Genomic DNA, 56378 nt, shown 5'->3' with positions numbered 1-56378 from the left:
AAAACCAGGAAAAAGCGTTCCAGCTGATTCGTGAACAGCACCTGGAACAGTTGCCGATGCACGAGTTCCTGTTGCGTATTCGCGCTCAGCTGCTGTGGGCATGGTCGCGTCTGGATGAAGCAGAAAGCTGCGCCCGCCAGGGTGTGGATGTTCTTTCCAGCTTCCAGCCTCAGCAGCAGCTGCAGTGTCTGGCGCTGCTGGTGCAGTGCTCGCTGGCGCGCGGCGATCTCGATAACGCCCGCAACCATCTTAACCGCCTGGAAAACCTGCTCGGCAACGGTCAGTATCATAGTGACTGGGTGTCAAACGCCGATAAGGTCCGGGTGATTTACTGGCAGATGACCGGCGATAAAAAATCCGCCGCCAACTGGCTGCGTCAGACGCCAAAACCGGAATTTGCCAACAACCACTTCCTGCAGAGCCAGTGGCGCAACATTGCCCGCGCGCAGATCCTGCTCGGTGAATTAGAGCCTGCTGAGATTGTGCTGGAAGAGCTGAACGAGAACGCGCGCAGCCTGCGCCTGATGAGCGATCTGAACCGCAACCTGCTGCTGCAGAACCAGCTCTACTGGCAGGCGGGTCGTAAAAACGATGCCCAGCGCGTGCTGCTGGAGGCGCTACAGCTGGCAAACCGCACCGGGTTTATCAGCCACTTTGTGATTGAGGGTGAAGTGATGGCCCAGCAGCTGCGTCAGCTTATTCAGCTCAACACGCTGCCGGAGCTGGATCAGCATCGCGCCCAGCGCATTCTGCGCGAGATTAACCAGCATCATCGCCACAAGTTCGCGCATTTTGATGAGAACTTCGTTGAACGTCTGCTTAACCACCCGGAAGTGCCGGAGCTTATCCGCACCAGCCCGCTCACCCAGCGCGAATGGCAGGTTCTGGGGCTGATCTATTCAGGCTACAGCAACGAGCAGATTGCCGGCGAGCTGGCGGTGGCGGCGACCACCATCAAAACGCATATCCGCAACCTGTACCAGAAGCTGGGCGTGGCGCATCGTCAGGATGCGGTACAGCATGCACAGCAGCTGTTGAAGATGATGGGATACGGAGTGTAATTCATTGCCTGGCGGCGCTACGCTTGCACGGGCCTACGGGTGTTGTAGGTCGGGTAAGCGCAGCGCCACCCGACACAACCGTTAGCACAATTCCAGCTGCAAATTATTATCTTTAATCACCTGCATCACGCCCGCTGGCGGCATCACGTCGGTATAGACCGCATCCACCATGCTGATGCTGCCCATGTTCACCATCGCGTTACGGCCAAACTTCGAATGATCCACCACCAGCATCACGTGGCGCGAGTTTTCAATGATCGCGCGCTTGGTGCGTACCTCGTGGTAATCAAACTCCAGCAGCGAGCCGTCGCTGTCGATGCCGCTGATCCCCAGAATGCCGAAGTCGAGGCGGAACTGGGAGATAAAATCGAGGGTGGCTTCGCCAATAATTCCGCCGTCGCGGCTGCGCAGCTCCCCACCCGCGAGGATGATGCGGAAATCGTCTTTCTGCATCAGGGTGTTAGCCACGTTCAGGTTGTTGGTGACCACGCGCAGGTTCTCATGATCCAGCAGCGCATGGGCGACCGCTTCCGGCGTGGTGCCGATATCAATAAACAGTGTCGCCCCGTTTGGGATCTGGCTGGCGACCTTGCGGGCAATACGCTCTTTTTCCGCCGTCTGCGTGGCTTTACGGTCGTGCCAGGAGGTGTTAACCGAGCTGGACGGCAGCGCCGCGCCACCGTGGTGGCGAAGAATACGGTTCTGATCGGCCAGGTCGTTCAGGTCACGACGGATGGTTTGTGGGCTGACGGCAAACTGCTCCACCAGCTCTTCGGTGCTGACGTATCCCTGTTTTTTTACCAGTTCGATAATGGCGTCATGACGTTGTGTTTGTTTCATCAATTATCCCTGAGAATTATGTTCGTTTTCGCGCATGGAGCGTGTCGGCAAAGGCCATCGCCAGCCCCACGGCCAGCCCGGCGACGTGCGCACCGTTGGCGATAGACATACCAAACAGATCAAACCATCCGGCAATTAGCCATATTAACGAAAAGGTTATTAATCCGCGTTGCAGATAGATGCCACTTTCCGGGTCGCGCTCCCCGCGAAGCCAGACGTAGCCCATCAGGGCATACACGACCCCCGACAGCCCGCCGAACCACGGCCCGCTGAACTTGTGCTGCACGTAGCCGCTTAACAGGGCGCTGATGAGGGTGATAACGATCAGCTTGCCGCTGCCCAGACGCTTTTCAACGGCACCGCCGAGATACCACCACCAGAGCAGGTTAAAGAGGATATGCATCACCGAGAAGTGCATCAGCGCGTGGCTAAAGTAGCGCCAGACGTCAAACTCAAGAGACGGGTCATAGGGCCACGCCAGGGCAATCATTACGCTCTGGTCGCCGACCACGTTCATGATAATGAAGACAATGATGCAGGCCGCCATCAGCAGCAGCGTAAACGGGCCCGCGCGCTCGCGAATGGTGGCGAGGAAGGGAAAGCGGCTGTAGTGCAATCCGCTGCCGGTCTGGCCGGATTGCCAGCTGGCCGCCAGATAGCGCGGGTCGCCAGGGTTCTCAAGAAAACGCGCCAGCTCCTCGTTTACCCGCCCGGCCTGGCTCTCATCGGCCAGCCAGACGTCGGTCTGCGTATGTTGCTGAATAGTCAGAATAACGCCCTGCGTCGCCATATAGTCGACAAACGCCTGGGCGACGCGCGGGTTGGTAAAAGAGGTGATCATCAACATGGGCAGCGGTCGCTTATTTCCACACAAAAGGGGACAGTATAGCGGGATCAGCGCTCAAAAGCGTATTCCACTTCCGCCGGGAAATGACGATGCCAGGCATCGAAACCGCCGTCGACGCTGTAAACCGCGTCGTAACCCTGCTGAAGCAGGTACTGCGCCGCGCCTTTGCTGCTGTTGCCGTGATAGCACATGACCATCACCGGCGTGTCGAAGTCGTTATCGCGCATAAACGCGCCCAGCGTGTCGTTGGTGAGATGGAACGCGCCCGGCGTATGACCCATCGCAAAACTCTGCGGATCGCGGATGTCCACCAGCACCGCTTTTCCCTGGTGCATCTTCTGGTGGGCTTCTTCTACGTTAATACATTCAAACTGATCCATGGTGTTCTCTTTACAGTGGTCAACGACAAGATTTTACCCCGTAGTGTACGTCCTGGCGGCGGGTAAACGCCATTATGTTATCCATATCACTCTAAATTGTTTTTTTGATGTTACCAAAAGCGCGTTCCTTTGCTATTATGAGCGATATCGAACATTTCTGAGCTTTAACGAAAGTGCATGAGGGTGTTATGGAAACCAAAGATCTGATTGTGATAGGCGGTGGCATCAACGGTGCCGGTATTGCGGTCGATGCCGCAGGACGCGGTTTATCCGTACTGATGCTGGAAGCTAACGATCTCGCCTGCGCGACGTCGTCCGCCAGCTCCAAACTGATTCACGGTGGCCTGCGCTACCTGGAACACTACGAATTCCGCCTGGTCAGTGAAGCGCTGGCCGAACGTGAAGTGCTGCTGAAAATGGCCCCGCATCTGGCGATTCCGATGCGCTTCCGCCTGCCCCATCGCCCACATCTGCGTCCGGCGTGGATGATCCGAATTGGTCTGTTTATGTACGATCATCTGGGTAAACGCACCAGCCTCCCGGGTTCGAAAGGTTTGCGTTTTGGCTCAGAATCGGTCCTTAAGCCTGAAATCGTGCGCGGATTCGAATATTCCGACTGCTGGGTGGACGATGCCCGCCTGGTGCTGGCGAACGCGCAGATGGTTGAGAAGAAAGGCGGCGAGGTGAAAACCCGCACTCGCGCGACTTCTGCCCGCCGTGAAAACGGACTGTGGATTGTCGAGGCGGAAGATATCGATACCGGCGAGAAATTCAGCTGGAAAGCGCGCGGCCTGGTGAACGCCACCGGCCCGTGGGTGAAACAGTTCTTTGACGAGGGCATGCATCTGCCTTCCCCGTACGGCATCCGCCTGATCAAAGGCAGCCACATTGTGGTGCCGCGCGTGCATACCCAGAAGCAGGCGTACATTCTGCAGAACGAAGACAAGCGCATCGTGTTTGTGATCCCGTGGATGGACGAATTCTCGATCATCGGCACCACCGACGTGGAGTACAAAGGCGATCCGAAGAACGTTGAGATCGACGAGAGCGAAGTCAACTACCTGCTTAAAGTGTATAACGCGCACTTTAAGAAACAGCTGTCGCGCGACGACGTGGTCTGGACTTACTCCGGCGTGCGTCCGCTGTGCGATGACGAATCTGATTCACCGCAGGCCATCACCCGCGACTATACGCTCGATATTCACGACGTTGACGGTCAGGCGCCGCTGCTGTCCGTGTTTGGCGGCAAGCTCACCACCTACCGCAAGCTGGCCGAGCACGCGCTGGAAAAACTGGCGCCGTACTACAAAGGCATTGGCCCGGCATGGACCAAGGGCGCGGTACTGCCCGGCGGTGATATCGGCGATAACCGCGATGATTACGCCGCGAAGCTGCGCCGTCGCTTCCCGTTCATCACCGAAGGGATGGCGCGCCACTATGCCCGCACCTACGGCAGCAATACCGAGCTGTTCCTGGGCGATGCGAAGGACATTACGGATCTGGGCGAACATTTCGGCCACGAGCTGTACGAAGCCGAGCTGCGTTATCTGGTTGAGCACGAGTGGGTGCGTCGTCTGGACGATGCTATCTGGCGCCGTACCAAAGAAGGGATGTGGCTCAACGCCGAACAGCAGTCTCGCGTGGCGCAGTGGTTACTGCAACATGCGGGAAAGCGTGAGCTGTCGCTGGCGTCCTGATGTGAAAAAATGCCCGGTGGCGCTACGCTTACCGGGCCTACGGGATCAACCAGGCCGGGTAAGGCGAAGCCGCCACCCGGCTTTGTTTTTACAACCTCACCGGATCAATATGCCAGATCGTCTCGGCATACTCCTTGATGGTCCTGTCTGACGAGAAATAGCCCATATTGGCGATGTTGTACATCGCGGCGCTGGTCCACTTCTCCGGCTGGCGATACAGCTCGTCCACCTTGTCCTGACAGTCCACGTAGCTGCGGTAATCCGCCAGCACCTGGTAGTGATCGCCAAAGTTAATCAGCGAATCCACCAGATCGCGGTAGCGGCTCGGTTCATCAGGGCTAAACACGCCGGTCGCGATCTGCGTCAGCACCTGACGCAACTCTTCATCCTCTTCGTAATATTGACGCGGCGAGTAGCCTTTCCTGCGCAGCGCCTCCACCTCTTCCGTCGTATTACCGAAGATAAAGATATTGTCTTCGCCCACGTGCTCCAGCATCTCGACGTTCGCCCCGTCCAGCGTGCCGATGGTCAGCGCGCCGTTGAGGGCAAACTTCATGTTACTGGTGCCGGATGCCTCCGTCCCCGCCGTGGAAATCTGTTCAGAGAGATCCGCCGCCGGGATGATCAGCTGCGCCAGGCTGACGCTGTAGTTCGGAATGAACACCACCTTCAGCTTGTCGCCAATATCCGGATCCTGGTTAACTACCTTCGCCACGTCGTTGATGAGATGAATAATGTGCTTCGCCATGTAGTAGGCCGACGCCGCCTTACCGGCGAAGATCTTCACGCGCGGCACCCATTCGGCCGTAGGATCGGCCTTGATGCGGTTGTAATGGGTGATCACGTGCAGCACGTTCATCAGCTGACGCTTGTATTCATGGATGCGTTTGATCTGAACGTCGAACAGCGCTTTCGGGTTTGCCACCACGTTGAGGTGCATCGCCAGCCAGACCGCCAGACGTTTTTTGTTCAGCAGCTTGGCTTCGCGCACGGCTTTGTTCACCGTCGGGAAATCAATATGCTGTTCCAGCTCGCTCAGTTGGCTCAAATCGGTACGCCAGGTGCGGCCAATATTCTCGTCCAGTACCTCAGAGAGCGGCTGGTTGGCCAGCGCCAGCCAGCGGCGCGGGGTGACGCCGTTGGTCACGTTGCAGAACCGCGTCGGGAAGATCTTCGCGAAATCCGCAAACAGCGACTGCACCATCAGGTTCGAGTGGAGCTCGGACACGCCGTTGACCTTGTGGCTGATGACAACCGCCAGCCAGGCCATGCGCACGCGACGACCGTTCGACTCATCAATGATGGACGCGCGGCTCAGCAGGCCGGTGTCGTTCGGATACTGCTCCTGCAACGTCTTGAGGAAGTAGTCGTTAATCTCAAAGATAATCTGCAGATGACGCGGCAGGATTTTGCCGAGCATGTCCACCGGCCACGTCTCCAGCGCTTCGCTCATCAGCGTGTGGTTGGTGTAGGAGAACACCTGACAGGTCACCTCAAAGGCGTCATCCCAGCTGAACTTATGCTCGTCGATCAGCAGGCGCATCAGTTCCGGAATAGAGAGCACCGGGTGGGTGTCATTAAGGTGGATCGCGGTTTTCTCCGCCAGGTTGGCGTAGGTTTTGTGCAGCTGATGGTGGCGGCTAAGGATGTCCTGAATGGTCGCCGAAACGAGGAAGTACTCCTGACGCAGGCGCAGCTCGCGGCCCGAGTAGGTCGAGTCATCCGGGTACAGCACGCGGGACACGTTCTCGGAGTGGTTTTTATCCTCCACCGCCGCGAAGTAGTCACCCTGGTTAAATTTCCCGAGGTTAATTTCGCTACTGGCCTGGGCACTCCACAGGCGCAGCGTGTTGGTGGCGTCAGTGTCGTAGCCGGGGATAATCTGGTCGTAGGCCACGGCCAGGATCTCTTCCGTTTCCACCCAGCGGGATTTTTTCCCTTCCTGCTGAATACGTCCGCCAAACCGCACCTTGTAGCGCGTGTTGTGGCGCTTAAACTCCCACGGGTTGCCGTACTCCAGCCAGTAGTCCGGGGACTCTTTCTGACGCCCGTCGACGATGTTCTGTTTGAACATGCCGTAATCGTAGCGAATACCGTAGCCGCGGCCCGGCAGCGCCAGCGTCGCCAGCGAATCAAGGAAGCAGGCGGCGAGACGTCCCAGACCGCCGTTACCGAGGCCCGGGTCGTTCTCTTCATCGATCAGTTCTTCTAAATCTAACCCCATCTCTTCCAGTGCGGTTTTGACGTCGTCATAAATACCGAGCGACAACAGCGCATTGGACAGCGTGCGGCCAATCAAAAATTCCATCGACAGGTAGTAAACCTGACGCGTCTCCTGCGAGAGCTGGGCGCGGTTTGAGCGCAGCCAGCGTTCAACTAAGCGGTCACGCACGGCAAACAGGGTGGCGTTCAGCCACTCGTGCTTGTTGGCAATAACCGGATCTTTCCCGATGGTGAACATCAGCTTGTAGGCGATGGAGTGCTTTAACGCCTCAACGCTGAGCGTGGGTGAAGAGTAGCTAAATGGAGCGTTCATATCAGTAACTTCGCCTCGTTACATCAAGCGTTGATAGAGATCGCGGTATGACTGCGCCGCGACATGCCAGCTAAAGTCCATGGACATCGCCTGACGTTGTACGTAACGCCACAGCGATGGACGGGACCACAAGACGAAAGCACGCCGAATCGCCCGAAGCAGCGACCAGGCATTACTGTCCTCAAAGACAAATCCGCTGGCGATACCGTCCGCCAGGTTTTCCAGAGAGCTGTCGGATACGGTATCCGCCAGCCCGCCCGTGCGGCGTACCAGCGGCAGGGTGCCGTATTTCAGGCCGTACAGCTGCGTCAGGCCGCAGGGTTCGAAACGGCTTGGCACCAGAATGACGTCCGCGCCGCCCATAATGCGGTGCGAGAACGCTTCGTGGTAGCCAATCTGCACGCCCACCTGCCCCGGGTGTTCCGCGGCGGCGGCAAGGAAACCTTCCTGCAGCACCGGGTCGCCCGCGCCGAGCAGCGCCAGCTGTCCGCCCTGCTCCAGTAAACCGGGCAGCGCCTCCAGCACCAGATCCAGCCCTTTCTGGCTGGTCAGGCGGCTCACGACGGCGAACAGCGGCACTTTGTCGTTCACCTTCAGGCCCATCGCAATCTGCAGCTGGCGTTTGTTCTCCGCTTTGTCTTCCACGGAATCACGACCGTAGCGCGCCGCCAGCAGGAGATCGGTTTCCGGGCTCCAGATCTGTTCATCCACGCCGTTCAGGATGCCCGACAGGCGGCCTTCGCGATGGCGCTGCTGCAGCAACCCTTCCATGCCGTAGCCAAACGCCGGCTGGGTGATCTCACGCGCGTAGGTTGGGCTCACCGCCGTGATGTGATCGGCGTAGTACAGCCCCGCCTTCAGGAACGAGATCTGCCCGTTAAACTCCAGACCGTGCATGTTAAAGAACGACCATGGCAGATCGATGTCATTCATGTGATGGGCGTAGTACATCCCCTGATACGCCAGGTTATGCACGGTAAAGACCGATTTCGCCGGGTGGCCGCGCGCGGCGAGATACGCCGGGGCAAGCCCGGCGTGCCAGTCGTGTGCATGCACCACATCCGGCCGCCAGAACGGATCCAGCCCCGTCGCCATTTCGGCACCGACCCAGCCGAGCAGCGCAAAGCGCAGCACGTTGTCGGTGTAGGCGAACAGGTTCGTATCATGATACGGGCTGCCCGGGCGATCGTATAAATGCGGCGCGTCGATCAGGTAAATCCCTACGCCATTGTAATGTCCAAACAGCAGGGTAATGCGTCCGGCAAACGTTTCACGGCGGGTCACCACTTTCGCATCGGGTATACCGCGCCGGATATCCGGAAAGGCGGGCAGCAGGACTCGGGTATCCACGCCTCCGGCGATTTGCGCCGCCGGTAATGCGCCAAGCACATCTGCCAGTCCGCCCGTTTTTAATAACGGGAACATCTCAGAACATACGTGTAAAACCTGCATCATCGCTCCTGTTTGATCTGCAGCTTCCGCAACATTTCCCGTGTGACTAACACGATCCCCTCTTCCGAACGGTAGAAACGACGCGCGTCTTCTTCCGCATTCTCCCCAATAACCATCCCTTCAGGGATGACGCAGGCACGGTCGATCACGCAACGACGCAGACGACACGAGCGCCCTACCCAGACATCCGGCAACAAGACTGCCGAATCGATATTACAGAATGAATTTATCCGCACACGCGGGAACAGCACCGACTGCACCACCACCGAACCGGAGATAATGCACCCGCCGGACACCAGCGAGTTCAGCGTCATACCGTGGCTGCCGGAGCGGTCCTGGACGAACTTGGCCGGCGGCAGCGACTCCATATGGGTACGAATCGGCCAGTTCTGGTCGTACATATCCAGTTCTGGCGTGACCGATGCCAGATCGAGGTTCGCTTTCCAGTACGCTTCCAGCGTGCCCACATCGCGCCAGTAGGGTTCCGCATTCGGGTCGGACTGCACGCAGGACAGCGGGAAAGGATGTGCATACGCCATGCCAGCTTTCGTGATTTTCGGAATGATGTCTTTACCGAAGTCATGGCTGGAGTGTTCGTCTTTGTCGTCTTCTTCCAGCAGCTCATAAAGATAATCTGCGTCAAAGACATAGATCCCCATGCTGGCGAGTGATTTGGTGTCATCGCCCGGCATGGTTGGCGGGTTCGCCGGTTTTTCAACGAAGTCGATAATTTTGTCGTCCGCATCCACGTGCATGACGCCAAACGCCGTCGCTTCAGCAACGGGCACAGGCAGACACGCCACGGTGCAGCGCGCCCCTTTTTCGACGTGGTCGATCAGCATGTGGGAGTAATCTTGCTTGTAGATGTGATCCCCGGCGAGGATCACGATGTATTCCGCGTTGTAGCGACGAATGATGTCGAGGTTCTGGGTCACCGCATCCGCTGTCCCGCGATACCAGTTTTCGCCGTGGACGCGTTGCTGCGCAGGAAGGAGATCGACAAACTCGTTCATCTCTTCGCTGAAGAATGACCAGCCGCGCTGGATATGCTGAACCAGCGTGTGCGACTGATACTGCGTAATAACGCCGATGCGGCGAATGCCCGAGTTCAGGCAGTTGGAGAGCGCAAAGTCGATGATACGGAACTTACCACCAAAGTGAACAGCCGGTTTGGCGCGCTTGATGGTCAAATCTTTCAGACGGGTACCACGCCCGCCCGCAAGTATCAGGGCAACCGTTTTTAATGGTAGCTGGCGTGCCAACATTAAGGGATCGTTCTTCTCTAATCTAACCATGACTAACTCCTTTTTTATCATCTTTGGAATACGCACACTCCGTGCGCAGGCCCGTGCCAGACAGCCATTACTACCGGATTATCCGCTCCGGCAAAGGGAGGAACGGCGCGCCATTCCCCTTCAGGTAAAACAATCTCTGCGACGTCATCCGTCGCGTTCAGCGTGACCAGCCATTTATCCGACAGCAGGATTTGCAGGCGTGGTACGCCGTGTTGCCACTCTTGCGCGCTTAACGGTTGCGCGTCTTTATTCAGCCAGCGAACGTTGCCGTCACCCTCTTCCCACCAGCTGTTGGCGGTCAGCGCGGGGATCTGCTGGCGAAGATGGATCAGCGCAGCGGTAAAATGAATCAGCCCGCTGTTGGCTTCCCCCCAGTCGAGCCAGGTTAAGGTGTTGTCCTGGCAATAGGCGTTGTTGTTACCGTGCTGGCTATGACCATGCTCGTCACCTGCCAGCAGCATCGGCGTGCCCTGCGACAGTAAAAGCGTTGTCAGCAGCGCATGAACGCTGGCGCGTCGCCGCTCTATCACATCCAGACTTCCGCCTAACCCTTCTATACCATGATTGAAGCTATGGTTATTGTTAGTGCCATCGCGATTCTCTTCGCCGTTCGCCTCATTGTGTTTCTGATTGAAACAAACGCAGTCCCTGAGCGTAAAACCGTCGTGCGCCGTCAACAGATTGACGGTGGCCGACGGGCGTTTGCCGTCGCGCTTAAAGAGATCGCTCGACGCGGCAAAGCGCCCGGCAAATTCCCCCAGCGACAGGTTCCGCTCCAGCCAGAAGCGGCGCACGGCGTCGCGGTAGTGGTCGTTCCACTCGGCAAACAGCGGCGGGAAATTCCCGACCTGATAACCGCCTTCACCGATGTCCCACGGCTCGGCAATGAGCTTCACCTGCGAGAGCACCGGGCAGTTTTTTATCGCCTCAAACAGCGGCGCCTGCTGGCTGAACGCTGGCGTGCGCCCCATCACCGGCGCCAGGTCGAAACGAAAACCGTCGACGTGGTACGTCTCTACCCAGTATTTCAGGCATTCATACGCAAAATGCGTGACCGCCGGATGGCTGAGATTGAGCGTGTTGCCGCAGCCGGTCCAGTTCTCGTAATCGCCATCCTGCCTGATCCAATAATAGCTACGGTTATCAATTCCGCGCATGGAGAGCGTCGGGCCATCGAGATCGCTTTCGGCGCTGTGGTTCAGTACCACGTCCAGGATGACCTCAATGCCCGCCGCGTGGAGCGCCTTCACCGCATCTCGGAACTCGTCCCGCGCCTTTTCCGGATGGACGGCATAGCGCGGTTCGAGCGCGAACATCGCCAGCGGGTTGTAGCCCCAGTAGTTGCTCAGCCCCAGCCGCTGCAGGCGCGGCTCGCTGGCAAAATGGGCAACGGGGAGCAGTTCCAGAGCGGTGATGCCGAGGTGTTTCAGGTAGGCGATCATAGTGGGATGCCCGAGCGCCTTGTAGGTGCCGCGCATCTCTTTGGGGATCGACGGATGCAGGTACGTCAGCCCTTTGACGTGGGCTTCATAAATGACGGTCTTGCCCCACGGCGTCTGCGGCGGGGCATCGTCTTCCCAGTCATAAAGATCGTTCACCACCACGCTTTTTGGCGCGACGGGCGCGCTGTCGCGGTGGTCAGGCTCGCCGTAGCCCACGTGGAAGAGCGGGTCATCTTTAAATTCGCCGTCCACGCGGTGCGCGCACGGGTCAATCAACAGCTTCGCCGGGTTAAACCAGTGACCCTGCGCGGGATCCCACGGACCGTGAACGCGAAAGCCGTAGTGCATGCCGGGCCGCCCGCCGGCCAGGTAGCCGTGCCAGGTATCCCCCGTGCGCGCGGGTAAATCGTAACGGTGCTCGTTACCTTCCCCGTCAAACACGCACAGTTCTACCCGCTCAGCGTGAGCGGAAAAGAGGGTGAAGTTCACCCCTTTTCCGTCAAAACGCGCCCCGAGCGGTTCGGGTTTACCTGCCGTAAGCTGCGTCATTCGCCCTCCCGCATCAGCCAGATGGTGCCAAGCGGCGGCAACGTCAGGCTCAGGGAGTTGGGTCGCCCGTGGCTTTCAATGGCGTCGCTCTGTACCAGCCCACCGTTACCGGCGTTGCTGCCGTGGTAGTGCATTGAGTCGGTATTCAGAATTTCACGCCATTTGCCCGGCTGGTTAATGCCGAAGCGGTAGTGTTCACGCGGCACCGGGGTGAAGTTGCTGGCGACGATGATCTCGTTACCCGCCTTGTCACGACGCACAAAGACAAACACCGAGCGCTCATGGTCGTCCACCACCAGCCATTCAAAGCCGTACGGATCGAAGTCGAGCTCGTGCAGCGCTTTGTGGTGGCGATAGGTCAGGTTCAGATCGCGTACCAGACGCTGCACCCCGTGGTGCCAGTTGTCGCCGCCTTCCAGCAGATGCCAGTCGAGGCTGGCGTCGTGGTTCCACTCGCGCCCCTGGGCGAACTCATTGCCCATGAACAGCAGTTTCTTGCCCGGGAAGGCAAACATCCAGCCGTAATAGGCGCGCAGGTTGGCAAACTTCTGCCACGCGTCGCCCGGCATGCGGTCGAGAATTGATTTTTTACCGTGTACCACCTCATCGTGCGACAGCGGCAGCATGAAGTTTTCGGTGTAGTTGTAGAGCATCCCGAACGTCAGCTTATCGTGATGATACTTACGGTGAACCGGATCCAGCTTCATGTAATCGAGCGTGTCGTGCATCCAGCCCAGGTTCCACTTATACCAGAACCCCAGGCCGCCCAATGACGGCGGACGGGAGACGCCCGCAAAGTCGGTGGACTCTTCCGCCATGGTCACGGCACCGTCCACCTGCTCGCCGATAATGCGGTTGGTATTACGCAGGAATTCAATCGCTTCCAGGTTTTCGCGGCCGCCAAACTCGTTCGGGATCCACTCCCCCTCTTTGCGGCTGTAGTCGCGGTAGATCATCGACGCCACCGCATCCACGCGCAGGGCATCGATGCCAAACCGCTCGATCCAGTACAGGGCATTCCCGACCAGGTAGTTTGAGACCTCACGGCGACCGTAGTTGTAGATCAGCGTGTTCCAGTCCTGGTGATAGCCTTCGCGCGGATCGCTGTGCTCGTACAGCTTCGTGCCGTCAAACTCTGCCAGCGCGAAATCATCCGCCGGGAAATGACCCGGCACCCAGTCGAGGATCACATTCAGCCCGGCGGCGTGCGCGGCATCAATGAAATAGCGGAAGTCGTCGCGGGTGCCGAATCGGCGGGTCGGCGCATACAGCCCGGTGGGCTGATAGCCCCAGCTCCCGTCGAACGGGTGCTCGTTGACCGGCAGCAGCTCCAGGTGGGTAAAGCCCATCCATTTGGCGTACGGGACCAGCTGGTCGGCAAGCTCCCGGTAGCTGAGCCAGAAGTTGTTATCGGTGTGGCGACGCCAGGAGCCGAGATGGACTTCATAGACGGAGATCGGCGCATCAAAGCGGTTAGCCTGTTTACGCTCCTCCGTCTGAACGACCTTCTCCGGCAGGCCGCAAATCAGCGATGCGGTATCCGGGCGCATCTGCGCTTCGAAGGCATACGGGTCGGCTTTAATGCGCAGCTTGCCGTGGGCGTCAATCATCTCGAATTTATAAAGCTGCCCGTGGTGCGCCCCGGGGATAAACAGCTCCCAGATGCCGGTTTCCCGACGCAGGCGCATCGGGTGGCGGCGGCCATCCCAGTAGTTGAACTGTCCGACAACGGAGACACGCTGGGCATTGGGCGCCCACACGGAGAACCGCGTGCCGGTAATGCCGTCCATGGTATCGGCATGGGCACCCAGCGTTTCATAAGGGCGAAGATGCGTCCCTTCGGAGAGCAGCCAGGCATCCATCTCTTTAAGCAGAGGACCAAAGCTGTAGGGATCGTCAATCAGGTTTTGCTGACCGTGCCAGAGAACGGCGAGCTGATAGCGAAAAGGATTTTTACGACGGGGCATCACGCCCGAGAAGAAGCCACGGGAATCGAGGCATTCAAGGTTACCGACCTTGCGGCCGGTTTTGGGTTCAATCACCCAGACTTCTGTGGCATCCGGTAACAGTGCCCGAACTTCCAGACCGGCCTCAGTACGGTGCATCCCAAGCACAGAAAAGGGGTCAGCGAAATGACCCGCAATAAGCGCATTAATCACGTCTCTATCCACACGATCGGACATGGTATTCATCCTGTTTTTTATGTCGTCCTTTTTAAGCGCTCCGGGACGACTTTTAATGTGACCTGAACGGGACAGCACAAAAATGTGCATCCATTCTGCTCCGCTCGAACCTCAGGTAAGAAATGACTCTTCCTTAAAGCATAGCCAACGCTCTAGATGACTCCTGATAAAAAATAAGACATACGCGTGTTACTCCATGTAGTACGCAAAAAAAAGGGGTGAAAATCACCCCTGGTATTTAACAAATTATTACGCCAGCTGGCGCAGCATGCGGCGCAGCGGTTCGGCGGCGCCCCACAGGAGCTGGTCACCGACGGTGAACGCGGAGAGATACTCCGGCCCCATGTTCAGCTTACGCAGACGGCCAACCGGCGTGGTCAACGTGCCGGTTACCGCTGCCGGGGTCAGCTCGCGCATAGTGATATCGCGATCGTTTGGTACCACTTTCGCCCACGGGTTGTGCGCGGCCAGCAGCTCTTCCACGGTCGGAATAGACACATCTTTTTTCAGTTTAATGGTGAAGGCCTGGCTGTGGCAGCGCAGTGCGCCGATACGTACGCAAAGACCGTCAACCGGAATGGTGTTCGCGGTATTGAGGATTTTGTTGGTCTCAGCCTGGCCTTTCCACTCTTCGCGGGTCTGGCCGTTATCCAGCTGCTTGTCGATCCACGGGATCAGGCCACCGGCCAGCGGTACGCCAAAGTTATCCACCGGCAGTTCGCCGCTGCGGGTCAGTTGGGTCACTTTACGCTCGATATCCAGAATAGCGGATGCCGGGTTTGCCAGCTCGGTCGCAACGCTCTGATGCAGTTGGCCCATCTGGGTCAGCAGCTCGCGCATGTGACGCGCACCGCCGCCGGACGCCGCCTGGTAGGTCGCCACGGAGACCCACTCCACCAGATCCTGCGCGAACAGGCCGCCGAGGGACATCAGCATCAGGCTGACGGTGCAGTTACCGCCAACAAAAGTTTTCACGCCGTTGTTCAGGCCATCGGTGATCACGCCCTGGTTAACCGGGTCGAGAATGATGATGGCATCGTCTTTCATGCGCAGCGACGAGGCCGCGTCAATCCAGTAGCCCTGCCAGCCGCTTTCACGCAGCTTTGGATAGATTTCGTTGGTATAATCGCCGCCCTGGCAGGTCACAATAATGTCGAGCGCCTTCAGCGCTTCCAGATCGTAAGCATCCTGCAACGTGCCTGTGGTACCACCAAAGGACGGAGCAGCCTGGCCGAGCTGAGAAGTGGAGAAGAAGACCGGGCGGATAGCGTCGAAATCGCGCTCTTCAACCATGCGTTGCATGAGTACAGAGCCGACCATACCGCGCCAGCCGATAAAACCAACGTTTTTCATAGCATTTTTTTCCTGCTGAGGGTGTGTGCTGATTGTGCAAGCCAGTATTGAACTGGGATATGCTTCACATTACAAAATGCTGCCAAAGTCGCAAGCGAAATTAATCGATGATTGCCCGGCAATCAGAAATACAGCTAATTATCATAATAACCTTAGAGAGTTTCAGGGATAATTTACATGAGTGAAATCATTTCCGCCGCGGTTTTATTGATCCTTATTATGGATCCCCTGGGCAACCTGCCCATCTTCATGTCGGTGCTAAAACACACCGAGCCGAAGCGTCGCCGGGCGATCATGATCCGCGAGCTGCTCATCGCCCTGCTGGTGATGTTTATCTTCCTGTTTGCGGGTGAAAAAATTCTCGCATTCCTGAACCTGCGTGCCGAAACCGTGTCGATTTCCGGCGGGATTATTCTGTTCCTGATTGCCATTAAGATGATTTTCCCGAGCGCGGAAGGCAGCAGCAGCGGCCTGCCTGCGGGTGAAGAGCCATTTATTGTGCCGCTGGCGATCCCCCTCGTCGCGGGCCCGACCATTCTGGCCACGCTGATGCTGCTGTCGCATCAGTATCCGAATCAGATGAGCCATCTGGTGATTGCCCTGCTGATTGCCTGGGGCGGGACGTTCATTATCCTGCTGCAGTCGTCCCTATTCCTGCGCCTGCTGGGCGAAAAAGGGGTAAACGCGCTGGAACGCCTGATGGGGCTGATTCTGGTCATGATGGCAACGCAGATGTTCCTGGACGGGATCCGGGCGTGGATGAAGGGATGACGTTCTCCCTCTCTCTGTGGGCTGAAGGATCCCCAGTCATTTTTTGACCTGAAGCGATGAACGTTTCTTCGGCAAAATTAATGACTTACAGCGACACCCTGGTCCGGCTGTAAATCGCCGAAGCGTTTCCGTAAGGCCGGGGCGAGGCGCAAGGATGCGCCGAGAGGGCGTGGCCTGCAGGGATGCAGGCTCATGCCCGACCCGATAGCCTGAAGGAATAAGCTGAGGGGACCGCGAAGCGGCGATTTACCGCCGGGAGCCCGGGTCGCCAGGGTGGTGGCGATTGAGCCACCCTGGCACGTTCACCGGTCATGTCGTTACAGAGTAGCAAGGAACATAAAGTGAACGGAATGACCTCCACAGCCGTATGTTCCCCCTCACCCCTGCCCTCTCCCTCTAGGGAGAGGGGGTCGTCCGTGCAGGCATTATTTGTGGGGAACCCTCGGCACACAGGGTGAGGGCATCAGGCCGCAGAGGCCGCCTACCTATCCCTTACGAATCAAATACCGATACGGCAGCGCCTCAGTCTGCTGTGCTACCAGCTCATGCTCCATAAAGGTACAAAAACCGGGAATGTCGCGGGTCGTGGCCGGGTCGTCGGCGATGATCAGCAGCGTTTCACCGGTCTGCATGTTGCGCACGGTTTTACGTACCATCATTACCGGTTCCGGGCAGCGAAGGCCCTGGGCATCAAGGGTGTGGTCTGGGCTGGAAAACAGGTCGGTCATGATCTTCTCGGTCAGGTAAAAACGGCTGTAGTTTACGCCCGGTTGCGATCAATGCAAACCAGGTTAACGATTGCGTAAAAACTAACCATTGCAATGTCCTGCCAAAGCAGTATCATGCTGCGGTTTTTATTGGGTTCCCTCACCCCAACGTATAAAAAGGTCACAATATGACGCAGTTTTCTGAATCTCAGCGCGTAAAAGCGTTGTTCTGGCTTTCGCTTTTCCATTTGCTGGTGATCACCTCCAGCAACTATCTGGTGCAGCTCCCTATCTCCATCTTTGGTTTTCATACCACCTGGGGCGCGTTCAGTTTCCCGTTTATTTTCCTCGCCACCGATCTGACCGTGCGTATCTTTGGCGCACCGCTGGCTCGCCGCATTATTTTTGCGGTCATGCTCCCGGCGTTGTTCATCTCGTACGGGGTTTCGTCCCTGTTTTATATGGGAAGCTGGCAGGGTTTTGAGGCGTTAACCCACTTCAACCTGTTTGTCGCCCGTATCGCCGCAGCAAGCTTTATGGCCTACGCGCTGGGGCAGATTCTGGACGTACACGTGTTTAACCGCCTGCGTCAGAATCATCGCTGGTGGATGGCGCCCACCGCCTCCACGCTGTTCGGTAACGTGAGCGATACGCTGGCCTTCTTCTTCATCGCCTTCTGGCGTAGCCCGGATGCGTTTATGGCCGAACACTGGATGGAAATCGCGCTGGTGGACTACTGCTTTAAGGTGCTCATCAGCATTGTCTTCTTCCTGCCCATGTACGGCGTGCTGCTGAATATGCTGCTGAAAAGGCTGGCAGATAAATCTGAAATCACGGCATTGCAGGCAGGTTAAGGGTTCGCTTTATCAGTTGTGATAAGATGAACGAATGAGCCGTTATGGCCGTTTATCGAAAGGAAGAAGTCAATGCGCAATCTGGTTAAATATGTCGGGATTGGCCTGCTGGTTGTGGGTCTTGCAGCCTGTGATAACAGCGACACGAAAACGCCTGCTCAGGGCGCATCCGCAGAAAGCAATGCGACCGGCCAGCCGGTGAATCTGATGGATGGCAAACTCAGCTTCTCTCTGCCAGCCGATATGACTGACCAGAGCGGCAAGCTGGGCACTCAGGCGAACAACATGCACGTTTACTCCGACGCAACCGGGCAGAAAGCGGTCATTGTGATTGTGGGCGACGACACCAGCGAAGATCTGGCCGTCCTGTCCAAACGTCTGGAAGATCAGCAGCGCGGCCGCGACCCGCAACTGCAGGTCGTGACCAATAAATCCATCGAGTTGAAAGGCCATAAGCTGCAGCAGCTGGACAGCATCATCTCTGCGAAAGGCCAGACCGCTTACTCCTCTGTCGTGCTGGGCAAGGTCGATAACAAACTCCTGACCCTGCAGATCACCCTGCCAGCGGAAGATCAGCAGAAAGCGCAGACGGCTGCTGAAAACATCATTAACACCATCGTGATCCAGTAACGTTTCACGATGATGACGTGGCCTCCGGTGCCTGCACCGGGGGCCATTTTTTTAGCCGCCACGTCAGCAGCAAGGCCACGATCACCAGACCCGCTGCGGCAAGATAGATCACCGGCACGCCTGCCCAGGCCATCACCAGCCCCGCCAGCGGACCGGTAATGCCTAACGACATATCCATAAACACCGTATAGGTCGCCAGCGCGGCGCCCTGATTCTGCGGCGGCACGGCTTTAACCGCCACCACGCCCAGCGCCGGGAAGACCAGTGAAAAACCGGCTCCCGCGAGGAAGACCCCCACTTTCGCGACCCAGGGCACCATCGCTATTCCGGTCAGCAGCAGCCCGACAATCTCTATCGCAAAGCAGATCATCGCCACGTTCAGCCCACCCAGACGGTTGATGCCGTTAGGGAAAAGCAGGCGCGCGCCAACAAACGCACAGCTGAACAGGGTTAACGCAAAGGCCGCGCCGTCCCAGCCTTTGGCGTCATAGAACAGGGTAATGAAGGTCGCGATCACACCGAAGCCGGTGGTCGCCAGCGCCAGCGCCATGCCGTACGGCCAGACGCGCCCCAGCACCGCCCGAAACGGCAGCGGCTTGCCCTTGCTGGCCTTCACTTTAGGGCGCGGCAGCGCAAACAGAATCGCCAGCAGCGCGACCGCCATGATGGTGACGGCCAGCCCATACAGCCCGCCAAACGCATAGCAGGCCACGCCGAGCGGCGCACCGAGCGCCATCGCACCGTAGGTGACAATCCCGTTCCAGGAGATCACCCGGCCAATGTGCGGCGCACCGACAACCCCCACGCCCCACAGCGTCGAGCCGGTTCCCGCCAGGCTTTGCCCGATGCCGAGGATGACGCGGCCCAGGCAGAGGAGCGCCAGACTGACCAACGGCCAGTGGCTGGCTGAGGCAGCCAGCAGGTAGCTCAGGCCACTGAGGAAGCAGCCGCACAATCCCACCACCACGATGCTTTTTGGACCGAACGTGTCCGCGTAGCGACCGGCATGCGGTCGGCTCAGGAGTGTCGCGAAATACTGCAGGCTAATCACCAGCCCCGCCCAGAAGGCACTGAAGCCCATCACGTCATGGACATAGCCCGGCAGGACCGCCAGCGGCAGGCCGATGGTGAGATAGCTGGCAAAGTTGAAAATAACAACGGAAACGATGCGCAGATTGAGGCGCAGTCCGCTCAGTGCCGTTTCAGCGGCAGGTTCGGGCATGGGGTTCTACCTGGATTTTTTACAACAGTGTTTCACTATTACCACGCCCCAATAAGAAAATCAGCACCGACTTTCAGATTAACGGTGCCAGACGAAGCGAAGCCCGGGCACTACACTTACCGGGTCATCATTTTAAGGAACACGCATGATCGCTAACCCGTCCGACAAAGCAGGACTACACATCTTATTAAAGCTCGCCTGTCTGGTGGTTATCCTTGCGGGTATCCATGCTGCCGCTGACATTATTGTCCAGCTCCTGCTGGCGCTCTTTTTTGCCATTGTGCTTAATCCTCTGGTCACCTGGTTTCTTCGCCGGGGCGTCAGCCGTCCGGTCGCCATCACCATTGTCGTCATCGTGATGCTGATTGCCCTGACGGCGCTCTTCGGCGTGCTGGCGGCATCGCTGAGCGAATTCTCCACCATGCTGCCGCAGTACAACAAAGAGCTGACGCGTAAGATTGTGGCGCTGCAGGAGATGGTGCCCTTTCTCAATCTGCATATCTCACCTGAACGAATGCTGCGCAGGATGGATTCCGAGAAGGTCATGACCTACGCCACCACGCTGATGACGGGGCTTTCCGGCGCGATGGCCAGCATTCTGCTGCTGGTCATGACGGTGGTGTTTATGCTGTTTGAAGTCCGCCACGTCCCCTATAAGCTGCGCTTTGCGTTGAATAATCCCCAAATTCACATTGCCGGATTACACCGGGCGCTGAAGGGGGTCTCAAAATATCTGGCGCTGAAAACGCTGCTGAGCGTCTGGACCGGGGTGATTGTCTGGCTGGGGCTGATGCTGATGGACGTGCAGTTCGCGCTGATGTGGGGCGTACTGGCCTTTCTGCTCAACTACGTGCCCAATATTGGCGCGGTGCTTTCCGCCGTACCGCCGATGATTCAGGCGTTTCTGTTTAACGGTTTTTACGAATGTATGCTGGTCGGCGCGTTATTCCTCGTCGTGCACATGGTGCTGGGCAATATTCTCGAGCCGCGCATGATGGGGCACCGGCTGGGCATGTCGACGCTGGTCGTATTTTTATCCTTACTGATTTGGGGATGGCTGCTGGGCCCGGTCGGCATGCTGCTGTCGGTCCCCCTGACCAGCGTGTGTAAGATCTGGATGGAAACCACTAAAGGCGGCAGCAAGCTGGCGATCCTGCTCGGGCCGGGGAGGCCAAAAAGCCGGTTGCCTGGGTAGCTGACCTACCTTTATAGGTAGGTTTAAACCGCCAATAATCCGCCTTAAATTACCGCGTTCATAACCTGTCGCGGTATTTTTATTTGCGTTAAGGAAATATTAATTCTGTTTTTGTTTACGTCGGTCGCATTACGTTGAAACGCATATCATGATTTAACGCAAATTAAAAAAAATGAAATTGTTAATTATTTTCCATGTTATTATGCCCGCCTTCGCGTCAACGTAATGCAAACCTTAATATTGATTAAAAAAACATCTGGCACATAAGAAACGCCGGATGAATATTATTTGTAAAAACCACTACCTTTAATTGTTATTATTGATATGGAGTTGTTGATGAAAAAGATCGTTAAATGGTGTGCTGCCGCCGTATTCGTTGGCGCACTGGCAGGCTGTGCGCGTACTGCCCCAATCGCTCAGGTTCACTCTACTGTGAGCGCGGGTCATACCGCCGACCAGGTAAAAACAGCGATTTTGAAAGCAGGACAAAAACGTGACTGGATCATGACGGAAGCCGGTCCGGGCGTTATCAAAGGTCGTCTGCAGGCGCGCGACCACTCGGTCGACGTTCGTATTCCTTATTCCGCAACAAGCTATTCCATTAACTACGAAAGCAGTATGAACCTGAAAGCGGCTGACGGTAAAATTCACAAAAATTATAACCGTTGGGTGAATAACCTCGACCACGATATTCAGCTGAACCTCTCCGCGGGCGCCCCACTGTAATATTTTTCTAAAGTCGGGCCGCATTTGGCCCGATAACCCTTATTTCTTGCCCTGAAAGGTTACGCAGCAATGTACGAAAAGGATACGCTCAGCGCACTGGATGCCATTACCGAAGCGCAACGCATCGCTTTTGCTCCGATGTTATTTCAGACCGCGCTTTGTCTGCGTAACTCAGGCATTCTCGCCTGGCTCGATAAACAAGGTAAAGAGGGTGCCAGCCTCGAGGAAATAACCGAACACAGCACGCTCGGCAGCTATGGCGTCAGCGTACTGCTGGATATGGGATTAAGCGGGCGGATCGTTACCCAACAGCATGGACGTTATTTTCTGGCGAAAGTGGGCCACTTTTTACTGCACGATGAAATGACCCGCGTAAATATGGATTTCACTCAGGACGTTTGTTACAAAGGGCTATTTCACCTGGCGGACGCCCTGAAGGAAGAAAAACCTGCGGGATTAGCGGTGTTTGGCAACTGGCCAACCATCTATCCGGCATTATCCCAATTACCGGCTCAGGCGAAAGAGAGCTGGTTCGCCTTTGATCATTACTATTCCGACGCCGCGTTTGACGCCGCTTTGCCATATATATTCGCAAGCTCGCCGACAAAATTGTACGATGTGGGCGGAAATACGGGTAAATGGGCGTTACGCTGCTGCCGCTATGACGAAAATGTTGCCGTGACGATCCTCGACCTGCCGCAGCAGATAGCGCTGGCGCAGGAAAACATCGCAAAAGCAGGTTTTTCTCATCGTATTGGATTCCATGCTGTCGATATGCTTAGCCCAGCAGCCTTGCCGGGTGAGGCCGACGTCTGGTGGATGAGCCAGTTTCTGGATTGTTTCTCTCCGGATCAGATTATCGTCATGCTGACGCGCGTCGCACAGGTCATGAAGCCAGGCGCACGTTTGTGCATCATGGAGCTTTTCTGGGATGCCCAGAAGTTTGAAGCGGCCTCTTTCAGCCTGAATGCCACCTCGCTCTATTTCACCTGTATGGCGAATGGCAATAGCCGGTTTTACAGCGTAGAGGCGTTTTATCGTTACCTGGAGAGCGCAGGTTTCAGCGTTGAACAGCGTCTGGATAACCTTGGGGTCGGTCATACCCTGCTGATATGCACCAAACGTGAACAATAGAGCAGCTTAGCTGCCCGGGTGGCCAAGTCTGCCCTTTGAATACGGTTTTTTTCGCGGACGCGCGTAGATGAAATTTTCACTGAACATTATCGACTGGCAGGCGAGAGCCCCAGGACTCAACGATGCCACAGAGTGGCAGGCGTGGTCACGCCTGCAGCTGCCCGTCGATCCAGCGGCCCCGCTTCCCCGGCTGACCGCTTTACCCATGATGACCGCGCGCCGCCTCAATTCAGGCAGTAAGCTGGCGGTGGACATTGGTCTCGCTATGCTACAACACCACGCCATTGATGCCGTCGTCTATTCCAGCCGCCACGGCGAGCTGGAGCGCAACTACCGTATTCTGCATGCTCTGGCGACGGGGCAATCCGTATCGCCTACCGACTTCGCCATGTCCGTGCACAACTCGGCGGTGGGCAATCTCACGATTACCGCACGCCAGGCTATCGTCTCGTCATCCATTTCTGCCGGGCTGGACACCTTCCAGCAGGCATTATGTGAAGTCCTGAGCCTGCTGCAGGCGGGCTACTCCCGCGTCTTGCTGGTCGATTTTGACGGCGCACTGCCGGAATTTTACCACCCGGCGTTACCGCACCAGATGCCCACCTGGCCCTATGCGCTGGCGCTGGTGATTGAATCCGGCAAGGAATTGCAGTGTGAAACCCGCAGCGGCAGCACGGGGGATGAACCCGCCCTTTCGCAAAGCCTGATGTTCCTGCAACGCTATCTCAGCGAGGCACGCCAGTTTGTGGTACCCGGCGAACGTTTGCTGTGGCAATGGACGCGCGCATGAACCGCCTGACTGCCCGAATTAACTGGTTATGGCGTCTGGTGATGACCGGATTCTGCTTCGTGCTGTTTGGCGTGGGCGGGCTGCTGCTGTCACTGGTATGGTTCAACCTGCTGCTGATCGTCCAGCGCGACCGCATCAACCGCCGTCGCCTTGCGCGGCGCAGCATTGCGGCCAGCTTCCGCTTCTTCCTGACCGTTGCCCGTGGCCTCGGGGTACTGGACTATCGCATTCACAATCTTGACGCCCTGCGCAACGATCGGGGTTGTCTGGTGGTGGCTAACCACCCCACGTTAATTGACTACGTGATTCTGGCATCGGTGATGCCAGAAACCGACTGTCTGGTGAAAAGCGCGCTGCTGCGCAATCCGTTTGTCAGCGGCGTCATCCGCGCGGCGGATTACCTGATTAACAGCGAAGCCGAGCCTCTGCTGGCTGCAAGCCAGCAGCGTCTGGCTCAGGGCGACACGCTTTTAATCTTCCCGGAAGGCACACGTACCCGGTCTGGTGAAGCTATTTCCCTCCAGCGCGGCGCAGCAAATATCGCCGTGCGCTGTAACAGCGATCTGCGGGTGGTGCTGATCCACTGTAGCGAACATCTGCTGGATAAAAAAAGTCGCTGGTATGATGTGCCGCCAGAAAAACCTGTCTTCACCGTGGATGTCCGCGACCGCGTGAACATCGACGAATTTTACGATGCAAATGAACAAGAACCGGCGCTGGCGGCAAGGCAGTTAAACCGGCATCTACAGCATCGATTAACATCAGGCCTTCAATCTTTGTCAGGAATTAATGATGCAAGCGCTTTATCTTGAAATTAAGAATCTCATTATCACCACGCTGAATCTGGACGAGCTTACCGCAGAGGATATTGATACCGATGCCGCGCTGTTTGGCGATGGGCTGGGTCTCGACTCTATCGACGCGCTGGAACTGGGTCTGGCCGTGAAAAACCAGTATGGCGTGGTGCTTTCTGCTGAAAGCGAAGAGATGCGCCAGCACTTCTTTTCCGTCGCCACGCTGGCGTCCTTTATCAACGCTCAACGCGCCTGAGATGTGATCACGATGACCGAACAAGAAACCATTTATCAGGAAGTCTGTGGCCTTCTGACCCGACTGTTTGAAATCGACCCGCAGGATATTACCCCTGAAGCCCGTCTTTACGAAGACCTGGAGCTGGACAGCATTGATGCGGTGGACATGATTGTTCATCTGCAGAAGAAAACGGGCAAGAAAATCAAGCCGGAAACCTTCAAATCGGTTCGTACCGTTCAGGATGTGGTAGACGCCGTCGAACAGCTTCTGCGCGAAGAGTAAGACGTCGTGCGCGGCGGACGGACATTCCCGATCATCCCACTTCTGACGGGGTTGATGCTGCTGGCGTGGCCCTTCCTGGTTGGATTTGGGCTGGCGCATAACAGCCTGCAGTGGCTATTACCCGTGATGGCTCTGGTGTTACTGCTGCGGCTGCGTCAGGCGCAGCGGAACACAAGCCCGATGCGGTATGTGGTGCAGTGCGTGGCGCTGGCGGGGATCGCCCTCTGCACGGCAAGCTACCTGCTGAAAGCCCACCAGTGGCTGCTGCTCTACCCGGTGGTCGTCAACCTTGTCATGCTGGCCGTGTTTGGCGGTTCGCTGTGGACAGCGATGCCGCTTGTAGAACGACTGGCGCGCTTGCGCGAGCCAAACTTGCCCCCGGAGGGCGTGCGCTATACCCGTAAGGTGACCCTCGTCTGGTGCGGTTTTTTCGTCGGCAACGGCACGATGGCGCTGTTTACCGTCCTCCACGGCGACATGCATCTGTGGACGCTATGGAACGGTATGGTGGCTTACATCCTGATGGGGATGCTGATGGCAGCAGAGTGGCTGGTGCGCCAGCGGGTGATAAAAAAAGAGATGCACAATGACTAACCCCCTTCCGCTGGGCCAGTGGTTAAATGCGCCGCGCCCTGACGACACGCCTGTTGCCTGGCTCGACGATCGTACCTGGACGCTGGGCCAGTTGCGCCACGATGTAACCTTACTGGTCGAGACCCTGCGTCAGCAGGAAGGCGAGCGCTGGGCGCTGTGCTTTGAAAACAGCTACCTGTTTATTGTTGCGCTGCTGGCCTCGCTGCACGCCGGTAAAACACCGGTCATTCCCGGCCATAGCCGCGTCTCGCAGCTTGAAGAACAGCAATCTTTGTTTAGCGGCGTTCTGAGCGATCGAACTCTTGGTTTTCATGGGAAACAGATTGTGGTGGCCTCCAGCCACCAGACAGCCAGCCACTGGGTGCCTCTGCCGGCCATTGACGAAAACCGCTTCGTTGAACTGTTCACCTCAGGCTCCACGGGCACGCCGCGCCGGGTGGTTAAGCACATCGTCAGTCTGGATCGCGAAGCCCGCCTGCTGGCTAACCGCTTTGGTGAGCGTCTGGCCGGATGCAGCATTGTGGCCTCGGTCGTACCGCAACATCTGTATGGCCTGACATTCCGTATCGTCTTGCCGATGGCGCTGGGCCTGCCGCTGCATGCCGCGATGCTCTATTACGCAGAACAACTGGCCGCCCTGCCTCCTGACAGGCAATACCTGTTCATCAGCAGCCCGGCGTTCCTGAAGCGCCTGGATACCGAGCTTGCCGCGCCGCCCCTCAGGATGCTGATTTCAGCAGGTGGAATGCTGCCCTGGCGTGACGTCTCGACCACCTCCGGCTGGCTTAACCTTTGGCCAGATGAAATTTATGGCAGTACCGAAACCGGGATCCTCGCCTGGCGCCATCGTCAGGAGGATAACGTGCCCTGGCTACCGTTCCCCGGCGTGATCTTCCATCAGGAAGATCACGCCTGTCGCGTTACGTCGCCACTGATCCATGAGCCAGAAGGGCTCCAGCTCGACGATATCCTGCACTTCGACAGCGAGGGGCTTTTCAGCATCGCCGGTCGCCGCGGGCGGGTGGTCAAAATTGAAGAAAAACGCATCTCGCTTAACGAGATCGAACGCCGCCTGCTGGAGCTCGACGGTATTTGCGAAGCGGCCGCACTGCCGGTCACGCGCGGGGGTCGTCAGGGGATTGGCGCCCTGCTGGTTCTGGATGAAACGGCCCGTCAGCGCGGGTATGTGCAGGATAAAAAAGCGCAGGAGTTCGCCTGGCGTCGCGCCCTGCTGCCGTGGCTTGAACCTGTCGCGGTGCCGCGCTACTGGCGCATAGTTGATGAAATGCCGGTAAACAGTATGAACAAGCGTGTCTATGCGCAGTTAGAGGAGTTATTTCATGAAAATTCATGAAATTGAGCGCCACCAGACACAGCCGGAGAAGCTGGAGATCGTTTTGCATCTCGACGCAACGCTGTTCTGGTTTCAGGGCCATTTCGCCGTACAACCACTGCTGCCCGGCGTTGCGCAGCTTGACTGGGTGATGCACTACGCCACGACGTTACTGGCACCGGGCTATCGCTTTCACAGCATTCAAAACGTGAAGTTTCAGGCACCACTGCTGCCGGAAACCACGGTGACGCTGATGCTTGAGTGGCATGCCGAACGTCAGATGCTGACCTTCAGCTATCAACGCCATGCCGGGGCTGAGCGCCACACCGCCAGCAGCGGGAAAATTCGTCTATGTCAGTAATCTTTCGTCCCTGCGTGCTGATCCCGTGCTACAACCACGGCGCGATGATTGCCCGCGTGCTGTCACGTCTCGCGCCGTTCGGCCTGCCGTGCATGGTAGTGGATGACGGCAGCGACGCAGTCACCCGTCGGGAGCTTGAGCGCCTGGCGGCGGAGCAGCCGCAGATGACGCTGGTTCGTCTGGCGCAAAACGCAGGAAAAGGTGCCGCGGTCATCAGAGGGCTGGAGGAGTGCGCGCGGACGGGCTACACCCACGCCGTGCAGGTGGATGCGGACGGCCAACACGCCATTGAGGATATCCCCAAACTGCTGGCGCTGGCGGAGCGCCACCCGGACGCGCTGATTTCCGGCCAGCCCATTTACGATGACTCTATTCCGCGCTCCCGACTTTACGGGCGCTGGATCACCCACGTTTGGGTGTGGATTGAAACCTTATCGCTGCAGCTTAAAGACAGCATGTGCGGATTTCGGGTCTATCCGGTTTCACCCACGCTGCGGCTGGCAGCGCGCGAACCGCTCGGCAAGCGGATGGACTTTGACACCGAAGTGATGGTTCGTCTCTACTGGCAGGGCAACACCAGCGTCTTTCTGCCCACGCGCGTGACCTATCCGCAGGACGGTTTGTCCCACTTCGACGCGCTAAAAGATAACGTGCGGATCTCCCTGATGCATACCCGGCTCTTCTTCGGCATGCTGCCCCGCATGCCCGGCCTGCTTTTCCGTCGACGCCGCCAGCACTGGGCGCAGCAGGACGAGGTCAAGGGTCTGTGGGGGATGCGCCTGATGCTGCGCGTCTGGGAACGGCTGGGTCGGCGGGCCTTTACCGTGCTGTTGTGGCCGGTTATCGGCGTGTACTGGCTTATCGCGCGTCCGGCGCGGCAGGCCTCGCGGCAGTGGATGGCGAGAGTGAAGCAAGAACTGCGTCAGCGGAGCATGCCTGTTCCCTCACGGCTTAACAGCTTTTTCCATTTCATGCGCTTCGGCAACGCGATGCTGGATAAAGTCGCCAGTTGGCGCGGCGAGCTGAAGCTTCATCGCGATATTGTCTTTGCCCCCGGCGCGAGCGAAGCGTTAAACATCGCGGCTCCACAGGGCAAACTGCTGCTGGCCTCGCACCTTGGCGACGTAGAGGCCTGCCGGGCCCTGGCTCAGCTGGAAGGCAGTAAAATCATCAACGCCCTGGTTTTCAGCGAGAACGCCCAGCGCTTTAAGCAAATCATGAGCGAAATGGCGCCCGAAGCTGGCGTGAATTTGATGTCGGTCACCGACATCGGCCCGGATACCGCCATTGCCATCAAAGAGAAGCTTGAGCGCGGTGAATGGGTCGCGATTGTGGGGGATCGCATCGCGGTGAATCCGCAGCGCGGCGGCGAATGGCGCGTGATCTGGAGCCGATTCATGGGCCAGCCTGCACCGTTCCCACAGGGGCCGTTTATCCTGGCCTCCATCCTCCGCTGCCCGGTGGTGCTGATTTTCGCCCTGCGCCAGCAGGGTAAGCTCGTCCTGCACTGCGAGCCGTTTGCCGACCCGCTGCGCCTGCCGCGCGGTGAACGCCAGCAGGCACTGCAAGATACCGTCGATCACTATGCGCAGCGGCTGGAACATTACGCCCTCATGTCGCCGCTCGACTGGTTTAATTTTTTCGATTTCTGGCATCTGCCAGAGTCCAGTGAGAAGGAGTAAAGGGTGCTGACCGATCCCCGCTTTACGACTGAAGTCGAGATCACCGTTCCGTTCCACGACGTCGATATGATGGGCGTGGTCTGGCACGGTAACTATTTCCGCTACTTTGAGATCGCCCGCGAGGCGCTGCTCAATCAGTTTGATTATGGCTATCGCCAGATGAAGGCCTCCGGCTACGTCTGGCCCGTCGTCGACACCCGGGTGAAATACCGCGATGCGGTGACCTTTGAGCAGCGTATTCGCGTCCGCGCGCACATTGAAGAGTATGAAAACCGCCTGCGCATTGCCTATCAAATTTTCGATGCGCAGACCGGCAAACGCACGACCACCGGTTACACCATTCAGGTGGCGGTGGAAGAAGCGACCCGCGAAATGTGCTTTGTGAGCCCGGCAATACTGTTTGAACGTATGGGAGTAACACCATGAAATGGTTGCCTTTACTGGCGCTGATCGTCAGCCCGCTGGTCAGTGCCGTGACGCTGGATGAGCTGCAGCAGCGCTTCACCGAGCAGCCCGTGGTGCGCGCGCATTTCGAACAGGTTCGCACGATAAAAGATATGCCGCAGCCGCTGCGCTCGCAGGGCGAAATGCTGATCGCCCGCGACAGCGGCCTGCTGTGGGATCAAAAAGCGCCGTTTCCGATGACGCTCCTGCTGGACGACAAGCGGATGGTGCAGGCGATTAACGGCCAGCCGCCGCAAACCATCACTGCCGACAATAATCCGCAAATGTTCCAGTTCAACCATCTTCTGCGCGCCCTGTTCCAGGCCGACCGTAAGGTGCTGGAAGAGAACTTCCGCATCGATTTTAAGGACTTGGGAGCGGGCCGCTGGTCGCTGGTGCTTACGCCAAAAACGACGCCGCTGGACAAGATTTTCGCCACCCTCGATCTGGGCGGCGCGACCTATCTGGAAACGATTCGCCTCAACGACAAACAGGGCGACCGTACCGATATCGCCCTTTCTCGCCACCAACTGACGCCCGCCAGCCTGACCGATGACGAACGCCAACGCTTTGCCGCACCGTAAATCCCTGCGCCCGGCGCTGCTGTGGGCCACGCTATGCCTGATTCTGCTGGGCGTGTTGCTGTCGCTGCTGCCCGGCGCGCGACTGAACAGCAGCGTGCTGGCCATGCTGCCGAAGCAGACGCTGGGGGCGATCCCGCCGGCGCTCAACGACGGGTTTATGCAGCGTCTCGACCGCCAGCTGGTCTGGCTGGTCAGCCCCGGCAAAGAGCCGGATCCGCGCGTGGCACAGCAGTGGCTGGCGCTGCTGCAAAGCACTGATTCGCTCAGCGAGGTCAAAGGCCCGATGGACGCCGCCGGGCAAAAGGCCTGGGGAGAGTTCTTCTGGCAGCACCGAAATGGCCTGATTGACCCCGCCACCCGCGGCCGCCTGCAAAACGGCGGAGAAGCGCAGGCACAGTGGATTTTATCTCAGCTCTATTCGGCCTTTTCCGGCGTCAGCGGTAAAGAGCTGCAAAACGATCCCCTGATGCTGATGCGCGGCTCGCAGCTCGCTCTGGCGCAAAACGGCCAGAAGCTGCGGCTGATGGACGGCTGGCTGGTCGCAAAAGATGAGGCGGGAAACTACTGGTATCTGCTCCACGGCGAGCTGGCGGGCTCATCATTTGATATGCAGCAGACCCACCGGCTCGTGACGACGCTTAACGCGCTGCAGGAGACGCTGAAAGCCCGCTACCCTCAGGCACAGCTGCTTTCCCGCGGGACCATGTTCTACAGCGATTACGCCAGCCAGCAGGCCAAACGTGATGTTTCGACGCTGGGTATCGCCACCCTGCTTGGCGTGTTCCTGCTCATCGTGGCGGTGTTCCGCTCTCTGCGCCCGCTGCTGCTGAGCGTGCTCTCCATTGCCATCGGCGCGCTGGCGGGGACGGTGGTGACGCTGCTGCTCTTTGGCGAGCTGCACCTGATGACGCTGGTGATGAGCATGAGCATCATCGGAATTTCGGCAGACTACACGCTTTACTACCTGACTGAACGGATGGTACACGGCGCGGAGCATACTCCCTGGCAAAGCCTGGCCAAAGTTCGCAATGCGCTGCTGCTGGCGCTGCTGACGACCGTCGCCGCCTACCTGATTATGATGCTGGCCCCCTTCCCCGGGATCCGCCAGATGGCGGTGTTCGCTGCCGTGGGACTCAGCGCCTCCTGCCTGACGGTGATTTTCTGGCATCCGTGGTTGTGCCGCGGGTTACCGGTGCGCCCGGTTCCCTTTATGGTCCTGATGCTGCGCTGGCTGGCCGCCTGGCGACGCAGTAAAAAACTGTCAATTGGTCTTCCCGTCGCGCTGGCGCTGCTCTCCGCCGTGGGAATAAGCACGCTGAAGGTGGACGACGACATCGCCCAGCTGCAGGCGCTGCCGAAAGATATTCTGGCGCAGGAGAAGGCCATTACCGCCCTGACCGGACAGAGCGTGGATCAGAAATGGTTTGTGGTTCATGGCGCTTCGCCTCAGCAAACACTGGAGCGGCTGGAAGCCTTTACCCCGGCGCTGGCAGAGGCGCAGAAAGCGGGAGAAATTACCCGCTGGCGCACCCTGCCGCTGAACTCGCTGGCCCGTCAGAAAAGCGATCTTACGCTGCTGCAAAACGCCGCGCCTGCAGTAACGAACGTGCTGAAAAGCGCAGGGCTCAACGCCGTCTCCCCGAATCTGGACGCCATGCCGGTCAGCGTGGACGCGTGGCTTAAAAGCCCGGCCAGCGAAGGCTGGCGTCTGCTCTGGCTGACCCTGCCCGACGGTCAAAGCGGCGTGCTCGTACCGGTGGACGGCGCAAAAAACAGCGCGGCCCTCGGCGAGCTGGCCGCGCGCCATGACGGTGTCGTCTGGGTCGATCGCAAAGCCAGTTTTGACACCCTGTTTGCCCTCTACCGCACGCTGCTGACGGGGCTTCTGTTTGCCGCGCTGGCGGTGATTGCCTGCGGGGCGATGCTGCGCCTCGGCTGGCGTAAGGGGCTGATAAGCCTGGTGCCGTCCGTGCTGTCGCTGAGCTGCGGGCTGGCGGTACTGGCCGCAACGGGCCACCCGGTAAACCTGTTTTCACTGCTGGCGCTGGTGCTGGTGCTCGGCATTGGCATTAACTACACGCTGTTTTTCAGCAACCCGCGCGGCACGCCGCTGACCTCGATGCTGGCGATTACGCTGGCGATGATGACCACGCTGATGACGCTGGGCATGCTCGTCTTCAGCGCCACGCAGGCCATTAGCAGCTTTGGTATCGTGCTGGTGAGCGGTATTTTTACCGCCTTCCTGCTGGCGCCGCTGGCGATGCCGGATAAGAAAGAGAGAAAACGTAAATGAACGCTTTTTACCGCGCCGCCGCGCTGGCTGCGGCGCTGCTGCTGGCAGGCTGCAGCCATTCGTCCGATACCCAAGAGACGCGTCCCCAGGCCTGGCTCCAGCCGGGAACCCGCGTTACGCTCCCGCCGCCCGGCATTAGCCCGGCGGTAAGCTCTCAGCAGCTGCTGACCGGCAGCTTTAACGGGCAAACGCAGTCCCTGCTGGTGATGCTCAACGCGGATGCGCATAAAGTGACGCTGGCCGGGCTCTCTTCCGTGGGCATTCGTCTGTTCCTGGCGACGTACGATGAGACCGGTATTCATACCGAGCAGTCGATCGTTGTGCCGCAGTTGCCGCCCGCCAGCCAGGTGCTGGCCGACGTGATGCTCAGCCACTGGCCGATTAGCGCCTGGCAGCCGCAGTTGCCGAAGGGCTGGACGCTGACTGACACGGGCGATCGGCGCGAACTGCATAACGCCAGCGGCAAGCTGGTGACGGAGATTGTCTATCTGCAGCGTAAAGGCAAGCGCGAGCCGATCAGCATCGAGCAACACGTTTTTAAATACCACATCACCATTCAATATCTGGGTGACTGAGATGATTTATATTTCCGCTGTTGGCATAGTCAACGCGCTGGGCAACTCGCATGATGAAATCGCTGCTAACCTGATGACGGGCGTAGCGCCGGGTATGCATGCCCGAACCGGCTGGTTACAGGATTCACCCGATGCCGTGCTGGGCGGTGTGGAAGGCGAACTGCCGCCCATCCCGGAAACGCTGTCCGCACACCGCACCCGCAACAACCAGCTTCTACTGGCCGCGCTGGCGCAGATTCAGTCGACCGTCGACGAGGCTATCGCCCGCGTCGGCCGCGATCGGGTGGCCGTGGTGCTGGGGACCAGCACCTCTGGGCTGGATGAAGGCGATGAGCACGTGCAGCGCATGACCCATGGCGAAGCGAGCACGCACTGGCAGTACCCGCAGCAGGAGCTCGGCGATCCGTCCCGCTTCCTCGCCAACTGGCTTCAGCTCGAAGGCCCGGCCTATACGATCTCGACAGCCTGCTCTTCCAGCGCGCGGGCGATGATCGGCGGCAAACGTCTGATTGAAGCCGGGCTGGTGGACATCGCCATTGTTGGCGGAGCAGATACCCTGAGCCGGATGCCCGTCAACGGGTTTAACAGCCTTGAATCCTTCTCCCCTACGCTCTGCGAGCCTTTTGGTCGCGACCGTCGGGGGATCACCATCGGTGAAGCCGCCGCGCTGATGGTGCTTAGCCGTGAGCCCGCGGACGTGGCGCTGCTCGGTACGGGGGAATCCAGCGATGCGTACCATATCTCCGCTCCGCATCCGCAGGGCGAAGGGGCGATCAGGGCCATCACGCAGGCGCTCAACGAAGCGGGTATGCAGCCGGAGGATATCGGCTACATCAACCTGCACGGCACGGCCACGCCGCTTAACGATCAGATTGAATCGCAGGTGGTACACGATCTCTTTGGGGAAAGCGTGCCCTGTAGTTCTACCAAACACCTTACCGGCCATACGCTGGGCGCTGCCGGTATCACCGAAGCGGCCCTGAGCTGGCTGATTCTGACGCGCGATCTGCCCTTACCGCCGCAGGACTTCACCCGCTACGCACCGGACGACACGCTGGCGCCGTGCGGTCTGCTGCACCAGCGCACCGCGCTGACAAAGCCGGTCATTCTGTCTAACTCGTTCGCGTTTGGCGGCAACAACGCCAGCATTCTGCTGGGGAGAGCGTCATGAGCTACTTATCACCCGAAGCCTATTTGCCGCACGATGCGCCCATGATGTTGCTGGAGTCCGTTGAGAATGTGACGGACGACATGGCGGTATGCCGCGTCGCGATAGATAGGCAAAGCGTGCTGGCACCATTTCTTAATGCCGATGGCGACCTGCCGGGCTGGTACGCGCTCGAGCTGATGGCGCAGACCGTCGGCGTCTGGTCCGGCTGGCATCGCCAGCAGCAGGGGCAGGAGCATATTGCGCTGGGCATGGTGCTCGGCGCGCGTGAACTGATCTGCGCCAGCGGGCGTTTCGCCGCAGGCTTGACGCTGGACATCACCGTTAAGCTGCTGATGCAGGACGAACGCTTCGGCAGTTTTGAATGCGCAATTTCTGCTAATGAAGAGACGCTGGCCACGGGCCGGGTCAACACCTTCCAGCCAAGCGCAGAAGAATTAACCTCGCTTTTTAATCAGGGATCTAACGCATGAGTCGTTCCGTACTGGTCACCGGGGCCAGCAAAGGCATAGGGCGCGCCATCGCCCGCCAGCTTGCCGCCGACGGGTTTACCGTAGGCGTGCATTACCATCGTGATGCCGCAGGCGCGCAGGAGACGCTGGACGCCATCACGCAGGCGGGCGGCAACGGCCGTTTACTCTCGTTTGATGTGGGCAACCGCGAACAGTGCCGCGAGGTGCTGGAACAGGACATTGAAGCCCATGGCGCATGGTATGGCGTGGTCAGCAACGCGGGTATCACCCGCGATGGCGCCTTTCCGGCATTGAGTGAAGACGACTGGGACAGCGTGATCCACACCAATCTCGACAGTTTTTATAACGTCATTCACCCCTGCATTATGCCGATGATTGGCACCCGTAAAGGGGGACGCATTATCACCCTATCGTCCGTTTCCGGCGTGATGGGTAACCGCGGGCAGGTGAACTACAGCGCGGCAAAAGCGGGCATTATCGGTGCCACCAAAGCGCTGGCGATTGAGCTGGCAAAACGCAAAATCACCGTGAACTGCATTGCGCCGGGGCTGATTGATACCGGAATGATTGAAATGGAAGAGGCCGCGCTGAAAGAAGCGATGTCCATCATTCCAATGAAACGCATGGGCCAGGCTGAGGAGGTCGCCGGGCTGGCAAGCTATCTGATGTCAGATATTGCGGGCTACGTCACCCGCCAGGTCATTTCCATTAACGGAGGAATGCTATGACGCGTCGCGTGGTGATAACGGGCATGGGCGGCGTGACCGCCTTTGGCGAAAACTGGCAATCCGTGTCCAGCAGACTGCTGGCGTATGAAAATGCGGTGCGAAAAATGCCGGAGTGGCAGGTCTATGATGGCCTGCACACCCTGCTGGGCGCGCCGATTGATGACTTCACGCTGCCGGAACATTATACCCGCAAACGGATCCGCGCCATGGGCCGGGTGTCGCTGATGTCGACCCGCGCCACCGAGCTGGCGCTGGAGCAGGCGGGGCTGATTGGCGAGACGGTGCTCACCAATGGGCAAACGGGTATCGCGTATGGCTCATCCACAGGCAGTACCGGGCCCGTCAGCGAATTCGCCACTATGCTCACCGAAAAGCACACCAATAACATCACCGGCACAACCTACGTGCAGATGATGCCGCACACCACCGCGGTGAATACCGGACTGTTCTTCGGATTACGTGGCCGCGTCATCCCGACCTCAAGCGCCTGTACGTCCGGCAGCCAGGCAATTGGCTACGCCTGGGAGGCGATTCGCCACGGCTATCAGACCGTTATGGTTGCGGGGGGCGCTGAGGAGCTGTGCCCGTCTGAAGCGGCGGTGTTTGACACGCTGTTTGCCACCAGCCAGCGTAACGATGAACCCAAAACCACCCCTTCGCCATTTGATACGCAGCGCGATGGTCTGGTGATTGGGGAAGGCGCGGGCACCCTGATACTCGAAGAGCTGGAGCATGCCAAAGCGCGCGGAGCCACTATCTACGGCGAAATCGTGGGCTTTGCCACTAACTGTGATGCGGCCCATATCACCCAGCCTCAGCGTGAAACCATGCAGATTTGTATGGAGCAGTCGCTGGCCATGGCGGGATTAAGCGCCCTGGATATGGGGTATATATCCGCACACGGTACTGCCACCGATCGCGGTGATATTGCTGAAAGCCAGGCCACTGCCGCTATCTATGGTGACAACGTGCCGATTTCATCGCTGAAGAGCTATTTTGGCCACACGCTCGGAGCCTGCGGCGCGCTGGAAGCATGGATGAGTTTACAGATGATGCGTGAAGGCTGGTTTGCCCCGACGCTCAATTTAACGCACCCGGATGAGCAATGCGGTGCTTTAGATTATATTATGGGGGAAGCCCGCCAGATCGATTGCGAGTATCTGCAGAGCAATAACTTCGCGTTTGGCGGCATCAACACCTCGATTATCATTAAACGCTGGGCGTAACTATGTACCAGTTTGTACTGGGAAAGATCTCCACCCTTAGCGCGGACCCGCTGGCGTCAACGCTCGCAGACAGGGCACCTCAGGGTGCCCGACATGCCTCCTGGCTGGCCGGGAGGATGCTGCTCGCCAGAGCGTTATCCCCTCACCCGCTCCCCGACATCATTTACGGTGAGCAGGGGAAACCAGCCTTTGCGAAGGGGCATCCACTGTGGTTTAACCTGAGCCACAGCGGTGACGATATCGCCTTACTGATGAGCGATGAAGGCGAAGTCGGCTGTGATATCGAAGTGATTCGTCCAAGGAAGAACTGGCAGGCGCTGGCTAATGCGGTATTCAGCGTGACAGAGCATGATGAGCTGGAGCGTGAAGCGCCCGAGGAACGGCTTTCTGCGTTCTGGCGTATCTGGACACGGAAAGAAGCGATTGTGAAACAGCGTGGCGGCAGTGCCTGGCAGATTGTCAGCATCGACAGCACTGCGCAGACACACGCGGTCAGTCAGCTACAGGTCGGCTCGCTGAGCCTTGCCGTCTGCACATCGACCCCTTATACCCTGACCAACGAGTCGATTATCCACGTCGGGGCAGGAAAATCACCAGTACACCCAACATAATAAACACGACGCCGACCAGCCCGTGCCAGGAGAAGCTTTCTCCCCAGCCCGGCAGCAGGATCGCAGCGCCCCACACCAGGATATAGCTAAGACTCAGCAAGGCATACGCTTTGCTGAGCGCCATGCGATGCAGCGCCAGGTACCAGCAGCCCATCGAGGCCACATATCCCATCAACCCCAGCAGCAGCGCCCCCGTGCCGGATGAGAAGTGCCACAGCGCGGAAATAAGCGCCAGAACATCGCTGACCGGCGGCAGTGCCTGCATCGCACTGCGCAGCAACAGCTGCGCGGCGCTGACTAACAGCACGCTGCATAAGGCCCAGAACGCCCCTTTCACAGGCTTCCTCCCAGGATAACAATCCCAATGATGATCAACCCTACCCCCAGCCAGTGATGCGATGCGACGGTTTCACGCCAGAATACCTTCGCCGCCAGCGTCACCCAGACAAAATTGAGGCTCAGCATAGGGTAGGCAATGCCGACAGGCAGGCGCTGCAGCACCACCAGCCAGACCAGCATCCCGCTGCCCAGCGCCAGCAGAGCCAGGCCAAGCCACAGCGCGATATGCACGCCACGCCGCCCGGCTTTCGCCGGACGGGTAGCCTGTTTCTGGCACAGCTGTCCTGCACAGCTGAGCAGGCTTGCCAGTACCAGCCAGATCCAGGTCATCACTTCGGCAGATACTGCAGGTAGGCCAGACGGCCCTGGATATACAGGCTGTCCGGTTCTGGCAGATTAGCCCGCGAAAGGTCATCGCGTTTTGACAGCAGGATAACCAGCGATACGCGTCCCTGCTGACGGTGCTCTGCCAGCCACTGCGCGAAGTCATCTTTACCGACAAAACGATCTTTCACATCAGGATAATCCAGCCCGTAGCGCAGTTCGCCACTCTGACCATACAGCGTGATGTCATTGCGCTTCAGCTCCCACGCCAGGCCAGCGGCCACGCCCACGTTATTGGCCAGCACGTAACGGCTGTCCTGAAGCGGCTCGCGCACGGTGTCGACCAGCGACTGCGGCTGTTTGGAATCCACCACCAGGTTAGGAATGGCGAAACCAATCAGCAGCGTCAGGCCCGCCGGGCAGAACGCCGCCAGCCACCAGCGCTGCTGACTCTGCCTGAACGTAAACCAGCCTACCGCGGCCCAGATGAGGAACGCGACCACCGCGCAGAACACTTTATACAGTTCGACCGAGGTCCAGACCGGATGCTTAGACAGTCCCCACGGGGAGACCACCAGCGCCGCCACCACGCCGATAACGCCAAACGCCAGGTTAATCCCGCCGTTAATGCGCAACGCTCTGGCGCCTTTCTCCGCCGCGAGGCAGGCATAGCGTGCCATCAGGATCGCCAGCGGGGCAAAGCACGGCAGGATGTAGGTCGGCAACTTGCCTTTGGCGATGCTGAAGAACAGCAGCGGCATCACCACCCATCCCAGCAGATAGAACCCGCCACACGCGTTTTGTCGGTCATTCCAGCCGAGACGAAACGCGCCGGGCAGCAGAGCCAGCCACGGCAGGCTACCCGCAATCAGGAACGGTATGTAGTACCAGAACGGGGCTTTGTGCTGCGCGTCGCTCTGGGCGAAACGCTGAATATGCTCCACCCAGAAGAAGTAACGCCAGAAGTCAGGCTCACGCTGCGCAATGGCCAGCCCCCATGGCAGAACAATCAGCACGCAGCTCAGGATCGCGAGCCAGCCAAAAATCAGCACCTCTTTCCAGCGCTTCTGGGCGATCACCCACGGCAGCACGCCAATCACCGGTACCGCCAGTGCCAGGAAGCCTTTGGTCATCACCCCCATCCCGCAGGCCAGCCCAAGCAGCACATAGCCGCCCGCTTTTCCGGCAACGGTTTGGGCCTGTGACGCCAGCCAGAAGCTGCACATCGCCGCCACCAGCCACAGGGTGATGATAGGATCCAGCACCGCATACGTGCCGATGCCATACACCAGGAACAGGGTCAGGAAGATCAGGCCGGAGAAAATGGCTGTCCGCTTATCCCGCCAGAGACGCCAGGCCATCCAGATAACCAGCAGCGCGGCTAAACCGGTGGAGAAGATGGACCCGGCGCGCACGGCGAGGTTCGTGTGCCCGAACAGCATCTGCCCGATGCTGTTGATCCAGTAGCCAGCAATTGGCTTTTCAAAGTAACGCAGCCCCAGAAAATGCGGGACAACCCAATCTCCGGAGGCCAGCATTTCGCGGCTGATTTCCGCATAGCGCGTTTCATCAGGCTGCCAAAGCAGGCGGATATCGACCGGAATGAGGTAGTAAACGATAAACAGTGCGAGAAGCGCTAAGCCATAACGGGCTGTTTTCATGGGACCGGACTCACGGTTTGTTGATAACCAAGCCAGCCTTCCCGGCCAGCCAGTTCATTACGGACAACTTTGCCCACGGGCAGGGTGCTGAGGTCGTCTGGCAGCAGCTCGCTCAACGGGCAGAATTCGATGCCCTCCTGAGCGGCCATCGTCAGCAGTTCGTCGAAATCATGCTGATACGCAATCCCTTCCACTTCGGCATGGATGGTATACACCGGCGTACCGGCGTCACGATGAATGCGGTCCAGAATGTAGCGATTGAACTCATCCGCCTTAACCTCGCGTCCGACCACTTCATCCCAGGTGGGAAGCGTGACCGGAATTTGCACCGTACCGTAGCGATTTTCGCCTAACAGCGGCAAAAAGGGCCCGGTTCCGCGGCAATCGCTGTTGTAGCGAAACGCGAAGGCCTCTTTGGCCTTCACGACACGCTGATCCGCACGCCATCCCGCCACGGCGGAGCAGCGCACGGGCTGACCGATAATGGCCTCCAGCTCCAGCATCCCACGCTCGACCTCACGAGACAGGCGCGGGATATCCCAGACGCCCGCCCAGGCTTGCCAGGCATGGTGATCCCAGGCGTGCAGACCCACCTCATGATGCTGCGCCGCCTCGCGGATAACCGCTTCATTACCCGCGCCGATGCGTCTGCCGGGCCAGGCGGTGCCGGCCAGCAAAATATCCCAACCGTAGAGGGATGCTGCGCGCGAGCGCAGCATTTTGTACAGAAATGCCGGTTTAACCAGACGCCATAAATGGCGTCCCATGTTGTCAGGCCCCACGCTGAAGAAAATGCTGGCGCGCACACCGTGCTTGCTCAGCAGTTCCAGCAGTTTGGGTACGCCGTCACGCGTTCCCCTGAAGGTGTCGACATCAATGCGTAAACCGACTTTTTTCATGAGACCTGTTCCGACAGCTCCACGGTGCGCAGGAAGAAATCAAGCGTCTCATCAATGGTCTGTTCCATCTTCACGGTCGGCGTCCAGTTCAGGCAGCGCTTCGCATTGCGAATGCTTGGCTTACGGTGCTCAACGTCCTGATACCCTTTACCGTAGTAGCTGCTGCTTTCCACTTCGCGGAAGCCGGCAAACGGCGGGAATTTATCGCGCAGCGGATGACGCTCAAAGCTGGCCAGCAGCATCTCGGCCAGCTCGCGAATGCTCGCTTCGTTGTCCGGGTTGCCGATGTTGATGATTTCACCGTTGCAGCGGTTATCTTTGTTTTCGATGATGCGGAACAGCGCTTCGATACCGTCGCTGATATCCGTAAAGCAGCGTTTCTGTTTCCCGCCTTCGATAAGCTTAATTGGGGAGCCTTCCACCAGGTTCAGGATCAGTTGGGTTATCGCACGGGAGCTGCCGATACGCGCCGCGTTCAGGTTGTCCAGACGTGGCCCCATCCAGTTGAACGGACGGAACAGGGTAAAGCGCAGGCCCTCTTTCTCACCGTAGGCCCAAATCACGCGGTCCAGCAGCTGTTTGGAGACGGAGTAAATCCAGCGCTGTTTGTTGATCGGCCCGACCACCAGGTTGGAGGTGTCTTCATCGAAGTTCTTATCGGTACACATGCCGTACACTTCAGAGGTGGACGGGAAGATGATGCGCTTGTCGTATTTCACGCAGTCGCGGATGATCTTCAGGTTCTCTTCGAAGTCCAGCTCGAACACGCGCAGCGGGTTACGGGTGTACTCGATTGGCGTGGCAATAGCGACCAGCGGCAGCACCACGTCGCATTTTTTAATGTGGTATTCAATCCACTCGGAATGGATGCTGATGTCCCCTTCCACGAAGTGGAAGCGCGGGTTGTCCAGGAAGCGGCTGATCGCATCCGCGCCGATATCCAGACCGTAAATCTCGTAGTTATCGTCCTTAAGCAGACGTTCGGTCAGGTGGTTACCGATAAAACCGTTCACGCCGAGGATCAGCACGCGGGTGCGGCGTTTGATGGCAACAACCGGTGCGCTGGTGATCAGCGCCCCGGCCACCAGGCCCAGAGACTGCGCCAGCTGTGTGCCCTGAATGTACAGGCCGTTGTCGGTTTGTCCGGTAACGATCTCCAGTGCCTGCTCGCCGCAGCTCACAATCAGCGGGGAGACGGAGACGACGGTGCCCGGTTTTGCCGCCGGAATGTCGTCACGCACGCGGGATTTCCAGACGATGAATTTGCTTACGCCCGCAAAGCTGTAGGCGCCCGGCCACGGATCGGTTACGGCGCGCACCAGGTTGTGCAGCTGGCGGGCCGGTTTGTTCCAGTCCAGACGACCATCTTCCGGCGCGCGGCGGCCAAAGCAACTTGCCTTGCTCTCGTCCTGTGCGGTTTCGCTGAAGGTGCCGTTAAGGATGGCAGGGAGGGCATCACGCAGCAGCGTCTGTGCCGTCGCGTTCAGCTTCTGATGCAGCTGCAGCGCGGTGTCGTCCGCATCAATAGCGACCTTCTGCTGTGCCACGATAGCGCCCGCATCCGCACGGCGCACCATGCGGTGCAGCGTCACGCCCGTTTCCGTTTCACCGTTCACCAGCACCCAGTTCAGCGGGGCGCGGCCACGGTAGGCAGGCAGCAGAGAACCGTGAAGATTAAAGGCGCCTTTTGCGGCCAGGCCTAAGATCTCGTCAGAGAGCAGGTTGCGATAGTAGAACGAGAAAATCACGTCAGGCGCGAGGGCGCGGATGCGCTCCACCCACAGCGGGTGGTTAACGTCGTCCGGCGCATAAACCGGGATACCGCGCTCGGCGGCGATACGCGCCACGGAGCCGAAAAAGTTGTTTTCTCCAGCCGCGTCCGGATGGGTAAAGATTGCCGCAATGTCATAGCCCGCTTCCAGCAGGGCCAGCGTGCCCGTGCACCCCATATCGTGATAGGCAAATACAACAGCTTTCATGGGTGAATTTCCTCTTGAGATGCTTTGTGTTCCTGACGGACAACACGTTGAATAAAGTAGCGCGGACGCGCGCGAACATCGTTATAGATACGGCCAATGTATTCACCGAGGAGACCCATCCCGACAAACTGGGCGCCGATGAACATAAACAGCACGGCAAAGAGCATAAAGACCCCTTCCGCCGCCCACTGCGGGCCAAAGACCAGGCGCAGTACCACCAGCAGGACAGAAATCGCAAAGCCCGCCAGCGCAATAATGCTGCCGAACACGCTCAGCAGACGCAGCGGCGTGGTGGTCAGGCAGGTGATGAGGTCATACATCAGGTTGATGAGACGCATAAAGCTGTACTTCGATTCCCCGTGCTCGCGCTCGGCGTGCAGAACCGGGATTTCCGTTGCCTTACGGGCAAAGGTATTCGCCAGAATGGGAATGAAGGTGCTGCGCTCGTGGCAATGCAGCATGGCGTCGACGATATGGCGGCGGTAGGCGCGCAGCATGCAGCCGTAATCGCCCATCGCTTTACCGGTCGTGCGCTGGATCAGACGGTTGATGGTACGCGAGGCCAGTTTACGGAACAGGCTGTCCTGACGGTTCTGACGTACCGTGCCGACCACGTCATAGCCTTCGTCGGCTTTGGCCACCAGGCGTGGGATCTCTTCCGGCGGGTTTTGCAGGTCCGCGTCCAGGGTGATGATCAGATCGCCCGTGACGTGGCTAAACCCCGCCATAATCGCCGAGTGCTGGCCGTAGTTACGGTTGAGCAGCACGGCTACGATGTGGCTGCCTTCAGCCTGCGCGGCTTCGGTCAGCATCAGCGCGGAATTATCGCTACTGCCATCATCCACCAGCAGAATTTCGTAGGCCTTGCCCATCGTGTCACAGGCGGCCGTTGTACGGCGGATCAGTTCGGGCAGGCTCTCCTGCTCGTTATAAACCGGGATTACCACGGATACTTTTTGTACAGGCGGTGCACTGAACATATCAATGTCCTGCAAGCTGATGGAGTGCGGTAATGACGCGGGTTGTGTCGTCATGAGTCATGTCCGGGAAAAGAGGGAGAGAACAAATACGCGCGCTATTCCATTCAGAATTCGGGAGCGATACATCAGGAAAACGCTCGCGGTAGTATTTTTGCGTGTGGGCCGCGCGGAAATGGAGGCCGGTACCGATGCCTTTCTCTTTCAGCGCCGCCATCAGGTTGTCGCGTGAGATCCCGCAGCGCGCTTCATCAACGCGAATAATAAACAGGTGCCAGGCGTGCACGTGCGGCCATGACGGAATAGTGAGCGGCTGGAACGGCGTATCGGCAAGCTCCAGCAGGTAGCGTTCAGCGATTTCCTGGCGGCGTTTGTTGGCCTCTTTCAGTTTGCCTAACTGCACCAGCGCCAGCGCGGCGTTGATGTCCGCCAGGTTGTATTTATAGCCCGGCGCGATCACTTCCGCCTGCGGCGCGCGGCCGTGCGTCTGGCGATCATAGGCGTCTACGCCCAGGCCATGGAATTTCAGACTGCGGATCCGCTGTGCCAGCTGCGCGTTATCGGTGACCACCAGGCCGCCTTCCGCACAGGTCATGTTTTTAATGGCGTGGAAGGAGAAAATTGCCGTTCCTTTCCAGCCCACGTGACGGTTTTTGTAGTACGTTCCGGCGGCATGAGCCGCATCTTCAATCACCGGAATACCGTGACGTTCACCGATGGCATGGATAGCGTCGATTTCACACGGCGCGCCGGCATAGTGAACGGGAATAATGGCTTTAGTGCGCGGGGTAATGGCGGCTTCAACGGCTTCTGGCGTCACCATTAATGTGTCTTTATCCACATCAATCATGACTGGCGTGGCGCCCAGCAATACGATCATATTCAGCGTGGACACCCAGGTCTGGGAAGGAGTAATGACTTCATCGCCCGGGCCAATATCCAGCGCCATCAGCGTAACGTGCATGCCCGCGGTGGCGGAACAGACGGCAATCGCATGCTGATTCCCGGTAAGTTGACAGAATGCCTCTTCAAGTTCCTGATTCTTAGGCCCTGTGGTGATCCAGCCCGACATCAAAACGTCCTGAAGCGCCGCAATTTCCTCAGCGCCCATCGACGGTCGCGAAAAAGGCAGAAAATCACTCATTATTAATTTCCTTGCAATCAAAATGGCACGTTTTTGATATTAACCAAATGCTGGCCCGTTTATTTCAACGAACCATAAACTTATATCAAAGTATCTCTCTTTCCTTAGGGAAAAATTAAGACAGCGTTTACAACGCTATAAGACAACTAGCAGCCAATTGAAAAACAACAAGTTAATTTAATATTAAATATTTTTGATGTGATCTTCCGCAACATTTTGAAATGGGATCATTTAAACCATACATCAACAAACAAAAAAAATCCCGGCCATTTCAAAATAATATGAAATAGCCGGGAACTTTTCTTTTTAGTTAATTGTCGCGCTTATTACAGGTTATCTGGAAAGTTTTTCGGTAATTCACTGGCCGCACAGGCGATCACGCTTTCGTTATTGGCGCCGCAGTCACGTACAAAGGTGATAGTGGCAAATTCATCAATCACTTCCGTTGGATACGCCGGGCCCGCATCACGGTAGCTGTTCATCAGTGGAATATGATCGTTCTGGAAGCAGACGGTTTTTTCCGGGTTGTTCATGACCCAGCGCGGGAAGAAGATGGTGCCGTGGAACAGTTTGTCGCCCAGGTTCACAATCAGGCTGACGTCGGTACCGGTTGGCTCGGTCCAGGAAATTTTATAGATGCTCTCCCCTACCCGCACGATGTAAGCCTGCTGATCTTTCACCCAACGGTTTGCCACCAGACCGCTGTGAATACGGTAATCCAGGGTCGTCTCATTTTTGACGTAAATCTCGTAGTTCCAGCCGTTGTCGTAGGTATAAACAAGGTGTTTGCCAACGAAGCCGCTTAAGTCGTGTTTGTCGAAGGTGTTCATAAGATGTCTCCTTTGTTTTGATGAGACGATCGTACCCCTTCAAAAAATGAATGAATAACGCTATGTTTTAATCAAATTCATCCAAATTTTAGATAAATTATGCATAAGACGACGCTTGAACAATGGTCTTTACTGGCGAAAGTGGTCGAGGCGGGCAGCTTTGCCCGAGCGGCGGAAGAAACGCACCGCAGCCAGTCTTCCGTGAGCTATAACCTGTCGCTGCTGCAGGAGCGGCTGGGCGTGGCCCTCCTGGTGCCGGAAGGACGACGGGCGGTGTTAACGCCGGCAGGAGAACTGCTGCTCAACCAGGTTAAACCGCTGCTGAAAGCCTTTTCGTACGTTGAGACGCGCGCAGCGACCCTTCGCAACGGAATGCGCACGCGCCTGGATCTGGTGGTGGATTCCATTTTCCCCCGCCGCCGCCTGTTTGCCATTCTGCGCCAGTTCCAGCAGCAGTATCCGCAAACCCAGGTACGACTCACCGAGGTGCTGGAAAACACCCGGGACGACGCCATTAACGACGAAGCCGATGTGATGGTCCTCACCCGCCGCCAGGACATGACCGGGCTCGGCGAATGGCTGATGAATATCGACTTTATTGCCGTGGCCCACCATCAGCACCCCCTCTTTGACCTCGACGCGCCGCTTAACGATGACATGCTACGCCCGTGGCCGCTCATTCAGATTGCGGACAGCCAGCCCGCCGCGCGCGCGGCCGGTGAGTCATGGACCTTCTCCACCATCGATGCCGCCATTGAGGCCGTCCTCTCTCAGGTCGGCTACGGCTGGCTGCCGGAGGAACGCATCCAGACTCAGCTGGATCAAGGCATCCTGAAACGCCTGCCGCTGAGCCACGGTGCACGCAGAGCGACGCCGCTTCACCTGATTGTTAAGCGCTCCCTCGCCCCGCTTGACGAGCAGGTGGAGACGCTGCTGCGCCTTTTTAGCCAGGAGCCGTCATCCTCACCTGCTACGCTTTAAGGTCCGAACGTTAAAACGATAAGGAGCGGATGATGAAAATCGACTTTACGGGGAAAGTGGCGCTGGTGACCGCCTCAACCGGCGGGATCGGGTTCGCCATTGCCAGAGGGCTGGCAGAAAGCGGTGCCGAGGTGATCGTCAATGGCCGCAGCACGGAATCGGTGAATAAAGGCATTCAGCAGCTGCAGCAGGTGGTGCCGGGTGTCCAGGTGCGCGCCGCGATTGCCGATCTCAGCACGGCGGAAGGGGTCGAGTCGCTCCTCAAGGTAGCGAATAACGTCGACATTCTGGTTAACAATGCCGGGATTTACGGCCCGCAGGATTTCTATTCCACCGACGATGAAACCTGGGAGCGTTACTGGCAGACCAACGTGATGTCCGGCGTGCGTCTGTCCCGCGCCTTGCTGCCAGGCATGGTGCAAAAAGGCTGGGGGCGGGTGGTGTTTATCTCCTCCGAGTCGGCCTGCAATATCCCGGCGGATATGATCCATTACGGGGTGACCAAAACGGCGCAACTCTCGCTGGCGCGCGGGCTGGCGAAGTTCGTGGCGGGAAGCGGCGTGACGGTCAACAGCGTCTTGCCGGGGCCAACGATGTCGGACGGTTTCGCAGAGATGATGAAGGATGAAATCGAAAAAACCGGTAAATCGCTGGAGCAACTGGCGAAAGAGTTTGTGATGGCCAACCGCCCCAGCTCGGTGATCCAGCGCGCGGCCACGGTTGAAGAGGTGGCCAATATGGTGATTTATGTCTGTTCGCCCCAGGCTTCCGCCACCTCGGGCGCGGCGCTGCGCGTTGATGGCGGCGTCGTGGATGACATCATCTGAGGCTGTCAGGCTGCACTGCCTGCAACCCGACGGGCAGTAATGTAGTGCGCCTGCCAGTAAGCATCCGTCAGGGTTGAGACCGTGACGCCCTGGCTGCTTGAGGCATGAATGAACTGGCTATTGCCAATATAAACGCCGACATGCCTGCGGTTCGGACCCGTCTGGAAGAACACCAGATCTCCGGGCCTCAGGCGGTATTGCGTCACCTGCACCCCGCGGTGGATCTGCTCGCCGGTCGTGCGCGGTAAATTAAGATGCGCCGCATCGCTGAACAGGTGCTGCATGAGCGCGGAGCAATCCACCCCGCGGCGCGTGGTACCGCCCCACTGATACTGGGTTCCCTTCCACTTTTGGTATTGATCGAGCATGCGCGAGCGCAGCGGGCCCGTATCCTGTTGCATCAGCGCAGATTTCGCTGGCGAGACTGCCAGTTCATGGTTCATCGATAACATCGACGCGGGAAGTTGAAAACTGAATGCAGAAAACGACGCAAAACTAAACGTTAGGATTGAAATAAACGATCTAAGAGTCATATCAAGAAAGAGGTAGTGAGTGAGTTTTTCCTTACCTGTGGGGGCCAAAGGGTTCCCCTAAATATCGTGCGATGTGGCGATAATATAGACAGATCATTTTTTCACCAATTCTTATCGAGGCCAAAATTGGACTCACTTTGAGATCGCAAGATCGAGAAAAAAATGGTGGTGATGTAAGGACTGTCCTGGTAAAGCAGGTAAACTGATCCACAGAATGTGTATTTCAGCTAAGACGTATTTATGACCAATATGATTGCCGACGAGACGGTGGCGAAATCCAGCGTGCTCTCTGTCTTTGACTTTGATGGGACGTTAACGCACCACGACAGCTTTATCCCTTTCCTGCGCTTTGCCTTCGGGAAACGTTACTTCGCGGGCCGCCTGGTGCGGATGGCGCTGCCCACGCTCCACTGCGTGCGTCGCAAGCTGACGCGCGATGAGTTGAAGGAAGTGCTGATTAAAACGTTCCTGACGGGCGTGGATGAACACTGGTTGCGCCAGCAGGCGGAAGCGTTTTGCGAAAAATACTGGAACAAGCTGATGCGCCCCGAAGGGGTTCTGGCCGTGGCGGCCGAGGTGAATTCCGGTGCGGAGGTGACCATCTGTTCCGCGTCTCCGGCACTGGTGCTTCAGCCGTGGGCTGACAAACTGGGCATTAAGCTGATTGGCACGCAGCTGGAAGTGAAAAACGGCAAGCTGACGGGGCGCATCACGGGCCACAACTGCCGCTGCGCCCAGAAGGTGGCCAGGCTGGAAAAAGTGTATGGCGATCTGAACGCCTATCACCTGCGCGCCTGGGGAGACACCCGCGGCGATCACGAGCTGCTGGCGGCGGCGCAGGATCCGCACTGGCGGCACTTCCACCCGCCGCGCAAGCGCCGGAATTCACCGATTAAGGGTTAGGTGCGGTCTGGTGCCCTCACCCCAGCCCTCTCCCACAGGGAGAGGGAGAAAACCAAACTGTAGGCCCGGTAAGCGAAGCGCCACCGGGCGGAACATCAGGCCTCACGTTTCCCCGGGAACATCACGCTCGCAATAATTCCCAGCGCCAGCACGCCCAATACCACAAACAGGCTGGCCGTCGCGCCAATGCTGTAACCGTGATGCCAGAAGTGATCGGTGGCATTTAACCCCAGCTTGAACGCCACGAAGAACAGCAGCAGCACCACGGCTTTCTCGAGGTGCACCAGATACTGCTTCAGCGCTTCCAGCACGAAGTAAAGCGTACGCAGACCAAGAATAGCGAACATCATGGCGCTATAGATAATCAGCGGCTCGCGGCTCACGGCAATAATGGCCGGCACGGAGTCAAATGCGAACATCACGTCAGAGAGTTCGACCACGGCCACGCACAGCAATAGCGGCGTCGCATAGCGCTTCGCCTTCTTCACGCGTCCGACCATCACGTCCTGGTTTTCCGGCTTTTCAAGCTCCGCATCCACCTCTTTCTGCGTCAGAATAAAGGCATTGCTGCTGATTTTCAGCCAGACCGGATAGAAGCGTTTTACCAGGCGATAGGCGAGATGACCCGAGTAATCTTCCACTTCGTCACTCTCTTCATTACGTCTGAGCATCATCACCGCCGTCCAGCCGACGACCAGCGCGAAAATCACTTCGACGTAGGGCCCCAGGCTTAACAGGCTGGTGCCGATAGCCACGAAAATACCGCGGAAGACAATCGCCCCCAGCACGCCCCAGTAGAGCACACGGTGACGGTACTTATCCGGCACGCCAAACCAGGCGAAGATCGCCATCATCACGAACAGGTTATCGACGGAGAGCACCTCTTCCAGCGCATAGCCGGTAAGGAACAGGCTCGCCATCTCGGCGCCGTGGTGAACGTACAGGAACCCGGCGAAGGCCATCGCCATCATGACCCAGAAGATGGACCACATGGCGGCGCTTTTCAGCGAGATCGGTTTGTCGTGACGGTGCATAAAGAGGTCGATAAACATCGCCCCAACGGCCATCACCACAAAGACAACAACGGTTTCCGTCGGGAAACCGAGATGAGCAGCAGACATACAAAACCCTTTTGGCAGACAAAACACAGAACCATGCAAACTGGCGTAAACCAGGAACGAAACAGGGCGGGCCGTTAATCAGCCTCTTCACCCTTAAAGCCGCAGCCCAATCGGCTACGCAAGGAGGGGTACTTTACCTTACCAGGCGGGGATTGCGCATCTGCCGTTTAGGCGCTCATGCCACGTAAACGCTGCAGCACCGCGACCAGAACCGCCACAGACCAGCCTACCATCAACGCGCCCACCAGTCCTTCCACCCCGCCGATGAGCCGCCAGTGCTGGGGTAACGTGACGTCGCCGTACCCTACCGTCGCATAGCTCACCAGCGAAAAGTAGAAGCTGGTGTTCCAGTCATTAAACGCGTCGATGACAAAATAAAACGCAGCAAACAGCCCGGCTTCCAGGAGATGGGCGAAAATCATAGAGATCACGATGCCGACATTGCGTAAAACAATGCGTACCGCAGAATCGACCTCTAACGTAATGAATTTTAAAACGCCAAACATCCACAGCGAATGAATCACCACGGTTAGGGTAAGCAAAATAATAATGCTGATTAGCTGCATGGTACGTGCTCTGACCAAAAGGAGTATGGCCCCGCGAACGCGGCGGGGCATCTGGTCGAAGCTTAGTCGAAGGGAGAGGAAAAGTTGGTGCAATAATTGCGTTACGTGATTATTTCTCTGCCAGCGCCTGAGCACATGCCCAGGCACTTGCCCATGCCCACTGGAAGTTGTATCCGCCGAGCCAGCCGGTCACATCCATCACTTCACCAATAAAATAGAGCCCGGGTACGTTGCGCGCTTCCATGGTGCGGGAAGAGAGTTCATTCGTGTCGACCCCGCCCAGCGTGACTTCCGCGGTGCGGTAGCCTTCCGTGCCGTTTGGCTGCACGCGCCAGTTTGTCAGGGTCTCCACCAGCGTCTCCTGTTCGCGGCTGTTAAGCTGCTTAAGCGACACGTCGGGGATCTGCCCCAGCACCTGCAAACACTCCACCAGACGCTTCGGCAGCTGCATTGCCAGCGTGTTTTTCAGGCTTTGATTCGGGTGCGCGGTACGCTGCTCGTTGAGGAACGCATCGAGATCGCAGTCCGGGAGCAGGTTAACCGTGACAAACTCCCCCGGCTGCCAGTAGCTGGAGATTTGCAGTACCGCCGGGCCGGAGAGGCCGCGATGGGTAAAGAGCAGGTTTTCGCGAAACACCGTGCCGTCTTCGGCGGTGATAACGGAGGGAACAGACACGCCAGACAGCGTCTGAAGCTGTTCCAGAAGCGGTTTATGCAGCGTGAACGGCACCAGCCCGGCGCGCGTAGGCAAAACGTTCAGGCCAAACTGTTCGGCAATCTTATAGCCGAACGGGGAAGCGCCCAGCCCCGGCATAGAGAGGCCGCCGCTGGCGATCACCAGATTATCGGCACTGACGGTTTCGCCGTTGAGCTGCAGCGTGTAGCCCTGGTCGTCGCGGGAAACCTCCAGCACCTCTGTGCGCAGGCGCATGACCACGCCGCCCTTCTCGCACTCGGCCACCAGCATATCGACAATCTGCTGCGCGGAGTCGTCGCAGAATAGCTGGCCCAGCGTCTTCTCATGCCATGCGATACCGTGCTTTCCCACCAGGTCGATAAAGTCCCACTGGGTATAACGCGCCAGCGCAGATTTACAAAAATGACGGTTTTGGCTCAAATAGGCCGCGGGTTCAACATACAGGTTAGTAAAGTTGCAGCGCCCGCCGCCGGACATCAGGATCTTACGGCCTGGCTTTTTACCGTTATCCAGCAGCAGCACGCGACGACCCGCCTGTCCGGCCATTGCCGCACAAAACATACCCGCCGCACCGGCGCCAATTACCACGGCATCAAACCTTTCCACGTCAAAACCCTCTTTGTTAACTGCCGCGGATTGTAAAGTTTCCTCTGTGGTCACACCAGCGTAAAAAGATATTACAAAGCCATTCCATTGAAATTTAAAGAATATCCTTTCAGGCACTTTTCTCAATTCAGGTGGTATGTCAAAAAAAGTCTATATTTCACTTTGCCCGTTGCGCATTTGTCCTGGATAATGCGCCGCGTTCATGTCCTCAAAATGGCGTAACGTCCTATGCTACATTTGTTTGCCGGCCTGGATTTACATACCGGGCTTTTACTCTTGCTTGCTCTGGTTTTTGTACTGTTTTACGAAGCGATCAACGGCTTCCACGACACTGCAAACGCAGTAGCGACGGTTATCTACACTCGCGCAATGCGATCGCAGCTTGCGGTTGTTATGGCGGCGGTATTTAACTTTTTTGGTGTCCTCCTGGGCGGACTGAGCGTTGCGTATGCCATTGTGCATATGCTGCCAACAGATCTGCTGCTTAACGTAAGTTCTGGCCATGGCCTCGCTATGGTGTTCTCAATGCTGCTTGCTGCAATTATCTGGAACCTCGGTACCTGGTATTTCGGCCTGCCTGCATCCAGTTCTCACACCCTCATCGGCGCGATTATCGGTATCGGGTTAACCAACGCCCTCATGACCGGTACATCGGTTGTTGATGCGTTAAATATCCCGAAAGTACTGGGGATCTTTGCCTCTCTCATCGTCTCCCCTATCGTGGGTCTGGTGGTGGCAGGCGGGCTGATCTTCATCCTGCGTCGTTACTGGAGCAATACCAAAAAACGCTCCCGTATTCACCTGACGCCAGCAGAGCGTGAAAAGAAAGACGGCAAGAAAAAGCCGCCATTCTGGACGCGTATCGCCCTGATCATTTCCGCAATTGGTGTGGCTTTCTCACACGGCGCGAACGATGGTCAGAAAGGCATTGGTCTGGTGATGCTGGTACTGATCGGCGTTGCTCCGGCAGGCTTCGTGGTTAACATGAACGCCTCCGGCTACGAAATCACCCGGACCCGTGATGCGGTCAACAACGTTGAAACCTACTTCCAGCAGCACCCTGAGCTGCTGAAAAAAGCGACCGGCGTTGACCAGTTGATTCCGTCTCCGGAAGCCGGTGCTACCACCGCGCCTGGCGAATTCCACTGCCATCCGGCAAACGCGATTAACGCGCTGGAACGTGCCAAAGGCATGCTGGGCAATATCGAAAGTTATGACAAACTGACCGTTGAGCAGCGTGGTCAGCTGCGTCGCATTATGCTGTGCATCTCTGATGTGACGGATAAAGTGGCGAAGCTGCCTGACGTGAATGCTGACGACCAGCGTCTCCTGAAGAAACTGAAAGGCGATATGCTCAACACCATTGAGTACGCGCCAATCTGGATCATCATGGCGGTCGCACTGGCACTCGGTATCGGTACGATGATTGGCTGGCGTCGTGTGGCGACCACCATCGGCGAGAAGATCGGTAAGAAAGGCATGACCTATGCGCAGGGTATGTCCGCTCAGATGACGGCGGCAGTGTCTATCGGTCTGGCGAGCTACACCGGTATGCCGGTATCCACCACCCACGTACTCTCCTCGTCCGTGGCAGGTACCATGATTGTTGACGGTGGCGGCCTGCAGCGCAAAACCGTGACCAACATTCTGATGGCCTGGGTGTTCACCCTTCCGGCATCCATCCTGCTGTCTGGCGGGCTGTACTGGATTTCGCTGAAGCTGATTTAATCGGTTGAAAGCGACAAAAAAGCGGGTCAGGAAACTGACCCGCTTTTTTTATGGCTGTTATTTGCAATCGAACAGTTTATAACATTAGGATTTCCTGAACATTTTTTGCTCAAAAGAGCTGCGAAGATAACACTATGATGACGGTCAGAAGAAAAACCAGACAAAGGAGAATGTATGGCTTCTGTCCCAATTTCAGGACCTGGCTCAATGGTTATAGCAAATAATATGCGTGAAGCACGTCTTCATGGCATGTCGCGTAACATGGCCACTCCCTCAACGTATTACTGGTTCTACCAAAAAGTCCGAAATGGTGGTCCCTGGGATTACAAAAAGTTCGACCCTTATTTTGCTGCATTTGGTAATTTCAACTTCGGAGCCGCCGGAACTGCAGCAGGCATTCCTGCAAACATCCTTCTTATGGGAGCAGGTTGGGCTCAAAGCCGTGCTGGCACGTCAAAACCTGAATGGGGAAAATGGTACGAAAAGCCGCCTTACGGGGACGATCCAACGGACCAACGCAATATCAGAGAAGGAATAGAGTATGCCATTCAAAACGGCTACTAAATGGATTCATCGCCTTGTTACGGTTTCGCTTCTGGCTCTGGTCATTGGATTTGTGTGGCTAAACCACCAGCCTAATCAGCGAAATAACGATGCACTTCAACGCGTTTATAAATTATCTGACAGCGTCTGGCTCTATATGACCGTGAACAATCAGGGTGGCGCCACCGTACCCACAATCTACCGTTACTATCTCTCGGAAAAGATAACAGGGAAAGACACCGACATTATCCATCAGTTGGCTATGAAGCATCCTGTCATTGAAGGTTCGGGTACAATCACTGCGGCCAGCATTGATACAAACGGAGACGTTAATATCACCTATAGCGGAAAGGTTATTTCGATTGAGAGCGATATCTCCGATCTTCGGTTCACGGTTAAGCCCTGAGCCAGAGGAAAGAAGGCGGGGCTGACCCCGCCTGCTGTGATGCTCAGTGCCAAATCATCAATGCAATCATGCTGACCACGACCAGGCCACACAGGGCGCTGGTTAAAATGAACTGACGACGCAGGCGCTCGCAGCGACGGATAAACTCTTCATCGTGATGATCGCGGTAGCGCTGGTAGTAAATATATCCCACCAGACGCATCTGTTTGCTGGGCTGTCCATGCGAGGTGAAGAACCCTCCACCGTCCACATACTGATAAAGCAACGGATCGCAACCACGAAGTACCACTAACAGCGCACGTAACGATGAGAAGTAGCGCGCCATATTCACTATGCAAACAACGCATAACGCCCAAAACAATGCGACGGTGCTAATCATACATCCTCCCCGGCGTCCGCCCACGAAGCAAGGCTTCTGAGCTACCGCACCCCAATGCCCTGACAGACAGTTCAGTGAAAGAATGACCAAAAGTCGATCCGGTTCGCGTTTTAATATCCGAACGGCTCATTTAATAGTGTAGGAGATCCGTTAATTTTTTTGCCACAAGGTTAATCGTTATCAACACCAAAGCTTGAAAAATATGTTTAACTGGGCCGTAATGAAAGCATCAGACGACGGCTTTCCCATTTAGTCATCGATAACTTAAGGAAGGAGTAACACTATGGCTTACAAACACATTCTCATCGCGGTAGACCTCTCCCCGGAGAGCAAAGTGCTGGTTGATAAAGCGGTATCCATGGCACGTCCCTACAACGCGAAAGTTTCGCTGATTCACGTTGATGTGAATTACTCCGACCTCTACACCGGTCTGATCGACGTCAATCTGGGCGATATGCAGAAGCGTATCTCCGAAGAGACGCACCACGCCCTGAGCGAACTGTCCACTAACGCAGGCTACCCGATTACCGAAACCCTGAGCGGCAGCGGCGACCTGGGCCAGGTACTGGTTGATGCGATCAAGAAATATGACATGGACCTGGTGGTGTGTGGTCACCATCAGGACTTCTGGAGCAAGCTGATGTCTTCCGCGCGCCAGCTGATTAACACCGTTCACGTGGATATGCTGATTGTTCCACTGCGTGACGAAGAAGACGAGTAAGTGCAAAAAAGCCCGGTGGCGCTAACGCTTACCGGGCCTACAAACGGCACTAACTGTAGGCCGGGTAAGGCGAAGCCGCCACCCGGCTTTTTTTATTCCGGCGTGCCTGAGTAGATATCAAACCGGTGCCCTTTGGTGGTCACCGCATTGGTCGTGGCAACGTCCGCCAGCGGCGGCGCATAGTCAGGGCGCTTCACCACCACCCGCTTCGTCGCCAGCTGGCGAGCCGGCGCCAGCAGGCCATCCGCGTCCAAATCAGGCCCCACCAGAGACTGAAACACCCGCATCTCTTTCTTCACCAGCGCGCTTTTCTGCTTGTGCGGAAACATCGGGTCGAGATAGACCACCTGCGGGCGCGGGGTGATATCGGTCAGCGCCGTCAGGCTCGAGGCGTGGATCAGCTGCAATCGTTCCTGCAGCCACGGGCCGATTTCCGGGTCCGCGTAGCCACGGCTCAGACCGTCGTCGAGCAGGGCCGCCACTACCGGATTACGCTCCAGCATCCGCACCCGACAGCCGACGGACGCCAGCACAAACGCATCGCGCCCCAGCCCCGCCGTGGCATCCACCACGTCCGGCAGATAGCTTCCTTTAATCCCAACCGCTTTAGCCACCGCTTCGCCGCGACCGCCGCCGAACTTGCGCCGGTGCGCCATCGCGCCACCGACAAAATCGACAAAAATCCCGCCGAGCTTCGGTTCGTCGCGCTTGCGTAACTCCAGATGCGCTGTGGTCATCACCAGCGCCATCGGGTTTTCATCATCGTGCTCCAGCCCCCAGCGGGCGGCCAGAACAGATAAGGCGCCGTCTCCGGCGCCCGTTTCATCCACTAAGCAGATCTTCACGTAACAATCAGCCTTTGATCCCGTAATGCTCAAGCATCGCATCCAGCTGCGGCTCGCGTCCGCGGAAGCGTTTGAACAGCACCATTGGCTCTTCGGAACCGCCGCGGGTCAGGATATTGTCGAGGAACGACTGGCCAGTTTCACGGTTGAAGATCCCCTCTTCTTCGAAACGAGAGAAGGCATCCGCCGCCAGCACGTCGGCCCACAGGTAGCTGTAGTAACCCGCCGCGTAACCGCCTGCAAAGATATGGCTGAACGCGTGCGGGAAGCGGCCCCAGGTTGGCCCGGGAATAACGGCAACCTGCTTTTTAATCTCGGC

At 57.6% G+C, this 56378-nt stretch carries 58 protein-coding genes (2 of these 58 cut by a window edge); 32 read left to right on the top strand and 26 right to left on the bottom strand.

The features are described 5' to 3' along the window. A protein-coding gene (gene malT, locus ACMGGE_RS18310) for an HTH-type transcriptional regulator MalT (RefSeq protein WP_045909015.1) crosses the window boundary here: on the top strand, positions 1-1061 show its 3' end. It extends 1645 nt beyond the left edge of the window; the window shows 1061 of its 2706 coding nt (coding positions 1646-2706); its start codon lies off the left edge, out of view; the stop codon is at positions 1059-1061. An 81-nt stretch (positions 1062-1142) separates the two neighbouring features. On the opposite strand, the gene ACMGGE_RS18305 is transcribed toward malT, so the two are convergent. From ACMGGE_RS18305 to glpE, 3 genes are read right to left on the bottom strand one after another with little or no spacing between them, the layout of a single operon-like run. Continuing rightward, positions 1143-1901: a DeoR/GlpR family transcriptional regulator gene (locus tag ACMGGE_RS18305; protein ID WP_008503060.1), complete on the bottom strand. Its 759-nt coding sequence runs from the start codon at positions 1899-1901 to the stop codon at positions 1143-1145. Between the two features lie 16 nt (positions 1902-1917). Next, a complete protein-coding gene (glpG, locus tag ACMGGE_RS18300; protein WP_420294022.1) occupies positions 1918-2748 on the bottom strand; it encodes a rhomboid family intramembrane serine protease GlpG in 831 nt (276 codons plus the stop codon). A gap of 47 nt (positions 2749-2795) precedes the next feature. After that, entirely contained in the window at positions 2796-3128 is a 333-nt protein-coding gene (gene glpE / locus ACMGGE_RS18295; protein WP_008503062.1) for a thiosulfate sulfurtransferase GlpE, read from the bottom strand. Positions 3129-3316: 188 nt separating this feature from the next. Between glpE and glpD the strand changes: the two genes are divergently transcribed. Continuing rightward, complete coding sequence (gene glpD / locus ACMGGE_RS18290) at positions 3317-4825, top strand: glycerol-3-phosphate dehydrogenase (RefSeq protein WP_045909016.1); 1509 nt, start codon at positions 3317-3319, stop codon at positions 4823-4825. An 88-nt stretch (positions 4826-4913) separates the two neighbouring features. Here the strand turns inward: glpD and glgP are convergent, their stop codons facing one another. From glgP to asd, 6 genes are all read right to left on the bottom strand, one after another. Further along, positions 4914-7361, bottom strand: coding sequence for a glycogen phosphorylase (gene glgP / locus ACMGGE_RS18285; RefSeq protein ID WP_025910282.1), 2448 nt, complete (start codon positions 7359-7361; stop codon positions 4914-4916). An 18-nt stretch (positions 7362-7379) separates the two neighbouring features. Next, positions 7380-8813: a glycogen synthase GlgA gene (glgA, locus tag ACMGGE_RS18280; RefSeq protein WP_008503065.1), complete on the bottom strand. Its 1434-nt coding sequence runs from the start codon at positions 8811-8813 to the stop codon at positions 7380-7382. Then, a complete protein-coding gene (gene glgC, locus ACMGGE_RS18275; RefSeq protein WP_013099110.1) occupies positions 8813-10108 on the bottom strand; it encodes a glucose-1-phosphate adenylyltransferase in 1296 nt (431 codons plus the stop codon). The genes glgA and glgC overlap by 1 nt, the downstream gene beginning before the upstream one ends. A gap of 17 nt (positions 10109-10125) precedes the next feature. Continuing rightward, positions 10126-12099, bottom strand: coding sequence for a glycogen debranching protein GlgX (glgX, locus tag ACMGGE_RS18270; protein ID WP_420294021.1), 1974 nt, complete (start codon positions 12097-12099; stop codon positions 10126-10128). Beyond that, positions 12096-14282, bottom strand: coding sequence for a 1,4-alpha-glucan branching enzyme (glgB, locus tag ACMGGE_RS18265; RefSeq protein ID WP_045416955.1), 2187 nt, complete (start codon positions 14280-14282; stop codon positions 12096-12098). The genes glgX and glgB overlap by 4 nt, the downstream gene beginning before the upstream one ends. 249 nt (positions 14283-14531) lie before the next feature. After that, positions 14532-15635 carry an aspartate-semialdehyde dehydrogenase gene (gene asd, locus ACMGGE_RS18260; RefSeq protein ID WP_024908885.1) on the bottom strand — a complete coding sequence of 368 codons (1104 nt, stop codon included), beginning with the start codon at positions 15633-15635 and terminating at the stop codon, positions 14532-14534. 177 nt (positions 15636-15812) lie between these two features. On the opposite strand from asd, the gene yhgN reads away from it, so the two are divergent. Beyond that, complete coding sequence (gene yhgN / locus ACMGGE_RS18255) at positions 15813-16406, top strand: NAAT family transporter YhgN (protein ID WP_003861574.1); 594 nt, start codon at positions 15813-15815, stop codon at positions 16404-16406. Between the two features lie 485 nt (positions 16407-16891). Here the strand turns inward: yhgN and tusA are convergent, their stop codons facing one another. Next, entirely contained in the window at positions 16892-17134 is a 243-nt protein-coding gene (tusA, locus tag ACMGGE_RS18250) for a sulfurtransferase TusA (RefSeq protein ID WP_008503071.1), read from the bottom strand. 167 nt (positions 17135-17301) lie between these two features. Here tusA and ACMGGE_RS18245 point away from each other — a divergent pair, with 167 nt between their 5' ends. Beyond that, entirely contained in the window at positions 17302-17967 is a 666-nt protein-coding gene (locus tag ACMGGE_RS18245; RefSeq protein ID WP_008503072.1) for a 7-cyano-7-deazaguanine/7-aminomethyl-7-deazaguanine transporter, read from the top strand. Between the two features lie 72 nt (positions 17968-18039). Beyond that, positions 18040-18597, top strand: coding sequence for a DcrB family lipoprotein (locus ACMGGE_RS18240; RefSeq protein WP_008503073.1), 558 nt, complete (start codon positions 18040-18042; stop codon positions 18595-18597). A 4-nt stretch (positions 18598-18601) separates the two neighbouring features. On the opposite strand, the gene ACMGGE_RS18235 is transcribed toward ACMGGE_RS18240, so the two are convergent. Beyond that, positions 18602-19819 (bottom strand): MFS transporter, encoded by a 1218-nt coding sequence (locus tag ACMGGE_RS18235; protein WP_063622752.1) that lies wholly within the window; start codon positions 19817-19819, stop codon positions 18602-18604. Between the two features lie 145 nt (positions 19820-19964). Between ACMGGE_RS18235 and ACMGGE_RS18230 the strand changes: the two genes are divergently transcribed. The 20 genes from ACMGGE_RS18230 (at position 19965) to acpT (ending at position 37050) form a co-directional block, all read left to right on the top strand. Beyond that, the gene (locus ACMGGE_RS18230) at positions 19965-21014 is read left to right on the top strand and encodes an AI-2E family transporter (protein WP_045909021.1); all 1050 of its coding nucleotides are present in this window, start codon (positions 19965-19967) and stop codon (positions 21012-21014) included. A gap of 336 nt (positions 21015-21350) precedes the next feature. Further along, positions 21351-21740, top strand: a complete 390-nt coding sequence (locus ACMGGE_RS18225; RefSeq protein ID WP_045909022.1) for a hypothetical protein — start codon at positions 21351-21353, stop codon at positions 21738-21740. A 69-nt stretch (positions 21741-21809) separates the two neighbouring features. Beyond that, positions 21810-22874: a class I SAM-dependent methyltransferase gene (locus ACMGGE_RS18220; protein ID WP_045909023.1), complete on the top strand. Its 1065-nt coding sequence runs from the start codon at positions 21810-21812 to the stop codon at positions 22872-22874. Positions 22875-22941: 67 nt separating this feature from the next. Further along, positions 22942-23664, top strand: a complete 723-nt coding sequence (locus ACMGGE_RS18215; protein ID WP_252077845.1) for a beta-ketoacyl synthase chain length factor — start codon at positions 22942-22944, stop codon at positions 23662-23664. Next, the gene (locus tag ACMGGE_RS18210; RefSeq protein ID WP_420294020.1) at positions 23661-24476 is read left to right on the top strand and encodes a lysophospholipid acyltransferase family protein; all 816 of its coding nucleotides are present in this window, start codon (positions 23661-23663) and stop codon (positions 24474-24476) included. Before ACMGGE_RS18215 ends, ACMGGE_RS18210 begins: the two co-directional genes overlap by 4 nt. Next, the gene (locus tag ACMGGE_RS18205) at positions 24457-24714 is read left to right on the top strand and encodes a phosphopantetheine-binding protein (protein WP_008503081.1); all 258 of its coding nucleotides are present in this window, start codon (positions 24457-24459) and stop codon (positions 24712-24714) included. Before ACMGGE_RS18210 ends, ACMGGE_RS18205 begins: the two co-directional genes overlap by 20 nt. 12 nt (positions 24715-24726) lie before the next feature. Beyond that, positions 24727-24978, top strand: coding sequence for an acyl carrier protein (locus ACMGGE_RS18200; protein ID WP_008503082.1), 252 nt, complete (start codon positions 24727-24729; stop codon positions 24976-24978). Positions 24979-25032: 54 nt separating this feature from the next. Beyond that, a complete protein-coding gene (locus ACMGGE_RS18195; RefSeq protein ID WP_198925665.1) occupies positions 25033-25572 on the top strand; it encodes a hypothetical protein in 540 nt (179 codons plus the stop codon). After that, on the top strand, positions 25565-26926 hold the full coding sequence (locus tag ACMGGE_RS18190) for an AMP-dependent synthetase (RefSeq protein ID WP_420294019.1): 1362 nt from the start codon (positions 25565-25567) through the stop codon (positions 26924-26926). The genes ACMGGE_RS18195 and ACMGGE_RS18190 overlap by 8 nt, the downstream gene beginning before the upstream one ends. Next, positions 26913-27266: a hydroxymyristoyl-ACP dehydratase gene (locus ACMGGE_RS18185; protein WP_008503085.1), complete on the top strand. Its 354-nt coding sequence runs from the start codon at positions 26913-26915 to the stop codon at positions 27264-27266. Before ACMGGE_RS18190 ends, ACMGGE_RS18185 begins: the two co-directional genes overlap by 14 nt. Beyond that, a complete protein-coding gene (locus tag ACMGGE_RS18180; RefSeq protein WP_045909029.1) occupies positions 27257-28948 on the top strand; it encodes a glycosyltransferase family 2 protein in 1692 nt (563 codons plus the stop codon). Before ACMGGE_RS18185 ends, ACMGGE_RS18180 begins: the two co-directional genes overlap by 10 nt. A gap of 3 nt (positions 28949-28951) precedes the next feature. Next, complete coding sequence (locus ACMGGE_RS18175) at positions 28952-29374, top strand: acyl-CoA thioesterase (protein ID WP_008503087.1); 423 nt, start codon at positions 28952-28954, stop codon at positions 29372-29374. After that, positions 29371-29976, top strand: coding sequence for a LolA family protein (locus tag ACMGGE_RS18170; protein WP_008503088.1), 606 nt, complete (start codon positions 29371-29373; stop codon positions 29974-29976). Before ACMGGE_RS18175 ends, ACMGGE_RS18170 begins: the two co-directional genes overlap by 4 nt. After that, a complete protein-coding gene (locus ACMGGE_RS18165; RefSeq protein ID WP_196353034.1) occupies positions 29945-32269 on the top strand; it encodes an MMPL family transporter in 2325 nt (774 codons plus the stop codon). Before ACMGGE_RS18170 ends, ACMGGE_RS18165 begins: the two co-directional genes overlap by 32 nt. Continuing rightward, entirely contained in the window at positions 32266-32844 is a 579-nt protein-coding gene (locus tag ACMGGE_RS18160) for a DUF3261 domain-containing protein (RefSeq protein WP_420294018.1), read from the top strand. Before ACMGGE_RS18165 ends, ACMGGE_RS18160 begins: the two co-directional genes overlap by 4 nt. A 1-nt stretch (position 32845) precedes the next feature. Then, a complete protein-coding gene (locus ACMGGE_RS18155) occupies positions 32846-34015 on the top strand; it encodes a beta-ketoacyl-[acyl-carrier-protein] synthase family protein (RefSeq protein ID WP_196353035.1) in 1170 nt (389 codons plus the stop codon). Next, positions 34012-34485 (top strand): 3-hydroxy-fatty acyl-ACP dehydratase, encoded by a 474-nt coding sequence (locus ACMGGE_RS18150; RefSeq protein WP_008503092.1) that lies wholly within the window; start codon positions 34012-34014, stop codon positions 34483-34485. Before ACMGGE_RS18155 ends, ACMGGE_RS18150 begins: the two co-directional genes overlap by 4 nt. Further along, entirely contained in the window at positions 34482-35213 is a 732-nt protein-coding gene (locus ACMGGE_RS18145; RefSeq protein WP_008503093.1) for a 3-ketoacyl-ACP reductase FabG2, read from the top strand. The genes ACMGGE_RS18150 and ACMGGE_RS18145 overlap by 4 nt, the downstream gene beginning before the upstream one ends. Beyond that, positions 35210-36439: a beta-ketoacyl-ACP synthase gene (locus ACMGGE_RS18140; protein WP_395299649.1), complete on the top strand. Its 1230-nt coding sequence runs from the start codon at positions 35210-35212 to the stop codon at positions 36437-36439. Before ACMGGE_RS18145 ends, ACMGGE_RS18140 begins: the two co-directional genes overlap by 4 nt. Before the next feature lie 2 nt (positions 36440-36441). Then, the gene (gene acpT, locus ACMGGE_RS18135) at positions 36442-37050 is read left to right on the top strand and encodes a 4'-phosphopantetheinyl transferase AcpT (protein WP_420294017.1); all 609 of its coding nucleotides are present in this window, start codon (positions 36442-36444) and stop codon (positions 37048-37050) included. On the opposite strand, the gene arnF is transcribed toward acpT, so the two are convergent. The 8 genes from arnF to ACMGGE_RS18095 all read right to left on the bottom strand — a co-directional run bounded on the left by arnF (position 37007) and on the right by ACMGGE_RS18095 (position 45203). Continuing rightward, positions 37007-37387, bottom strand: a complete 381-nt coding sequence (gene arnF / locus ACMGGE_RS18130; RefSeq protein WP_420294016.1) for a 4-amino-4-deoxy-L-arabinose-phosphoundecaprenol flippase subunit ArnF — start codon at positions 37385-37387, stop codon at positions 37007-37009. The genes acpT and arnF overlap by 44 nt on opposite strands. Then, positions 37384-37719: a 4-amino-4-deoxy-L-arabinose-phosphoundecaprenol flippase subunit ArnE gene (gene arnE, locus ACMGGE_RS18125; RefSeq protein ID WP_048226328.1), complete on the bottom strand. Its 336-nt coding sequence runs from the start codon at positions 37717-37719 to the stop codon at positions 37384-37386. The genes arnF and arnE overlap by 4 nt, the downstream gene beginning before the upstream one ends. Further along, positions 37719-39374, bottom strand: coding sequence for a lipid IV(A) 4-amino-4-deoxy-L-arabinosyltransferase (gene arnT / locus ACMGGE_RS18120; protein WP_420294015.1), 1656 nt, complete (start codon positions 39372-39374; stop codon positions 37719-37721). The genes arnE and arnT overlap by 1 nt, the downstream gene beginning before the upstream one ends. Beyond that, entirely contained in the window at positions 39371-40273 is a 903-nt protein-coding gene (gene arnD / locus ACMGGE_RS18115) for a 4-deoxy-4-formamido-L-arabinose-phosphoundecaprenol deformylase (protein ID WP_045909039.1), read from the bottom strand. Before arnD ends, arnT begins: the two co-directional genes overlap by 4 nt. Beyond that, positions 40270-42252: a bifunctional UDP-4-amino-4-deoxy-L-arabinose formyltransferase/UDP-glucuronic acid oxidase ArnA gene (arnA, locus tag ACMGGE_RS18110; protein WP_420294014.1), complete on the bottom strand. Its 1983-nt coding sequence runs from the start codon at positions 42250-42252 to the stop codon at positions 40270-40272. The genes arnD and arnA overlap by 4 nt, the downstream gene beginning before the upstream one ends. After that, positions 42249-43232, bottom strand: coding sequence for an undecaprenyl-phosphate 4-deoxy-4-formamido-L-arabinose transferase (gene arnC, locus ACMGGE_RS18105; RefSeq protein WP_032644605.1), 984 nt, complete (start codon positions 43230-43232; stop codon positions 42249-42251). The genes arnA and arnC overlap by 4 nt, the downstream gene beginning before the upstream one ends. Position 43233: 1 nt before the next feature. Then, on the bottom strand, positions 43234-44373 hold the full coding sequence (arnB, locus tag ACMGGE_RS18100; RefSeq protein ID WP_045909042.1) for a UDP-4-amino-4-deoxy-L-arabinose aminotransferase: 1140 nt from the start codon (positions 44371-44373) through the stop codon (positions 43234-43236). Between the two features lie 326 nt (positions 44374-44699). Continuing rightward, positions 44700-45203 (bottom strand): phenolic acid decarboxylase, encoded by a 504-nt coding sequence (locus ACMGGE_RS18095; RefSeq protein ID WP_008503103.1) that lies wholly within the window; start codon positions 45201-45203, stop codon positions 44700-44702. Positions 45204-45302: 99 nt separating this feature from the next. Between ACMGGE_RS18095 and ACMGGE_RS18090 the strand changes: the two genes are divergently transcribed. Then, entirely contained in the window at positions 45303-46184 is an 882-nt protein-coding gene (locus ACMGGE_RS18090; RefSeq protein WP_048027758.1) for a LysR family transcriptional regulator, read from the top strand. A 32-nt stretch (positions 46185-46216) separates the two neighbouring features. Further along, positions 46217-47011, top strand: a complete 795-nt coding sequence (locus ACMGGE_RS18085; RefSeq protein WP_039267173.1) for an SDR family NAD(P)-dependent oxidoreductase — start codon at positions 46217-46219, stop codon at positions 47009-47011. Between the two features lie 5 nt (positions 47012-47016). Here ACMGGE_RS18085 and ACMGGE_RS18080 read toward each other — a convergent pair whose 3' ends face one another. Next, on the bottom strand, positions 47017-47463 hold the full coding sequence (locus ACMGGE_RS18080) for an NlpC/P60 family protein (RefSeq protein ID WP_175481451.1): 447 nt from the start codon (positions 47461-47463) through the stop codon (positions 47017-47019). Positions 47464-47784: 321 nt separating this feature from the next. On the opposite strand from ACMGGE_RS18080, the gene ACMGGE_RS18075 reads away from it, so the two are divergent. After that, complete coding sequence (locus tag ACMGGE_RS18075) at positions 47785-48447, top strand: HAD family hydrolase (RefSeq protein WP_074180434.1); 663 nt, start codon at positions 47785-47787, stop codon at positions 48445-48447. A gap of 95 nt (positions 48448-48542) precedes the next feature. Here ACMGGE_RS18075 and ACMGGE_RS18070 read toward each other — a convergent pair whose 3' ends face one another. The 3 genes from ACMGGE_RS18070 to ACMGGE_RS18060 all read right to left on the bottom strand — a co-directional run bounded on the left by ACMGGE_RS18070 (position 48543) and on the right by ACMGGE_RS18060 (position 51437). Further along, the gene (locus tag ACMGGE_RS18070) at positions 48543-49568 is read right to left on the bottom strand and encodes a TerC/Alx family metal homeostasis membrane protein (protein ID WP_420294013.1); all 1026 of its coding nucleotides are present in this window, start codon (positions 49566-49568) and stop codon (positions 48543-48545) included. Between the two features lie 167 nt (positions 49569-49735). Then, entirely contained in the window at positions 49736-50134 is a 399-nt protein-coding gene (locus ACMGGE_RS18065) for a potassium channel family protein (protein WP_063622758.1), read from the bottom strand. A gap of 109 nt (positions 50135-50243) precedes the next feature. Beyond that, positions 50244-51437, bottom strand: coding sequence for an NAD(P)/FAD-dependent oxidoreductase (locus ACMGGE_RS18060; RefSeq protein ID WP_235402449.1), 1194 nt, complete (start codon positions 51435-51437; stop codon positions 50244-50246). A 228-nt stretch (positions 51438-51665) separates the two neighbouring features. Here ACMGGE_RS18060 and pitA point away from each other — a divergent pair, with 228 nt between their 5' ends. The 3 genes from pitA (at position 51666) to ACMGGE_RS18045 (ending at position 54114) form a co-directional block, all read left to right on the top strand. Further along, positions 51666-53165 carry an inorganic phosphate transporter PitA gene (pitA, locus tag ACMGGE_RS18055; RefSeq protein WP_008503116.1) on the top strand — a complete coding sequence of 500 codons (1500 nt, stop codon included), beginning with the start codon at positions 51666-51668 and terminating at the stop codon, positions 53163-53165. Positions 53166-53339: 174 nt separating this feature from the next. Next, positions 53340-53729 carry a polymorphic toxin type 44 domain-containing protein gene (locus tag ACMGGE_RS18050; protein ID WP_063622762.1) on the top strand — a complete coding sequence of 130 codons (390 nt, stop codon included), beginning with the start codon at positions 53340-53342 and terminating at the stop codon, positions 53727-53729. Then, positions 53707-54114, top strand: coding sequence for a hypothetical protein (locus ACMGGE_RS18045; RefSeq protein ID WP_262781015.1), 408 nt, complete (start codon positions 53707-53709; stop codon positions 54112-54114). The genes ACMGGE_RS18050 and ACMGGE_RS18045 overlap by 23 nt, the downstream gene beginning before the upstream one ends. A gap of 43 nt (positions 54115-54157) precedes the next feature. On the opposite strand, the gene uspB is transcribed toward ACMGGE_RS18045, so the two are convergent. Then, positions 54158-54493, bottom strand: coding sequence for a universal stress protein UspB (gene uspB / locus ACMGGE_RS18040; RefSeq protein ID WP_003861224.1), 336 nt, complete (start codon positions 54491-54493; stop codon positions 54158-54160). Between the two features lie 283 nt (positions 54494-54776). On the opposite strand from uspB, the gene uspA reads away from it, so the two are divergent. After that, positions 54777-55214, top strand: a complete 438-nt coding sequence (uspA, locus tag ACMGGE_RS18035; RefSeq protein ID WP_003861223.1) for a universal stress protein UspA — start codon at positions 54777-54779, stop codon at positions 55212-55214. Between the two features lie 92 nt (positions 55215-55306). Here uspA and rsmJ read toward each other — a convergent pair whose 3' ends face one another. Both rsmJ and prlC read right to left on the bottom strand, forming a co-directional pair. Beyond that, positions 55307-56059 carry a 16S rRNA (guanine(1516)-N(2))-methyltransferase RsmJ gene (gene rsmJ, locus ACMGGE_RS18030; RefSeq protein WP_045416997.1) on the bottom strand — a complete coding sequence of 251 codons (753 nt, stop codon included), beginning with the start codon at positions 56057-56059 and terminating at the stop codon, positions 55307-55309. Between the two features lie 7 nt (positions 56060-56066). Continuing rightward, positions 56067-56378 carry the end of an oligopeptidase A gene (gene prlC / locus ACMGGE_RS18025; RefSeq protein ID WP_048027782.1) on the bottom strand. Its footprint extends 1731 nt past the window's final position, so only the last 312 of its 2043 coding nucleotides appear in the window; its start codon lies beyond the right edge, outside the window — the gene reads right to left on this strand; it ends in the stop codon at positions 56067-56069.

It is taken from the genome of Enterobacter sp. BNK-22 (assembly GCF_048684805.1).
Lineage (GTDB): Bacteria > Pseudomonadota > Gammaproteobacteria > Enterobacterales > Enterobacteriaceae > Enterobacter > Enterobacter quasiroggenkampii.
The sequence above is the reverse complement of the archived record's forward strand: the minus strand, read 5'-3'. Positions and strand labels throughout refer to the sequence as shown.

Bases quoted from the DNA above. Each gene is read 5' to 3' on its own strand.
- ACMGGE_RS18240 (WP_008503073.1), top strand. From the start codon at position 18,040: ATGCGCAATCTGGTTAAATATGTCGGGATTGGCCTGCTGGTTGTGGGT.
- arnA (WP_420294014.1), bottom strand. From the start codon at position 42,252: ATGAAAGCTGTTGTATTTGCCTATCACGATATGGGGTGCACGGGCACG.
- ACMGGE_RS18150 (WP_008503092.1), top strand. From the start codon at position 34,012: ATGAGCTACTTATCACCCGAAGCCTATTTGCCGCACGATGCGCCCATG.
- ACMGGE_RS18065 (WP_063622758.1), bottom strand. From the start codon at position 50,134: ATGCAGCTAATCAGCATTATTATTTTGCTTACCCTAACCGTGGTGATT.
- uspA (WP_003861223.1), top strand. From the start codon at position 54,777: ATGGCTTACAAACACATTCTCATCGCGGTAGACCTCTCCCCGGAGAGC.
- ACMGGE_RS18180 (WP_045909029.1), top strand. From the start codon at position 27,257: ATGTCAGTAATCTTTCGTCCCTGCGTGCTGATCCCGTGCTACAACCAC.
- ACMGGE_RS18225 (WP_045909022.1), top strand. From the start codon at position 21,351: ATGAAAAAGATCGTTAAATGGTGTGCTGCCGCCGTATTCGTTGGCGCA.
- ACMGGE_RS18155 (WP_196353035.1), top strand. From the start codon at position 32,846: ATGATTTATATTTCCGCTGTTGGCATAGTCAACGCGCTGGGCAACTCG.
- ACMGGE_RS18050 (WP_063622762.1), top strand. From the start codon at position 53,340: ATGGCTTCTGTCCCAATTTCAGGACCTGGCTCAATGGTTATAGCAAAT.
- ACMGGE_RS18140 (WP_395299649.1), top strand. From the start codon at position 35,210: ATGACGCGTCGCGTGGTGATAACGGGCATGGGCGGCGTGACCGCCTTT.
- arnB (WP_045909042.1), bottom strand. From the start codon at position 44,373: ATGAGTGATTTTCTGCCTTTTTCGCGACCGTCGATGGGCGCTGAGGAA.
- ACMGGE_RS18185 (WP_008503085.1), top strand. From the start codon at position 26,913: ATGAAAATTCATGAAATTGAGCGCCACCAGACACAGCCGGAGAAGCTG.
- acpT (WP_420294017.1), top strand. From the start codon at position 36,442: ATGTACCAGTTTGTACTGGGAAAGATCTCCACCCTTAGCGCGGACCCG.
- ACMGGE_RS18195 (WP_198925665.1), top strand. From the start codon at position 25,033: ATGCTGCTGGCGTGGCCCTTCCTGGTTGGATTTGGGCTGGCGCATAAC.
- ACMGGE_RS18145 (WP_008503093.1), top strand. From the start codon at position 34,482: ATGAGTCGTTCCGTACTGGTCACCGGGGCCAGCAAAGGCATAGGGCGC.
- ACMGGE_RS18200 (WP_008503082.1), top strand. From the start codon at position 24,727: ATGACCGAACAAGAAACCATTTATCAGGAAGTCTGTGGCCTTCTGACC.
- ACMGGE_RS18075 (WP_074180434.1), top strand. From the start codon at position 47,785: ATGACCAATATGATTGCCGACGAGACGGTGGCGAAATCCAGCGTGCTC.
- pitA (WP_008503116.1), top strand. From the start codon at position 51,666: ATGCTACATTTGTTTGCCGGCCTGGATTTACATACCGGGCTTTTACTC.
- arnT (WP_420294015.1), bottom strand. From the start codon at position 39,374: ATGAAAACAGCCCGTTATGGCTTAGCGCTTCTCGCACTGTTTATCGTT.
- uspB (WP_003861224.1), bottom strand. From the start codon at position 54,493: ATGATTAGCACCGTCGCATTGTTTTGGGCGTTATGCGTTGTTTGCATA.
- arnC (WP_032644605.1), bottom strand. From the start codon at position 43,232: ATGTTCAGTGCACCGCCTGTACAAAAAGTATCCGTGGTAATCCCGGTT.
- ACMGGE_RS18190 (WP_420294019.1), top strand. From the start codon at position 25,565: ATGACTAACCCCCTTCCGCTGGGCCAGTGGTTAAATGCGCCGCGCCCT.
- ACMGGE_RS18210 (WP_420294020.1), top strand. From the start codon at position 23,661: ATGAACCGCCTGACTGCCCGAATTAACTGGTTATGGCGTCTGGTGATG.
- tusA (WP_008503071.1), bottom strand. From the start codon at position 17,134: ATGACCGACCTGTTTTCCAGCCCAGACCACACCCTTGATGCCCAGGGC.
- ACMGGE_RS18165 (WP_196353034.1), top strand. From the start codon at position 29,945: ATGACGAACGCCAACGCTTTGCCGCACCGTAAATCCCTGCGCCCGGCG.
- glgA (WP_008503065.1), bottom strand. From the start codon at position 8,813: ATGCAGGTTTTACACGTATGTTCTGAGATGTTCCCGTTATTAAAAACG.
- ACMGGE_RS18305 (WP_008503060.1), bottom strand. From the start codon at position 1,901: ATGAAACAAACACAACGTCATGACGCCATTATCGAACTGGTAAAAAAA.
- ACMGGE_RS18205 (WP_008503081.1), top strand. From the start codon at position 24,457: ATGCAAGCGCTTTATCTTGAAATTAAGAATCTCATTATCACCACGCTG.
- glgB (WP_045416955.1), bottom strand. From the start codon at position 14,282: ATGTCCGATCGTGTGGATAGAGACGTGATTAATGCGCTTATTGCGGGT.
- ACMGGE_RS18095 (WP_008503103.1), bottom strand. From the start codon at position 45,203: ATGAACACCTTCGACAAACACGACTTAAGCGGCTTCGTTGGCAAACAC.
- ACMGGE_RS18235 (WP_063622752.1), bottom strand. From the start codon at position 19,819: ATGCCCGAACCTGCCGCTGAAACGGCACTGAGCGGACTGCGCCTCAAT.
- glpD (WP_045909016.1), top strand. From the start codon at position 3,317: ATGGAAACCAAAGATCTGATTGTGATAGGCGGTGGCATCAACGGTGCC.
- asd (WP_024908885.1), bottom strand. From the start codon at position 15,635: ATGAAAAACGTTGGTTTTATCGGCTGGCGCGGTATGGTCGGCTCTGTA.
- arnE (WP_048226328.1), bottom strand. From the start codon at position 37,719: ATGACCTGGATCTGGCTGGTACTGGCAAGCCTGCTCAGCTGTGCAGGA.
- yhgN (WP_003861574.1), top strand. From the start codon at position 15,813: ATGAGTGAAATCATTTCCGCCGCGGTTTTATTGATCCTTATTATGGAT.
- ACMGGE_RS18170 (WP_008503088.1), top strand. From the start codon at position 29,371: ATGAAATGGTTGCCTTTACTGGCGCTGATCGTCAGCCCGCTGGTCAGT.
- ACMGGE_RS18090 (WP_048027758.1), top strand. From the start codon at position 45,303: ATGCATAAGACGACGCTTGAACAATGGTCTTTACTGGCGAAAGTGGTC.
- glpG (WP_420294022.1), bottom strand. From the start codon at position 2,748: ATGTTGATGATCACCTCTTTTACCAACCCGCGCGTCGCCCAGGCGTTT.
- ACMGGE_RS18085 (WP_039267173.1), top strand. From the start codon at position 46,217: ATGAAAATCGACTTTACGGGGAAAGTGGCGCTGGTGACCGCCTCAACC.
- glgC (WP_013099110.1), bottom strand. From the start codon at position 10,108: ATGGTTAGATTAGAGAAGAACGATCCCTTAATGTTGGCACGCCAGCTA.
- ACMGGE_RS18230 (WP_045909021.1), top strand. From the start codon at position 19,965: ATGATCGCTAACCCGTCCGACAAAGCAGGACTACACATCTTATTAAAG.
- ACMGGE_RS18045 (WP_262781015.1), top strand. From the start codon at position 53,707: ATGCCATTCAAAACGGCTACTAAATGGATTCATCGCCTTGTTACGGTT.
- ACMGGE_RS18070 (WP_420294013.1), bottom strand. From the start codon at position 49,568: ATGTCTGCTGCTCATCTCGGTTTCCCGACGGAAACCGTTGTTGTCTTT.
- ACMGGE_RS18160 (WP_420294018.1), top strand. From the start codon at position 32,266: ATGAACGCTTTTTACCGCGCCGCCGCGCTGGCTGCGGCGCTGCTGCTG.
- glgX (WP_420294021.1), bottom strand. From the start codon at position 12,099: ATGACGCAGCTTACGGCAGGTAAACCCGAACCGCTCGGGGCGCGTTTT.
- ACMGGE_RS18215 (WP_252077845.1), top strand. From the start codon at position 22,942: ATGAAATTTTCACTGAACATTATCGACTGGCAGGCGAGAGCCCCAGGA.
- ACMGGE_RS18220 (WP_045909023.1), top strand. From the start codon at position 21,810: ATGTACGAAAAGGATACGCTCAGCGCACTGGATGCCATTACCGAAGCG.
- ACMGGE_RS18080 (WP_175481451.1), bottom strand. From the start codon at position 47,463: ATGTTATCGATGAACCATGAACTGGCAGTCTCGCCAGCGAAATCTGCG.
- arnD (WP_045909039.1), bottom strand. From the start codon at position 40,273: ATGAAAAAAGTCGGTTTACGCATTGATGTCGACACCTTCAGGGGAACG.
- glgP (WP_025910282.1), bottom strand. From the start codon at position 7,361: ATGAACGCTCCATTTAGCTACTCTTCACCCACGCTCAGCGTTGAGGCG.
- ACMGGE_RS18245 (WP_008503072.1), top strand. From the start codon at position 17,302: ATGACGCAGTTTTCTGAATCTCAGCGCGTAAAAGCGTTGTTCTGGCTT.
- glpE (WP_008503062.1), bottom strand. From the start codon at position 3,128: ATGGATCAGTTTGAATGTATTAACGTAGAAGAAGCCCACCAGAAGATG.